Origin of the sequence: Actinospongiicola halichondriae, from assembly GCF_049103745.1 — a bacterium.
Lineage (GTDB): Bacteria > Actinomycetota > Acidimicrobiia > Acidimicrobiales > Salinilacustritrichaceae > Salinilacustrithrix > Salinilacustrithrix halichondriae.
Window position 1 is genome coordinate 1,642,641 of record NZ_CP171622.1, and the last position, 55,593, is coordinate 1,698,233.

The window sequence follows — 55,593 nt, forward strand, 5'->3', positions numbered from 1 at the left end:
GTACGAAACCCTACGAGCGGCCTCGATCGAGGTGGGGGAACCGGATATTCACTTCGGGTGTCGTCTGCCGCTGGGTACGTTGCCGCTCACTGTCGAGTCGACGAGGAGGTGTGCGTTTCCATGACTGCCATGTGCGATGCCCCATCCGTCGACCGCGCCCCCCGGAGGGCCTGACGTCGCACCTGAGCGTGCGGGCGGTCGTCGATCCACCACCGACCGCATCCTCAGGAGAAACAGTGAACAGCAATCCGAACTGGCTCGTCGACGACCCCGTCGCCGAGCACGAACTCGGCGTCCTCCGTTCGGGCAAGGAGGCCCAGATCGACCTCGTCGAACGGGTCGGCGCCGACGGGCGTACGTGCCTCGTCGCCCGCAAGCGATACCTGCCGCGCTCGGTGAAGTCGAAGGGTGAGCTCGAGGCGATGGGCCTCCAACGTGCCTCGACCTTCCGCCACGACGTCGAGTACCGGGAAGGCAGACAGTTCCGCAAGACCCGAGACCGTCGCGCGGTGGAACAGATGTCGACGTACGGCAAGAAGCTCCTCCAGGACCGGTGGACGAGCCACGAGTACGACGTGATGCGAGCGCTCTGGGAGTCCGGGTGCAGCGTGCCGTACCCGATCTCCTTCGGCGAGGACCGCTTCGACATGGAGTTCGTCGGCGATCGCGAACAGGCCGCCCCGCAACTCGGGCGCGCCCGACTCTCGCGCTCGGAGGTCCGCGATGCCTGGCACGACCTGCTCGACGGCCTCCGCGCGATCACCGCGGCCGGATGGGCTCACGGCGACCTGTCGGCCTACAACCTCCTCTGGTGGGAGGGGCGGCTGTGGTTCATCGACTTCCCCCAGGCCGTCGACATCGCCGCCAATCCCAACGGTGTGGCGTTCCTGCATCGAGACGTCGTGAACGTCTGTGGCTGGTTCTCCCGACAGGGCATCGACGACGACCCCGAGGAGGTCTTCGCCGATCTCCTCGGGGCGGCGTTCGGCTGACTTGACCGAACGGTCAAGTGCGGGCTGAACTGGGGGCATGGCCGTCACCGATGCACCCACCACCGAAGAAGCTCGCGTGGAGGAGGCGATCGACCGCCTCCTCGCCGAGAACCCTCCCGGTGACACGAAGCCCCGGGACTTCCTCGGCGCGCAGTTCGACGCGGGTCTGGCCTGGGTCCACTACGACGAGGGCTTCGGTGGCCTCGGTCTCGCCGCCAAGCACCAGAAGCTGATCAACGAGCGGATCCATGCCGCGGGCGGCCCGATGGCGCAGGCGTTCAACCCCATCGGCCACGGGATGTCGGCGCCGACGATCTACACGCACGGATCCGATGACCAGAAGCGTCGCTACCTGCGGCCCCTGTTCACCGGCGAGGAGATCTGGTGCCAGCTGTTCTCCGAGCCGGGTGCCGGGTCCGACGTCGCCGGCCTGTCGTCTCGTGCGGTGCGTGACGGCGACGAGTGGATCATCAACGGCCAGAAGGTGTGGACCACCCTCGCTCACGTCGCCAGCTTCGGCACGCTCGTGTCACGGAGCGATCCGGAGCAGCCCAAGCACAAGGGTCTGACGCACTTCGTCGTCGACATGAAGGCCCCCGGCGTCGAGGTCCGGCCGCTGCGCCAGATGACCGGCGACGCCGAGTTCAACGAGGTGTACTTCACCGACGTCCGGATCCCGGACGAGGAGCGCCTCGGCGAGGTCGGCGAAGGCTGGCGTGTCGCCATCACCACGCTGATGAACGAGCGGGTGTCGATCGGTGGCGCGATTCCCAAGCGTGGATCCGGAGCGATCGGCGAGGTCCGGCGGGTCTTCGAGGAGCATGTCGCCGCCGACGATGCTGCCCGTCGCGACGAGTTCATGAAGCTGTGGGTGCGTGCCGACGTGACGCGGCTGACCAACATCCGAGCGTCCGGCAACCGCAAGGTCGGCAACCCCGGCCCCGAGGGCTCGGTCGGCAAGCTCGCGAGCGCCGAACTGAACAAGGACCTCTACGCGTTCGCCGTCAACTGCATGGGCCCCGAAGGGCAGCTGTACGGCTCGTACGACATGGAGCAGACCTCGCACACCGGCCTCACGGGCGTGCCGACGACCCAGATCTTCCTGCGCATGCGGGCCAATTCGATCGAGGGCGGCACGACCGAGATCATGAAGAACATCCTCGGCGAGCGCGTCCTGGGTCTTCCCGGTGACATCCGGACCGACAAGGACGTCGCCTGGTCCGAGGTGCCTCGCAACTGATCAGTGGTCGTGGCCGGGTTTCCAGGACCGGCCTTTCTTCTTCTCGGCGTTCTGGCGCTTCGCCTCGAGGCGGCGCCGCTGCGAGCCACGTGTCTTCTTCGTCGGTCGACGGGTCCGTGGAGGTCGCGCGGCCTCGTCGATGAGGTCGCCGAGGCGCTTGCGAGCCAGTTGACGGTTGCGGAACTGCGACCGTGAGTCCGACGACGACGCGCGGACGGTGGCACCGTGCGCGGTCCGCAGGCGCGATCGTACGGCCGACGGGAGGCCGGACGCGTCGACGTCGAGTTCGATGGTCACGGCCGTGTCCGACGTGTTGGCGTGTTGGCCGCCAGGTCCTCCGGAGCGGGTCGCCCACCACGACAGCGCGCTGCCGGCGACGTGGAGTCCGCGGCTCGTCGTGAGGTCGTCGTCACCGGCCATCGTGCGAGTCTGACAGGCGATGCGGAACTCCCGGTCAGGGGTTGCCTCGGGGGTGGGTATCGTCGCAGGGTGATCCCTCGTACCAAGATCGTCGCCACGATCGGACCTGCATCCGACTCCGAAGAGGTCCTGGAGGCGCTGATCCGTGCCGGCGTCGACGTCTGTCGACTCGGCCTGGCGCACGGGACCATCCCCGAGCATCGAGCCCGAATCGCCCGTATCCGAGCGGTGTCCGAGCGGATCGGCCAGCCGGTGGCGATCCTCGGTGACCTCCCCGGTCCCAAGATCCGTATGGGTGCCGTGCTCGACGATGCGGGCATGTTCCTCACCGAGGGTCACCGCTTCGAGGTGTGGCCCGGCCTCGATCCGACGACCGACGATCGTATCCACGTCGACTACGAGCACCTGGTCGAGGACGTCGACGTCGGCGACTCGCTGGTGCTGGGCGACGGCAGTGTCCGGCTCATCACGGTCGACAAGACCGAGACCCATCTCGTCGTCGAGGTCGAACACGGCGGGCGCATCCAGGGCCGGCCGGGTGTGACGCTGCCCTCGGGACGGTTGCGGGTGAGTGTGCCCACCGACGTCGACATCGAGCTGATCGACGCCCTCGCCGACGACCTCGACTTCATCGCTGCCTCGTTCGTCCGCTCGGCCGCGGAGGTCGAGGCCGTGAAGGCCCGTGCCGGGACGGCGTCGGTGGTGGCCAAGATCGAGACCAAGGCCGCGGTCGAGGCGCTCGACGAGATCGTCAACATGTCCGACGCGGTCATGGTCGCTCGCGGCGACCTCGGGAACGAGTGCGACATCGCCGAGGTGCCGCACCTCCAGAAGCAGATCATCCGCCGAGGGGTCGCGTTCGGTGTGCCGGTGATCACCGCCACCCAGATGCTCGAGTCCATGATCCACTCGCCGTCGCCGACACGTGCCGAGGCCACCGACGTGGCCAACGCGGTGTTCGACGGCACGACCGCGGTGATGCTGTCGGCCGAGACCGCCATCGGGCACAACCCGGTGCTGGTGATCAAGACCATGGCGCATCTGTGCGAGCGTGCCGAAGCTGCTGCCGACTACGAGACCTGGGGCGCGTCGCTCGGCCGGATCCAGGGCCAGGTGCAGCTCGACGTCGGGACACGGATCACCGCCGGCATGAGCCACGCGGCATGGCGCCTCGCGACCGAGCTCGAGCTCGACGCCATCATCTCGTGCACCAACTCCGGCTACACGGCTCGAGCGATGTCACGGTTCCGTCCGCCGGGCGTGCTCATCGGGGCCAGTCCGATCCCGCACACGGTCCGCCAGCTCGCCATGGTCTGGGGTACGCAGCCGATGCTGGTCGACCAGTACAAGACCACCGACGAGATGGTCGACCACGCCGTCCATCGGGCGAAGCAACTCGGTTACGTCAAGATCGGCCAGGTCGTCGCCGTGCTGGCCGGTGCTCCGGACGGACTGAATCCGGGCACCACCGACGTGCTGCGGGTCGTGCCGGTGACGTGAGCGGCGCGGAGTGCACCGCCGACGGAGCGGTCTGGCGGACAGAACACGGCGAGGGTCCGACCGTGGTGCTCGTCCACGGGACGATGGACCGCTCGACCAGCTTCGGGCGCGTCGTGCGGGTCCTCGACGAGTTCCGCGTGGTCCGATACGACCGTCGTGGCTACGGACGTTCACTCGGACTCGGGCCGGCAGCGTCGTTCTCGCAGCAGGTCGACGACCTCCTCGACGTGATCGGCGACAGCCCGTCGCCGATCGTGGCCGGGCACTCCTACGGCGGCACCATCGCCCTCGGCGCTGCCGCCCGCGAACCGGACAGGATCTCCGGTGTCGTGGTGTACGAGTGTCCGCTGCCCTGGATGCCGTGGTGGCCGACGCGCAGCGCCGGAGCGAGCGCGGTCGCCGATGCCCCCGACCCAGAGGAGGCGGCAGAGGCGTTCATGCGTCGCATGCTCGGCGACGAGCGCTGGCTCCGGCTGCCTCCGTCGACGCGGGCCGCGCGACGGGCCGAGGGACCGACCTTGGTCGCCGAGATGGGCCACCTCCGCCCGCCATGGCCGCCGCCGTTCGACCTCGCCGACGTCGGTTGTCCGGTGCTGGCGGCCAACGGGTCACTCGGTGTGGCCCACCACGGGCAGTCGGCGCGTGCGGTCGCCGATGGTGTGCCCGACGGACGCCACGTCGAGGTCGACGGAGCCACACACGGTGTCCACCTGAGTCACCCGTCGGCGTTCGCCGACCTGATCCGTTCGATGCGGTCGACCATCCCGACCGGCTGACCGCGATCGCTCGGACCTGACCTCAGGTGCCGGTGCGGGGGAGCTTGGCGTTGCACGCAGGGATCGTGGTGTCGAACCCCGCCAGTCGGCATTCGCAGGTCTGCGTGCACTCGGTGATGTTGTCGCGCTCGATGACGATGAACAGGCCGGCGAGGACCACGATGCCCAACAGCACGAGGCGCGTCATGGTCCTGGTGATCAGTCGTGCGATCAGGAGGGCGAGGATCACGCACACGATGACCGCGAGGATCGGGCTGTTCTCACGCGCGAAGTCCTCGAAGGGAGCCGCCGCCAGGATCATCCGCACGCTTGGAGGGTACTGCAGCCCGATGGGGCGGTGTGACGGCACGCCCATAGGCTCCGTGCCATGTCACAGAACGTGAACCTCTCGGCCAGCGGACCTCCCGAAACCGTCCTCGACGCCGAGCCGGCCGACGCCCTCGAGCGCCTGGCTGCGGCCGAGGCACTCGATCCAGGGGAGCAGCACGCAGCGGTCGCCGCTGTCGTTGCCGACCACCCCCGCTGCCTCCTCGCATGGGCGTTGCTCGGCGAGACGGCGCGAGACGACGTCGAGGCGTACGCCGCATTCCGTGTCGGCTACCACCGTGGCCTCGACCGACTCCGTGCCAACGGGTGGCGCGGTTCGGGGTACGTCCGCTGGGCGCATCGCGAGAACCAGGGGTTCCTTCGTTCGCTCGACGGACTCCGTCGGATGGCCGAGGCGATCGGTGAACAGGACGAGGCCGAGCGGTGCCTGCAGTTCCTGGCGCAACTGGATCCCTCGACCCGACCGGGCTGATCGCGATGGGGGGCCGTCGATGTCGCGGGGTGCCGGCGTTGCTGTTGGCGCTCGTCGTCGCGGTCGCGGCGTGTGGTGGCGACGGGGCCGAACTCGATCGGGCGGGTACGACGGCGTCGTCGACCGTGCCTCCGATCTCGGAGTCGTCCACCGTGCCCGATGGCGGCACGAGCCCCGACGGCGGTGTCCCCGACACCGAGGGCGGTTCGCCGTCTCCCGGGCCGGACTCGACGCCGACCGCTCCGTCGACCTCGACCCCGGTCTCGGCTCCCGGCCGGATGTCGGTGCCGCGTGAAGGCGCGGTCGGGGCGTTCGGCCCCTGGTACCTGCGCGCTGATCAGGCCGACAGCATCGTCCTCGAGGTGCGCTCCCAGAGCGGTGCCGAACCCGAGGCCGCGACCGTCGACCGCATCCGGTCGTTGCTGGCGCAGACGTCGGGCAAGACGGTGACGTTGCAGGGCGGGTCGGTCCCGGGTGGAGCGCGGCAGTGGACACCGTCAGCCATCGTCGCCGAAGCCGACCGCACCGGTCCGGCGCAGGGGGCCGATGCCGCGGTCCTGACCCTCCTGTTCGTGCACGGCGGACTCGCCGACGCCGATCAGACCGTCGGCGTGGCCGTCCGGTCCGATGTCGCCGCGGTCTTCTCCGATCGCGTCGACGAGGCTGCTGGGCCGCTGGTCGCGTCCACGCGTGTCGAGGCTGCCGTCACCACCCACGAGGTCGGACACCTCCTCGGTCTCGTCGACCTCGTGCTCGCCACCGGCCGGGCCGACCCCGAACACCCGGGGCACTCGGCGAGTCGCGGGTCGGTCATGTACTACGCGGTCGAGTCGACCCTGGTCGGCGATCTCCTGACGGGTGGTCCACCCACGGACTTCGACGAAGCCGACATCGCCGACCTCCGCGCGATCGCCGGCCGCTGACCCCCATCCGTTCTGGTGAACGTCCGTGCCACGTGGTGGTGTCATCCGTTCACCAGAACGGGTGGGGGGCGGGGAGTGGCGGAGGGTCGACGCGGCAGGGGAGCGCAAGTTCCTAGTCTCCCGACATGAGCAAACCGACCTTTCCCGACTCGTCCATGCCCGTCGACGAGGTGCTCGCCACCATCACGGCCCGGCGTGACCGCGACGCCAACTGGCGCGGGGGCCGGACCTTCAGCCTCGTGTACCACCCCGATGACGAGGATCTCGATCGACTGCACGAGGCGGTCGCGAGCGAGTACCTCCACGAGAACGCGCTCAACCCGTTCGCGTTCCCGAGTCTGACCGAGATGGAGGGCGAGGTCATCGAGTGGGGTTCCGCCCTCATGAACGGGCCCGGCCACGGCCGCCTGACCAGCGGCGGGACGGAGTCGATCTTCCTCGCCGTCCAGACGATGCGCGATCACGCTCGGACCGAGCGCGGCATCGCCGAACCGACACTCCTCACCGCCGCGACCGCGCATCCGGCCTTCGCCAAGGCCTGCAAGTACCTCGACGTCGAGCAGGTCCGCGTGCCGGTGCTCGCCGACGGCCGCGCCGATGTGGATGCCATGATCGCCGCCATCGACGACCGCACGGCCATGGTCGTGGGATCGTCTCCTTGCTATCCGTACGGCGTCATCGACGACATCCCGCCGCTCGCGGCAGCCGCGAAGGAAGCCGGCATCCTCTGTCACGTCGACGCCTGTCTGGGCGGGTTTCTCCTGCCGTTCTGGGAGCGCATCGGCGAGGACGTTCCTCCCTGGGACTTCCGAGTGGACGGCGTGACGTCGATGTCCGCCGACATCCACAAGTACGGCTGGACCTTCAAGGGCGCGTCGCTCGTGCTCTACCGCGACAAGGGCCTACTGGCGAAGCAGTTCTTCCTCTACGACGACTGGCCCGGCGGGCTCTACGGGTCGGCCACCACCGCCGGTACACGCGCTGCGTCTCCGATCGCTGCGGCGTGGGCGACCATCCGGCATCTGGGTGAGCCCGGCTACGTGGCCCTCGCCGAGACGCTGCGCGACACGGTGCGGGCGTTCCGCGACGGCATCACCGCCATCGACGGGCTGGCGCTGACGCACGAGCCCGACATGTCGTTGTTCGAGTTCGCCGCCGATCCTGCACTGGGCGACGACGCGCCGGACATCGGCGCGGTCGGCGACGTGATGGACGATCGCGGATGGCACCTCGACCGCCAGCAGGGCGGGTTGCACCTCATGCTGTGGCCGTTCCACGCCAACGTCGTCGACGCCTTCCTCGAGGACCTCCGTGAGGCCGTCGCCGAACACGGCGAGAGCCGGGGCAAGGCCGCGAGCTACGGCGGTATCGCCGACACGTGAGTGCGACGAGCGCCTTCGACGGTGCCGTGCTCTGCGGCGGCGCCAGCCGGCGCATGGGGTCGGACAAGGCGCTCGTCACCGTCGACGGGGTCGCCATGGCGTGCCGTGTCGCACATGCGCTGCAGGAGGCCGGAGCGGGCAACGTGGTCGCCGTCGGAGGCGACCACGTCGCCCTCGGCGAACTCGGACTCGATCTCGTCGCCGATCGGTGGCCGGGCGAGGGACCCCTGGGTGGGGTGATCTCCGCCCTCCGCGCGCCTGGGCCCCAGGATCTCGTCGCGGTGTTGAGCTGCGATCTCCTCGACCCGGATCCTGCGGCCGTCCGCCGGCTCGTCGCCAGTCTCTCCGAGACCGGCGTCGACGGCGTGTTCCCGAGGGTCGACGGCCGTCCCCAGTGGACCCATGGCGTGTGGCGCCGCCGGGTGGCCGGGGTCCTGGAGGCGATCTTCTCGTCCGGGGAACGGTCGGTGTACGGCGCCGTCCACGGCCTCGAGATCGGCTTCGTCGACGAGGGCGACCGACGCCCCTTCGACGACGCCGATCACCCCTCGGATCTGCCGGATCGGCCCTGAGGTCCGGACGCGGGCCGTCGGTTGCGTACGATCTCCGTCGTGGACATCCCCGCGATCGACGTCGAAACCCTGTCGGACAAGCTCGAGGCCGGCCTCCCCGTCTTCGACGTGCGTCAGCCGGACGAGTACGAGGAGGCGCATGCACCCGGCGTGGTGCTGGTCCCGCTCGACCAGGTGCCCGACCGTGTGGCGGAGTTCCCGACCGACGGCGAGGTCTACGTGATCTGCAAGTCCGGTGGGCGCAGCGCCAAGGCGGTCGAGTTCCTCCGAGCGAAGGGCGTCGACGCCGTCAACGTCGCCGGCGGCACCATGGCCTGGATCGAGGCGGGCAAGCCGGTCGAGTCCGGCGCCTGAGTCGACGTCTTGACGAACGCCCGCTGGGTCGACACCGACGACGCCCTCGCCGATCTCATCGGCACCCTCACCGCGGAGCCGCGGGTGGGGATCGACACCGAGTTCCATCGCGAACGGACCTATTGGCCGGTCTGTGCACTGGTGCAGGTGTCGTGGTCGGGGGGTCGTGCCCTGATCGACCCGATCGACATCGACCTCCGGCCCTTCGGCGACGTGCTCCGTGGCCGGACCATCGTCATGCACGCCGCCGGCCAGGACCTCGAGGTCTTCCGCCGCTCGGTCGGCGTGCTGCCCGACGATCTCTTCGACACCCAGGTCGCCGCATCGTTCCTCGGGATGAGCTCGATCGGGCTCGCCCCGCTCGTGAAGAAGCTGCTCGACGTCGATCTAGCGAAGGGCGACCGTCTGACCGACTGGCTCGAACGCCCGCTGCCACCGGGCGCGCTCGCCTACGCCGAGGCCGACGTGCTCCACCTCTTCGACCTCCATGACATGTTGGGCGAGTCGCTCGAGGCCCGGAACCGGCTCGGGTGGGTCGCCAACGAGTGCGATGCCATGGTCGAGAAGGCGTTGGTCGACAACGACCCGGACACGGCCTGGTGGCGGGTGAAGGAGGCCCGACGTCTCCGAGGTCGCGCTGCCGCCATCGCCCAGGAGGTGGCCCGGTGGCGTGAAGCTCATGCCGCGGAGACCGACCGTCCGCTGCGCTCGGTCCTCCCGGACCTCGCGCTCGCCGGCGTCGCCCAGCGACCACCGAAGTCGGTCGATGCGCTGACCAAGATCCGCGGTCTCCGTGACCGAGGGATCCCCAAGGCCGTCCGTGGCGACCTCATGGATGCGATCGCCCGGGGGAGCGACCTCGACCTCGATCTGGTCCGGTTCCCCGAGGCGACGCCGGTTCCGGCCGACGTTCGCGGTGCGGTTCCGCTGCTGACCTCGTGGGTCTCCCAGCGCGCACGGGAGCTGGAGCTCGATCCCGCCGTCCTCGCGACTCGGAGGGATCTCGAGGACTTCCTGCGGGACGACCCCGACAGCCGTCTCAACTCCGGCTGGCGGGCCGAGGCGCTCGCGGCCGACATCGAGGCACTTCTGGACGGTCGATCGGCCCTCTCGTTCGAGCGTGGCGTGGGTCTCGTGCTCCGTCCGGAGCAGTCGACCTGAACCCCGGTCGCGGATCGAGCGGTCCGGCCCGATAGATTCAGTCCTGCCTGGGAGTGTCCGGAACGATCGGCGCTACACTGGCTCGCTCACAAGCCCCCACCGAGTCGGGAGCACGCCCGTGAAAAGGGTCGACATCGCCGTTTCGAAGAAGCCCGTGCGCTCAAGCGTTCGGACACCGGGATTGACATCTCGGACATTTTCGAAGAGAAGCCGCCAGAACCGTGCGACGAGTGCGGGGCCAAGCCCGGCGCGTCCCACGCCGGGTGGTGCATGGCCGACGCGGACGACTACTAGGCCGATGCCCCTCCGCCCACGCGCGTCGTGGGTCGGGGTGCCGCTTCGTTCCAGCGTCTGATCACTAGGGTCGCTCCGACATGCATCTGCGCGCCTGGGGGTTGGTGCTGGTCCTGCTCGCTCCGGCGTGCGGCACCAGCAGCCGGGATCTGGCGATCGAGCGCGCCCCGGATGCCGTCACGACCTCGAGCACCGTGGAGCCGACGACCACGAGCGTCCCCTCGCCTCCCGAGAGCTTGGCGGCACCGGCCGCGCCCGTGCCCTCGACCTCGACATCGTCATCGTCTCCCAGCGTGGAGTCGGTGCCGGTCGCGCCCGGGACCGTGGAGCCCTACCGAGGGCTCGGGGCATGGCTCGACCGCTACGACTGGTCGGTCGAGTGGGCGGGCCCGAACGGTTCGCCCGTCGGGGTGGAGGCCATCGACCACATGGCGGCGGAGGGCGTCCAGACGCTCTACATCCAGACCAGCTACTGGGAGGACGACGTCGGGGTGATCGAGCCCGAACGCCTCGGCGCCATCCTCTCGCGAGCCCGTGACCACGGCATCGCCGTCGTGGGGTGGTACCTCCCGGCGTTCGTGGACCCCGCGAAGGATCTCGAGCACATCATGGCGATGGCCGCACTCGGGATCGAAGGCGTGGCGATCGACATCGAGGGGACCCAGGTCGACGATGTCGAGGAGCGGAGCCGCCGCCTGGTGGCCCTCTCGGCCGAGTTGCGTCGTCGGCTTCCCGGTCAGGCGATCGGTGGCATCGTCCTCGAACCGGTGCTCATCGAGGACCTCAGCGCCACGTACTGGCCCGACTTCCCGTGGACCGAGATCGAGCCGTACTACGACGTGTGGATGCCGATGGCCTACTGGACGAACCGCGTCGGTGAGTGGCGGTCCGCCTATCGCTACACGGCGACCAACATCGCCCGCGTGCGCTCGAACCTGGGTGACGAGGATGCGATGGTCCACCCGATCGGCGGCGTCGGCACCGACTCGACGGCACAGGACCTCGAGGAGATGCTGCAGGCATCGGCGGAGCACGGGGCGATCGGCGGGAGCATCTACGACTACGCGACCAGTCGTCCGGAGTTCTGGGACGTCCTGCGCGGCTTCCGCAACGGCTGACGTCGGCCTCAGAGCCCGTCGCGGGTGATCGCCGCGTCGATCGCGCTGGTCAGGTCGCCGCGGTTGCGCACGATGGTGGTGCCGTCGTGGGACGGCAGTCCGCCGGGCACGTCGAGGCGGGTGGCGCCGACGAAGAGCCCGTAGCGGCTGGTCTCGGATCGAGTAGCCAGCGCCGGATGGTGGAACCGCACCGGCCCGCCCACCACCTCACGGTCGACCACGAGCAGCGCCGGCACCCGGACCCCTCGCGCCTCGAGGTGGTCGATGGCGGCCACGAAGAGATCGTGGCGAGCGGTGGTGACCGCGTTGCAGAACAACCGGATGGTCGACACGTCGAGCGGTTCGGCGGCGCGGGCGAGCATCGCCGCGACGGGGCGATAGGCGCGTCGTCGAGGGTCGTGGCGCACCCGACGCTGTGATCGCCTGGTCGACCGACCGCTCTGTACGTCGATGAGCGTCCGATGGTCGAGGAACCGTTGGGCGAGGTCGGCATGGCGTCGGGCATCGACGAGCAGGGATGCCTGTGCGAGTTCGTCGTCGTCGTCGCTGAGGAACTGCTCGACATCGCGGCCACCGCGCACGATCGCCCCCAGCGCAGCCACCAGGAGTCGGTTCTCGGGGGTGTCGTGGGCTCGGCTAACCGTGGAACACACGAAGACCCCGGGATCCCCGGCGGACGACGACCGTGCAGCCATCGTCTCGGACCACAGGATCGGGCCCCGGATCTCGCCGGCACAGCGTTCCGGCACCGAGATGGTGGAGATCGACAGGTTCCGGATCAGCTGCGGCATCGCGGAGAGGAGCGCAGTGGCCTCGTCGCTGCCGGCGGTCGCCGCCCCGATGACCTGTCGTGCGGTGCGCCGCGGAACCCCGACGAGCGCCTCGATCGCGCCGTGAGGATCGACCGGTCGGCGGATCCGGTTCCAGATCCGGTCGAGCGACGCCTCGGCCGACCCGGTCGGGCCACCCTGCCCGCGCGGCCGGTTGTCGATTCCGGCCCCCGCATGGGGGCGTCCCTCGGAGGGGAGGTCGCTCACAGGGCGAGCTCGACGCCCAACACGTCGGCGATCGTTCGCCGGACCTCGATCTGCTCCGGCTCGTCGAGCATCGGGCTGATCGTCCGGTACAGCGACGTCGCCTCGTAGTCGTCCGCGCCCTCGAGCTGGGGGAGGAAGTAGCTGTAGAAGGTCTCGTAGAGCAGACGGGAGCGGGTGACATCGTCGCGCGCCCGTCGGTCGGCGAACCGCGCCGCGTCGAGATACACGGCTGGTCCGAGATCGCGGAATCGCCGGAGCAGCAGGAGGTCGGTCACCACGTCGTGGTGCGGGGCGAGGAGCTCCTCGAAGACCTCGTGCGACGGCGACGTGACCTCCACGAACGCGAATCGTCGCATCAGGGCGTACGACATCTCGAAGAGCAGGTTCTTGTCGAAGACGTTCATGGTGGCGATGATCCGCCACGACGCCGGAACCCGGATGACATCGGTCTCCGGTGGGGCCTCGACCCCCGCGGGCACGAGTGCGACGGGCTCGGATCGGCCGGCCCGCTTGAAGGGCAGGACGGCGCTCTGGCCGGACAGGACCGTGAAGAGCTGGCCGAACGCCCGGTCGAAGTTCGAGCGGTTCAACTCGTCGATGACCAGCCATCGCCCGCTCTCGAGCGCTTCGACGAACATGCCCGGACGGAACAGGAGACCCTCCGACGAGGGCTGGAAGCCGCCGATGGTCTCGAACGTGGTCCACTCGGTCGTGGCGGTCGTGGGCAGGAAGCCGGTGCAGAGCATCGACTGCTGTGCCACTTCGGCGGCGAGGAACGACAGCGTCGTCTTCCCCGTGCCGGGAGGACCGGTCAGGATCACGTGCTTGCCGGCGTCGATCGAGGCCACCAGCTGGTCGATCACCTGACTGGGGATCCGCAGTCCGGCCTTGCGGGCTGCTTCGGAGAGCGTGGCCGTCGAGAAGTTCATCGATCAGTCCTCCTGTCTCGCCCTCGAGCCCAGAACCGGGTGCGGTAGTGGGATCCAGTTCCGTCGCTCCTCGAGGTGATCGACGAGGAGGCGGTAGGCGGTGTCGCCGACCATCTCGACGATCTCGTCGCGGAGCACCTCGTACGTCGGCTGCGCCGCGACGAAGGCCGACGAGTCATCGGTGCACCACCAATGGAACTCCTGGCCACCTTCGCCCCAGTCGCGCCGCTTCCACTCACGCAACGTCGACGTGACGTGCCCGTGGTCGTCGGTCGACTCCTCGAGTCGGAGCGGGAGTTGCCAGCACACGTCCGGCTTCCAGTCGAGGGGGCGCTCGCCGGCCTCGAGGGCGGCGAGATGGAGCGAGCAGCCGGCCCCGGCGTGGAAGTCGGGCCGGTTGAGCATGATGCAGGCGCCGTCGTGCACGCGGGTGACCCACTGGCCGCTCTTCGTCTGGCGGGTCGCACCCTTCTTGGCCGCCTTGCCCTTGAGTTGCCACTGGTCGTCGGTCAGGGAGTCGATGAGTCGGCTGATGCCCTCGTGGTCGTCGTCGTCGACGAAGTGGGCCCCGTAGCTGCAGCAACCGTGTTCCAGCTCGGGCGCGGGTTCGGTGAGCACTCCCTGGCAGCCCTGTCCGTAGATGCACGTCCAGTTGCTGGTCAGGAAGGTGACGTCGAACACCCAGGTCCGGTGCTCGTCCGGGTCCTCGAACGCGATGAACTCGTGGAGGTCCTCGAGATCGGTGTGCTTCGGTGCCATGTGCTCGCTCTCGGCCGTCGGACGCGGCAGGCTACCCCGGGCGTCCGGGACCGTCTGTAGGCCGAAATGCCACACTCTCGGGATGTCCGGAATGTCTGCACACGGCGGCCGTGCCCGCTACGAGGACCTGTGCGTCCAACTCGAGAACGTCGGCGAGGCACTCACCGACCGCTCGATCGACATCTTGCAGTCGGCGCTGGAGGCCGGCGCCCCGGAACACCCCGGCGAGGAGAAGCAACTGGCCAAGGCCCAACGCGCCGTCGGCAAGGCGCTCCAGATCCTGCGGGCGCTCGACGAGTCCGGCTGAGGGCGCAGGGCCGTCGCCCGGGCTCAGCCGAAGGGGCGCCGCTCGCCGTAGGTGTTCCAGCTGGTGACCTTCTCGGCCGGACGGCGCGGTGGTGTCCCGAACCGGCCGACGGGTCGGCCCACGGGCACCAGGGCGACGATGTCGTGGTGGGCCTTGATGCCGCAGATGGCTTTGATCTCGTCCTCGTAGACCTTGACGAGGGTCGTGAGCGTCGTCCCCAGCCCGATGTCGCGTGCCGCGAGCAGGAAGTTCTGCACCGCCGGGAAGATCGACGCCTCGAGTCGTCCGATCTCGATGGGTCCCTCGTCGTCACTGAGGATGTTCGGATACGGCGTCAGGACGAACAACACGAGCGGCGTGTCGGCGAGGTGATCGGCAAGATGACGCGTGAGTGCAGCGCCCCGGGCCCAGGACGCCTCGGCCGCAGCGTCGTCGGTCGGCGGCCGCATGGCTTCGACCGCGTCCATGTATCGCGAGGTCGCCCGCTGCATCACGGCAGCGACCCGCTCACGCTGCTCGGGATCCGTGAGCACGACGAACTGCCATGGCTGCACGTTGCCCCCGTTCGGCGCCTGGACGGCGGCGCGGAGGCAGTGTTCGATCTCGGCGTCGGTCACCGGTGGATCGTTGGTGAGGCGGCGCATCGACCTCGTCGTCATGATTGCGTCGTAGAGCTCCATGTCACTTCCCTTCGAACGCCGGGGGGCGCTTCTCGGCGATGGCAGCGAGTGCCTCGGGATGGTCGGTCGACCGGAACGTCGTCATCTCGTTGGCCATGGCGATGTCGAAGGCCGGCCCGGTCGTCGCCTTGATCCACGAGTTGACGGCGGCTTTCGTGCCCTGGATGGCGAGCGGTGCCCCAGCAGCGAGCCGGTGTGCGAACGCCAGCGCCTCGTCGTGCAGGTCGTCGTCGGGGACGGCTCGGTGGACGAGCCCGAACTGCACCGCCTCGGCCGACGAGACCGAGTCCCCGGTCAGGAGGAATCGCTTCGCGAGCATCGGCCCGAGCGCCAGCGGCCACGCGATGGTCCCGCCGTCGCCGGCGACGAGCCCGACCGACACGTGCGGGTCACCGATCCGCGCCGAATCGGCCATGAACACCACGTCGGACAGCAGAGCGATCGACGCCCCCAGGCCCATGGCGTGTCCGTTCACGGCCGTGACCACCGGCAGGTGCACGTCGAGCAGGTCCCAGATCATCGACTTGGCGTCGTGCTGCAGGTTGCGGAGCGCCTCGGGATCCTGGAGTTGGGGGAACCAGTCGAAGTCGCCGCCGGCCGAGAACGCCCGGCCGCGCCCGGTCAACAGCACTGCCCGCGCCGAGCGCTCGGCCTGCAGCCGGGGGAACAGGGCGGTGAGGTCTGCATGCAGGTCGTGGTCGACCGCGTTCACCGCGGACGTGGGGTGGTCGATCGTCACGACGAGGACGTCCCCGTCGCGTTCGAGGTCGATACAGCGGAACTCGTGCGTCATGGCGCCTTCTCGGGTCGGGGCTCGCGGGGCAGTCCGAGCAGTTGCTCGGCGATGACGTTCGACAACACCTCGGTGGTGCCGCCGCCGATCGTGAGCGCTCGGCTGAAGAGGTAGGCCCAGTGCCACTCGTCGTGCGCCTCGGCGTGGGCGTCCTGCACACCGAGCATGCCGTGGGGGCCGCGGAGGTCCTTCACGAGCGTCAACAACTCCTGGCCGTGCACGTCGGCGAGTCGCTTCTTCAGCGAAGCAATCGGCGTGGGATCCTCGCCCCGCTCCACGGCCTCGACGACGCGTTGGCCGAGGAGTTCGAGGATCGTGGTCTGGATCCAGAGTCGAGCCGCCTCCTGGCGCCTGACCGGATCCTGCAGCCGACCACTCGCTCGGAGATGCTCGAACGTCTCGGCGCTCGTCGGCCCCATGCCCCAACACACGCCGCCCTCCGAGAGCGAGACCCGCTCGTTGCCGAGCGTCACCTTGGCCAGGCGCCAGCCATCGCCCTCGTCGCCGATCCGGCAGTCCACCGGGATGCGTACGTCGGAGAGGAAGACCTCGTTGAAGTGGGACTGGCCGGTCATCTCCGTGATCGGCCGAACGTCGATCCCCGGTGACGACATGTCGAGGACGAAGTAGCTGATCCCGCGGTGCTTGGGTGCCGACGGGTCCGTCCGCGCCAACAGGATCCCGAAGGCCGACCGACCGGCCCACGTCGACCAGATCTTCTGACCATCGACCACGTACTCGTCGCCGTCTCGCACCGCCGTCGTCCGCAGCGCCGCCAGGTCGGACCCCGCCTCTGGCTCGGAGAACAGTTGGCACCAGAACTCGCTGCCGTCGAGGAGCCCGGGAAGCCAGCGTGCCTGTTGCTCGGGCGATCCTCCGGCCACCAAGGTCGGTCCGGCCCAGCCGACACCGATGGGGTTGTCGGGCAGTTCGATGCCGCGCTCGGCCAGGGCGGCGTCGACGGCGAGTTGCAGGGGAGCGTCGGCGCCCAGTCCCCACGGTGCGGGGTAGTGAGGAGCGACGAGCCCGGCGTCCGCCAGCGCACGCGACGACGGTGATGGATGGTCGTCGAGCCAGCGGGTGACGTCGTCGATCGTCTGCAGTCCGCTCACAGTTGGCCGACCTCGGTCGGCAGTCCCAGCAGCGATCGGCCCACCACCTCCATCATGCGGGGGGCGACCATGGCGTGCTGCGTGGCGACGTGGACGTCGCGGAAGATCCGCTGCAGCGGCGAGCGTTCGTGGATCGCCGCTCCACCACCGGCGACGTAGCAGGCGTCGACGGCGTCGGCAGCGGTGGACGTCGCATGGGTGGCCGCCTGGCGCAGTGCGATGCGGGTGCGGGCGTCGACCGCCGCACCGGCGTCAGCGAGCGACCAGGCCTCGCGCACCGCGTGGTCGAGCAGGTGACGGGCCGCTCGTCTCCCGGCGTCGGCCCGAGCGATCGAGTCCTGGACGACCGCACGCTCTGCGAGGGTCTTGGACGAGCCCTGCGGACGCTTTCCTCCTGCGAGGTCGACCAGTTCGTCGTGAGCACGGCGGGCGAGTCCGAGCGAGACGGCGCTGATGCCGACGGCGAGTGCGCCGAGGAAGCTGAACCGGTAGAGCGTCCGGTCGACCACGGGAGTCACTCCGATCTGCACCCAGCGGCCGTCGGGGACGACTGCTCGGTCGACGCGGTAGTCGACCGACCCGGTGCCCTTGAGGCCACTCACCCGCCAACTCTCGTCGTCGAGCGTGACCTCCTCGGCGGGGAAGAACACGAACGGTGCCACGGTCCCGTCCTGCAGAGGGGCAGGCTTTCCGTCCTCGTCGACGATCAGGCAGCCACCACCGATCCAGGTGCAGTGGTGGGTCCCGGATCCCCACTGCCACTGGCCGGAGGCCTCGAGCCCTCCATCGACCGCTCGTGCTCGTCCGACGGGCGCTGCGAAGCCGCCGGTGTGCACTTCGGGGTCGCCGTAGATGTACTCGGCCCACGTCGCCGTCATCGAGCCGGCGACCAGCGAGGTCGTCCCGGCGATCATGGCGCACCATGCCGTCGCACCGTCGTGATAGGCGAGGCGTTCGAGCTGGTCGACCATGTCGGCGACGGACCACTCGCCGCCGCCGATCTCGACGGGAGCCATCGCCCGGCCGAAACCGAGGTGGCGGATGCCGGCGGCGAGATCGTCCGGAAGTCGGCGCAGGGCCTCGATCTCGGCCGAGCGGTCGGCCGCCGCCCGCCCCAGCGACTCGATGTCTGCCGGCGTGCTCACGCCACCCATCGGTTGACCTCCCGGATGACGCTGTGGATCCCGCTCTGGCGGTACTTGTCGAACGTCATGCCGATGCGCGGCAACTCGACGTTGTCGCGACTCGAGCGCTCGGCCGGCCCGGCCTCGACGACCTCGATCGCACCGTCGACGAGCAGATCGCCGTGCGAAGCGTTGAGGGCCGCGAGCTGCGCCGGCGTGGGTCCCGTCTGCATACGGATCACGAGCTGATCGCCCGCCCATCGAATGGAGTGGTAGTTGCGGTAGAAGCCGACGATCTCCTCACAGGCGGTGTCGACGTCGTCGGTGATGACGAACAGCTCGAGATCGGCCTCGTTCACCAGCCCGCCGTCGACCAGCTCCTTGCGGACGAAGTCGAGCCAGCTGTGCCAGTAGGTGCCACCGGGGGTGTCGAGGAGGACGACCGGAGCCGGCACCGACTTCCCCGTCTGTTGGAGCGTGAACAGCTCGAACGTCTCGTCCTGCGTCCCGAACCCGCCAGGGAGGGCGACGAACCCTGCCGACTCCTTCACGAGCATCAGCTTCCGGGTGAAGAAGTACTTCATCGACACGAGCTTCTCGTCGCCCTCGATGAACTCGTTGGCCGACTCCTCGAACGGGAGACGGATCGTCACGCCGAAGGAGTTCTCCCTGCCGGCGCCCTCCAGTCCGGCGGCCATGATCCCGGGACCCGCCCCGGTGATCACCATCCAGTCGCGTGCCGCCAGCTCGGCCGCCAGGCGTCGGGCCTGCTCGTAGAGCGGATCGTCGGGCCGGGTACGCGCCGAGCCGAACATGGTGACCTTGGGTGCGTCCTCGTAGGGACGGAAGGTGGCGAATGCGGTCCGCATCTCTCGCAGGGCAGAGGCGGTGATCTTGAGGTTGAGTCGCGTGACGTCGTCGCCCGCGAGTCCGAGTGCCGTACGGAGGATGTCGAGGAGCAGGTCGCGGTTCCGCGCACTGCCGACCCGAGCGAGCAGCGCCTCGAGCTCGGTCCGGGAGACCTCGTTGCCGGTGTCTGGGCTGGACATGGGCCGAGCTTGGCACGCCGTCGGAGGGGCGTTGCGCCGTAACGCGGACAAATCGGGCAGTACGCTCACGCAATGGGACGAATCCGCTGTCAGCGGTGCGGTCAGGTGGGCGAAGACGATCTGTGGACCTGGTCGACGGTGGTTCGCGATGGGGTGCAGGCGCGACTCTGCGCCGAGTGCACGCGCCTCCACGTCCGCGACATCGAGAGCAAGCTCGACGAGGAGTGGTGGAGCGAGGAGTTACACCCCGTGCTCGTCGTCGAGGACGACGAGAGCACGCGGTTGCTCATCCGCCTGTCGCTCGAGTCCGCCGGCTACCAGGTCGACGTGGCGTCGACCGGTGAGGAAGCGATCGACCTGCTCGACGCCGGGTGCCGACCGGCAGCGATCGTGGCCGACATCCGGCTCCCGGGAGCCGTCGACGGTTGGGCGGTACGCGAGCGTGCCAATGCGATCGCGGCGGACACGCCGGTGATCATCATCAGCGCCCACGAAGGCGACGAAGGTCAGGCGCAGCGGGACGTGAGCTACCTGACCAAACCCTTCGACATGGACGTCCTGGTCGACCTCGTCGACCGGCGTACCGGCGATCAGGCGGGCGTGGGCCGCGCGTAGAGCGTCGTCCGCTGTTCGAGCGTTCGGCCCAGCGGTTCGACGATCGACCGGAAGTCCTCGGCCTGCATCATCTGTCCGTGGTTGGCGCCGGCGGCGCGGCTGATGTTCTCGTCCATGAGCGTGCCACCGAGGTCGTTGACCCCGGCCTGCAGGCACTGCTCGACGCCCGAGCGACCCATCTTCACCCAGGAGACCTGGATGTTGTCGATGTGGCCGCGGTAGGCGATCCGCCCCACGGCGTGCATGAGCAGCGCCTCGCGGAAGGTCGGACCGCGCCGGGCCTTGCGCTGGATGTACATCGGCGCAGCCATGTGGACGAAGGGGAGCGGCACGAACTCGGTGAATCCACCCGTCTCCTTCTGGAGGTCGCGGGTGCGCACGATGTGGCGAGCCCAGTGCACGGGGTTCTCGATCGCGCCGTACATGATCGTGACGTTCGAGCGAAGCCCGACCGAGTGCGCCGTGCGGTGGGCCTCGAGCCACTCCTCGGTGTTGATCTTGTCCGGGCACAGCAGGGCACGCATGTCGTCGTCGAGGATCTCGGCCGCGGTGCCGGGCAGCGTCTTGAGCCCGGCGTCCATGCAACGTCGGAGGTAGTCGGCGAGCGGTTCGCCGAGGCGCTTGGCACCCTCGGTGACCTCGAGTGCCGTGAACCCGTGGACGTGGATGTCGGGTGCGGCCTCCTTCACGGCACGGGTGACGTCGATGTAGTAGTCCCCGTCGAAGTCGGGATGGATCCCACCCTGGAGGCAGACCTCGGTCGCCCCCATGTCCCAGGCCTCCTTGACCCGGCCGGCGATCTCGTCGAGCGTGAGGAGGTAGGGGTTGCCGCGGAGGTTCAGCGACAGCGGCCCCTTCGAGAAGCCGCAGAACTTGCACTTGAACGTGCAGACGTTCGTGTAGTTGATGTTGCGGTTCTGGACGTAGGTGACCACGTCGCCGTTCGCCTCACGGCGGAACTCGTCGGCCACCTCGGCCACGGCGGCGACCTCGGGTCCGCGGGCCTCGAACAGGGTCGTGATCTCCTCGATGCCGAGCTCCTGGCCGAGGATCGCGCCGGCGAGGACCTCGCCCACGGCGCCACCGGCCGCCGCCCGTCCCGGCACGAGCACCGTCGGGGCGTCCTCGTGGCCGGAGTACCAGTGGTCGTCGCGGCCGAGGGCTTCGGCGTCCGAACGGTCGAGCACCGGGAAACGCAGACCCTCGTCGAGAAAACGAACCGGGTCGAGCGCAAACTCCGGGTAGATGGTGAGACGGGGAGCGAGCGTGCACCCGCGGTCCTCGGTCACCTCGCGGAGGCGTTCGAGCGCCGGCCAGGGACGCTCGGGATTGACGTGATCGGCGGTCACCGGTGAGACGCCGCCCCAGTCGTCGATGCCGGCGTCGACCAGCACGCCGAAGTCGTCCGAGAGGTTCGGGGGCGCTTGCAGGTGGATCTCCGGCGGCAGGATGAGGCGCGCCATGGCGATGGCCTGGATGAAGTCGTCGTGTGGGCACGCCGGCTCGCGGTGCATGCCGGTGCCGGGCTTGGGGAGGAAGTTCTGGACGATCACTTCCTGCACATGGCCGAACCGAGCGTGGCTGTCGGCGATCGCTTCGAGCGCGCGCACCCGGTCGATGGGGTCCTCTCCGATGCCCACGAGGATCCCGGTCGTGAACGGGATGCCGAGTTCGCCGGCGGCGTTCAGCGTCGCCAGACGGCGCTCCGGCGTCTTGTCCGGCGAACCACGGTGGCAGTCGAGGTCGTCGCGGAGGGTCTCGAGCATCATGCCCTGCGACGGCGCGACCGTGCGGAGACGGGCGAGCTCGTCGGCGTACATCGCACCGGCGTTGGCGTGGGGGAGGAGGCCGGTCTCGTCGAGCACCAGACGGCACATGGCCACCAGGTAGTCGACGGTGGACTCGTAGCCGTTGGTCTCGAGCCACGCGGCAGCGGCGGGGTACCGCTCCTCGGGGCGCTCGCCCAGCGTGAACAGGGCCTCGTGACATCCGGTCTCGACGCCACGCCGTGCGATCGCCAGGACCTGGTCCGGCGTGAGGTACGGCGACTCGAGCCGCGCCGGAGGCTGGGCGAACGTGCAGTACCCGCACTTGTCACGACACAGCATCGTCAGCGGGATGAACACCTTGGGCGAGTAGGTGAGCCTCGTCCCCGTGCGTGCATCGCGCACGGCGCGGGCACGGGCCTGCAGCTCGTCGAGGGGCAGGTCGAGCAACGCCGCGTTGTCGCGTGCGGCATCGCGTGACGGTTGACCAGCTGAGGCGTCCACCATGCGCGGCACCCTATCGGTGCGGCTGACACCTCAGACGCGAGCCGTACGATCGTCGGCGATGGCTCCTCCGATCGTGACTGTCGAGCCCGTCGAGGCACGGACGCAGCTCCGCCGATTCCGCGACGTGCCCTTCCTCCTGCACAGCGCCGACGGCCGATGGAACGCCGGCGTCCGGGCGTTCGAGTCGTGGCGACTGGATCCGCGACGACACCCGTACTTCGAGCAGGGCGATGCGGCCTACTTCCTCGCGAGACGTGGAGGTCAGCCAGCCGGACGCATCGCCGCGCACCGAGCGCACGAGGGCGAGCAGGACGCCTGGTTCGGCTTCTTCGACGCCCCTGACGACGCCGCGGTCGTCAACGCACTCCTCGACGCCGCGCAGGAGTGGCTCGAAGGTGAGGGGGCCACGTCGATGACCGGGCCGGTGAGCTGGCGCGCCGACGAGGAGTTCGGCGTCGTCGTCGCCGGCCACGAACACGCCTCGATCACGGGACGTCCGTGGCACCCGGAGTGGTACGGCGCAGGTCTCGTGCGGTGCGGCCTCGAGCCCGGTGAGACCCGGCACTCGTACCGGCTGTCGACCAGCGGTGCCGGTGCCGCCGATGCTGCGGTCGTCGACGGCGACGCCCCGCCTCATGCCGGCGGGTACGCCGACCCGGCACTGGTACTCGAGGGCGTCGCCGCCGTCCCCGAGGTGTCATCGACGCTGGCATCCGCTTCGATCCGATCGGCCTGGCGGGTGGCGCGACAAGCGCGCCGCGACGGCTTCGACACCGCGGTCTGCGTGCGCTGCGGCGGCGACCCCGCGGTCCTGGTTCCCCGCATGCTCGCGGCGGCCCGACAGGCAGGCTATGCGTGGCTCATCGCCCCCTGGGCGCCCGACGGGGCGGAACCCGAGACGACGCACCAGGTCTTCACTCGCCGATGGCAGTGACCCGGGTCGCGGAGATCGGTTCGAAGATGACGGTGGGCGCCTGCTGGCCCTTCAGCCCGACCCGCCCGCGGTCGGCCCACTGCGTGCGTTCGACGCCCGCGGAACGCACCGCGCCGGCCGATGCCAGGAGACGTCCCGGACGCTGTTTGGCCAGATCGGTGAGCCGGGCCGCCTCGTTGACGGCACGTCCGATGACCGTGAACTCGTAGCGTTCCTCGGTACCGACGTTCCCGGCGACGACCGTGCCGGCCGAGACGCCGATCCCCGCGTCGAGACCGGGATGGTCGGTGGCGACCTCGGCCAGCCGATCCCGGAGCGCCCGTGCGGCGCGGAGTGCTCGGGCCTCGTGATCCGGCTGGAAGCCGGGGACGCCGAACACGCACAGGGCGCCGTCGCCCTCGAACTTGTTGACCCATCCACCCTGCTCGGTGACGGTGTCGACGACGGCCTGGAAGAAGGCGTTGAGCGTGGCCACGACCTCGCCCGGCGGGAGCACCTCGGCCATCGCCGTCGATCCGATCAGGTCCACGAAGATGACGCTCGCCCGTCGCGACTCGCCGCCGAGCCCCGTGCCCCGCTCGAGCGCCTGCGCTGCGACCTCGTGGCCGACGTGCCGGCTGAAGAGGTCCTGGAGTTCGGCTCGCTCGCGGAGCCCCGAGACCATGCGGTTGAAGCCGGCCTGCAGCTGCCCGACCTCGCCGCCGTCGTCGACGGCGAGATCCGCCGTGAGGTCGCCACCGGCGACCCGGCCCAAGGCGTGACGGACCTCGTCGAGCGGTTCGGCGATGGAGTTGGAGGCGACCAACATGGCGAAGAGTCCGCCACCGAGACCGACGGCAGCCAGCACCGCCATCGCTCCGGGCGACAGCCCGGTCTCGCGCCACGGCGACAGCGCGACGCCGAGCAGGGGGATGCCGGACCCGACGCTCCACGCCAGCAGGAGGCGAGGACGGATGCCCAGGCTCGCCGGACGGGGTGCGGCCTCTCCGTCGAGGGCGAAGGCGAACAGCGGCCGGTACGTCTGCTCGATGACGAGGTAGGAGATGGCACAGACGCCGAGTCCACCGATCAGCATGATCTGGACGATGTCGAAGATCTCGCGCCCGTCGTACGAGCTCCGGAACGAGATGCTGGTGGCGACGAAGGCCGTGGCGAGGAGCCAGAGCAGGAACGGCCGTGCTGCCATGCGCCAGGGCTCGTCGAGGACCCGCTCACGTTCGGTCGCGGTGGGGAGGCGCCCGTCGAGCGCCCACCGCTCGGAGGCGTGGAACTTCTTCCCGAACCACAGCCAGGCGACCGGTGCGAGTGTGGCCTCGGTGACGGCGAGCAACGCGAGGTCGTTCAGCCACGGCGTCCCGAAGGCCTGCGAGGCGGGGTAGAGCTGTTGCAGGTAGCTGAAGACCATCAGGCCGCCGGCCGCGTGCAGGAGCGAGAACCGGACCAGAAGCCGCATGCGCACGTCGCGCGCGGTCCGGCGCAGCGCAGCCGAAGCCTCAGGGGTCAGGACTCGCCCGGGGACGTCGGAGGCAGCGGGCATGTCGATCAGGTTACGAAACGCAGGAGCGCGGGACCGTCATCGTCGCTCCGGTCAGGGGTCACAGGGTGACCGGCGTCACGGCGCGATGCCTGATGCAGCCTCGTCGACCAGCCAGATGACCCGCTCGGCGCGGATGTGGCTCGCCGGCACGTCGACGCCCCGTCGGACCCGGTCGAACGCCTCTGCCTTCTCCTCGCCCGAAACGGTGACCACCACGGTGGAGCCCCGCCCGATCCCGGCGTACGTGAGCGTCATTCGCGGATAGGGGTGCGTACCCGTCGGGTCCTCGTTGGCCACCACCAGTCGCCCGGGGTCGGCATGCAACGCAGGGGAGTCGGGGAAGAGGCTGGCGGTGTGGGCATCGGCGCCGAGGCCCAGGTGGATCAGGTCGATGGTCCCGACGCTCGACAGCAGCAGGTGGTAGCTGTCGGGACCGTCCTCCTCGCGCATCGGGAACAGCGCGTGCACGCCGCCGACGGCGGTGAGGAGGGAGTCGGCAGCGAGGCGGTAGTTCGAGTCGGGGTGGTCGAGCGGCACACACCGCTCATCGCCCCAGTAGATCTCCGTCGCCATCCAGTCGACCGGTGAGTCGCGCCAGGTGGCGAGGAACTCGTAGCAACGGCGAGCGGTCTCGCCACCGGAGAGCGCGATGGAGAAGCCCCGGTTGGGGCGTGCCCGCCATGCATCGGCAACGGCCTCGGCGAAGGCGACCGACACGTCGTCGACCACGTACACCTCACCGTGCATGATCAGCCCTCGTGGTCGGCCTTCGTCTGCAGGGTGTCGAGCAGGTCGTCGAACGACTTCTCGAACGCCGCGACCCCTTCGACCTCGAGGCGCTCGGCGACGTCGGCCATGTCGATCCCGACGGCCCGGAGGCCTTCGAGCACCGAGACCGCCCCGTCGACGTCTGCGTCGACGGTCCGGGCGACGGTTCCCTCTGCCTCGAACGCCTCGATCGTGGCCTCGGGCAGGGTGTTGACCGTGTCCGGACCGATGAGGGTGTCGACGTAGAGCGTGTCGGGGTAGGCGTCGTTCTTGGTCGACGTCGAGGCCCACAGCGGACGCTGGACCTTGGCTCCGGCAGCGGCCAGTCGTTCCCAGCGCGGTCCGGAGAAGGTGGCGAGGAAGCGCTGGTAGGCGACCTGGGCCTGGGCCACGGCCGCCCGGCCGCGGAGTGCGAGGGCCTCGTCCGTGCCGATCGACTCGAGGCGGTTGTCGACCTCGGTGTCGACCCTCGAGATGAAGAACGAGGCGACGCTGGCGATCTCGGACAGGTCGTCGTGACCGGTGTCGAGGCGGGTCTCGAGGCCCGACAGGTAGGCCTCCATGACGGCCTCGTAGCGGGGGATCGAGAAGATCAGGGTCACGTTGATGCTGCGTCCCTCGCTGATCATCGTCTCGATGGCGGGGACACCCTCGGCCGTGGCCGGGATCTTCACGAAGAGATTGGGCTCGTCGATGCGTTCGTCGAGCGCACGGGCCGCGGCGATGGTGCCGCTGGTGTCGCGGGCGAGGCCGGGGTCGACCTCGACCGAGACGTAGCCGTCGATGCCACCGGACGAGTCGTGGACGGGGCGGAGCACGGCCAGCGCCTCGCTGATGTCGTCGGTGACCATCTGCCAGTAGGCGTCCTCGACCGAGGTGCCGTCCGCCAGGAGCGTTCCGAACTGCTCGTCGTAGTCGTCGCTGTCGGCGATCGCCTTCTGGAAGATCGACGGGTTGGACGTGATGCCGCGGACGCCCCGGTCGACGTACGCCTGGAGTTCACCCGAGCGCAGGTAGCCCCGGCGGAGGTTGTCGAGCCATGGCGACTGGCCGGCGTCGTGGAGGTCATGCAGTCGTGTCATGCCGAGTCCTTGCCCGAGCCGGTCGCGACCAATGCCCGCGCCTGCGCCGCCACGTTCTCGGCCGTGAAGCCGAGTCGCTCGAGGACCTCGTCGCCCGGTGCCGAGGCCCCGAAGCGGTCGATGCCGATCATGGCGTCGGCATACCGGTCCCAGCCGAAGGTGACTCCGGCCTCGACCGACAAGGTCGGCAGACCCTCGGGGAGCACCGACCGCCGGTACGACTCCGGCTGTGCCTCGAACAGATCCCACGACGGCAGCGAGACCACCCGGGCAGCGATGCCTTCGGCGGCGAGCGCCTCGGCGGCGGCCACGCACACGTGGACCTCGGAACCGGTCGACACGAGGGCCACCGAGGCGTCGTCGGCGTCGTGCAGCACGTAGCCGCCCTTGGCCACGCCGTCGTGCGACGTGCCGTCGAGCACGGGGAGTCCCTGTCGCGACAGGATCAGCGCGGTCGGCCCGTCGCCGCTCACGGCGACCTTCCATGCGGCAGCGGTCTCGTTCGCGTCGGCCGGCCGCAGGACACAGAGGTCGGGGATCGCACGGAGCGATGCGACGTGCTCGATCGGCTGGTGCGTGGGGCCGTCCTCGCCGACACCCACGGAGTCGTGGGTGAACGAGTAGATGACCTTGGCGCCGGAGAGCGCGGCGAGGCGGATGGCACCGCGGGCGTAGTCGGAGAACACGAGGAAGGTGCCACCGATGGGGACGACGCCGCCGTGCAGGGCCATGCCCGTCATCACGGCGGCCATGCCGTGCTCGCGGACGCCGAAGTACAGCTGGCGACCGGCAGGCTCGTCGGCGCTCATGACGCCGGCTCCGGCGATCTTGGTGCCGGTGTTGCCGGTGAGATCGGCGCCGCCGCCGAGGAGGCCGGGGACGTCCTCGATCAGTGCCTGGAGCACCTTGCCCGATGCCTGGCGGGTCGCGAGCTTCTCGTCCGGTCCGAAGGTCGGGATCGACTCCTCCCAGCCGGGCATGCCCTCGGCGTCGAGGCAGCAGTCGAGTGCCGCGCGGTCGCCGCCGAATGCTGCGAGACGCTTCTCCCAGGCTTCGCGTGCACCACGTCCACGTTCGCCGGCGGCGCGGTACATCTCGAGCACATCGTCGGGCACCGTGAACGGCACGTCCGGGAGCCCCATGGCGGCCTTCGCCTCGGTGATCTCCTCGGCGCCGAACGCGAGGCCGTGCGCCGACGGAGAGTCGGTGAGCGAGGGCGACGGGTGGCCGATGTGGCTGCGGAGGATGATGAGTGTGGGGGCATCGGTGGTCTTGGCCCGCAGGAGTGCCGCCTCGAGCGCGTCGAGGTCTTCTGCGACCTCGCCGATCTCGTCGACGTCCCACCCGTAGCCGCGGAAGCGCTCGGCGGCGTTGTCGGACAGCGACAGTTCGGTGACCCCGTCGATGGAGACGTGGTTGTCGTCGTAGACCACGACGAGCTTGCCGAGCCGCTGGTGGCCGGCGAGCGATGCCGCCTCGTGGCTCACGCCCTCCTGCAGGTCGCCGTCGCCGGCGATGACGAAGGTGTGGTGATCGAAGAGGTCGGCACCGAACCGCGCGCCGAGCCAGCGCTCGGCCAGCGCCATGCCGACGGCGTTCGCGAACCCCTGACCGAGGGGACCGGTCGTGACCTCGACGCCACGCGTGTGGCCGTACTCCGGGTGGCCGGGTGTCCGCGAGCCCCACTGCCGGAAGTCCCGGAGGTCGTCGAGGGTGAGGCCGAAGCCGGTGAGGTGGAGCAGCGAGTACTGCAGGATGCTCGCATGTCCAGCCGAGAGGATGAAGCGGTCTCGATCGGGCCAGTCCGGGTCGGCGGCGTCGTACGTCATCACTCGCGTCCACAACACGTGGGCGAGCGGAGCGAGCGCCATCGCGGTTCCCTGGTGACCACTGTTGGCGGCGTGGGGTGCGTCCATCGCCAGCCCCCTGATCACATCGATCGATCGTCGCTCCAGGTCCGGGTCAGTCACTGTCTGTCTCCTGAAGATGGAAGGGCCCGTGCGCCCGACGTCGGGTGAACCTCCAACCATAGACCGTGCCCCGGCCGCCTCGGTCAGGCCCCCGATGACGGGTCACGTCAGGCGTCGGTGAAGACCAGCACGGACGCCGTGAAGGCGTGCAGGAAGCTCCGTCCGCCGACCGGTCCGACCTCGCCGGCGCAGAACATCCCGGCCACCGCATCGGTTCCCACGAGGTCGACGACGGTGGCTGCGTCGTGGTCGTCGGTCCCGAAGAGCGCACGCCCTCGCCCGTTGCAGGTGAAGAGGAGCGCACCATCGCCCTGCACGTCGCTGAGCAGGGCCTGCAGGTCGACGTGGGCCGCCGCCGCATCACGGACGTGGAACTGGACCGTGGCGCCGACCGGCAACTCGGTGCCGATGGCGAGGACCCCACGCGCTCGGTCGCCGCCGAGGATCGAACGCACCAGGAAGTCGCCGTGGTCGAGGTCCTCCTTGGTCTCGTCGATCACGATGCCCAACTGGAGTCCTCCGGCGACGAGCGCCTGCTCCTCGGGTGGCAGCGACTTCGTCAGCTCGACGAGGCGCTCGAGTGCCGGACGGCCGGCGAGCTCGAGGACGAAGTGCCGGTCGACGGCCGTCACGGCCATCACGTCGCCGATCGGCCGACAGCCCTGGCTCACGACCGGGCCGACGAGGAGGTCTCGGGGGATCACCACGCCGACCGCCCCGTCACGATGGACGACGCCGTCGAGGACCAGCGCGGAGGCGGCGCCACCCTGCGCAGACGTCAACCCGCCGACGATCGCGACATCGGGCCGCTCGGCCGCGAGGTGATCGACGAACACTTCGCCGGGGAAGGTGTGGGCGTCGGCCAGGACGAGGAGAGTCGCCCCGTCCGGCATGGCATCGGGGAGCCCGTCGACCGCCTGGTCGTCGGCGCCGACGGTCAGGCGGACGCCGTGCATCGGTTCGGGGACCGAGTCCGCCCAGGCGGCGAAGACCGACAGCGCCGGCACCTCCTCGACCTCCCGGGATCCGCCCACGACAGCGCTCGCCGACGCCCCGACCAGGGTCCGCGGCCGCAGCAGGGCGCGGATCGCGGTCGAGATCTCGCCGAGGAACTCGACGTGGGCAGAGCTCGCGAAGACGACGACGAGATCTGGCTCGACGCCGCCGCGTTCGAGGATCGTCCCCAGGACCTCGCCGACGGCCTCGGCCGCCACGGGGTGTTCGGACAGCGCCGCCGCGAAGGGCACCGTCGTCAGGCGACCCTGGGCACCAGGGTGTACGGCACGACCGTGACGTGGCCGCCGTCGACGCGTACGTGCGCTTCGATCGTGCCGTAGTCCTCGAAGGGGAGTTCGGCCCGTACCAGGCGATAGGCGAACTTGCCCGGCTCGACCTGGAGTGGTTGCACGTTGCGCGCAACCTGCTCGTCGCCGGCGAGGAACCGCACCTCGAGGGCGCCGGAGCCCTTCTCGTCCTCTGCGCAACGGACGAGCACGATCATGTGCGGCGCCATGGTCACCGGCGGCGGTTCCGGCGGAGCGGCCGAGAAGTGGATGCCCCCGAGGTCCAGTGCCGTCGGGCCGCCGGCGAAGGCCTGCTTGGTGTCCATGTCCTCGAAGAAGAGTGCTGCAACCACGTCCATGTCCGAAACCTACCGGCGGGTGCGGTGGGTGACGCCAGGTAGCCTGCCGCCGTGGCTGTCCATGACGCGGGACGAGACCCGGGGTCCACTCGGGATGCGATTCTCGTCGCGGCGCGCACGGCCTTCGCCGAACGTGGATACGCCGGCGCATCGATCGGCGACATCGCCAGCGTGGTCGGTATCGCCAAGGCCAGCCTCCTGCACCACTTCCCGAACAAGGACGAGTTGTACACGGCGGTCTTCGAACTGCTGTTGGCGGAGTGGTTCGTCAAGGTGGAGGAGTCCGTCGACGGCCCCGGCGAGGGGTGGATCAAGTTCGACCGGGGCCTCACGGCCGGCTTCGAGTTCTTTGCCGAGAACCCCGACCTGGTCCGGCTGGTCCGTCGCGAGGCGCTCGACGGTGGTCACTTCGGTGTCGACCTCGGCGCCACCCTCCGCCCGATGTTCGATCAGGCAGTCGGCTTCCTCGAGGCGCAGATGAAGGCGGGGACGTTCCGGGTCCACGATCCCGAGCAGATGGTGATCTCGGGTCTCGGCGCCGTCCTGTCGTACTTCTCGGACCTTCCCTTCATCGAGGGACTCCTGGGGGAGGACCCCCTGGCGCCGCAACTGATCGAACGTCGACGGGACCACATCCGCGAGTTCTTCCGCGCTGCCCTCGAACCCTGACCAACCCGGGTCGGGAGGAGTTGCGCCACTACGGTTGCCCGCCGTGCCAACACTGTCCGAGGCCGACTCGAAGGCCCTCCTCGCATCCCACGGACTCCCCGTCGCCGCAGAGAAGGTGGTCGACACCGTCGACGAAGCCGTCGCTGCCGCAGGGGAGCTCGGTCACCCCGTTGTCGTGAAGCTCGGGGGCGATTCGATCGCTCACAAGACCGAGCGCGGCCTGGTCCGCCTCGGCCTCGCCGACGACGGCGCGGTTCGTGCTGCCGCCACCGAGCTGCTCGCTGCAGCGACACCCGACGACGGCACCGTGCACCTGCTGGTGGCGCCGATGGTGAAGGGCAATCGTGAGCTCATCGCCGGACTCCACCACGATCCGCAGTTCGGGATGACCGTCATGCTCGGTGTCGGTGGGATCCTCGCCGAAGCCGTGGCCGACGTGACGTTCCGCCTGGTCCCGATCGACGCGGTCGATGCCGCCGACATGATCGACGATCTCTCCACGCAGACACTGCTCGGCGAGTTCCGGGGCGAGGCCGCCGTCGACCGTGAGCAGTTGGCCGCCGTGCTCCTCGCACTGTCCGCAGCCGCGAGCGACGATCCACGGATCGTCAGCGCCGACTGCAACCCGCTCATCGTGACCGCCGACGGTGCACCCGTCGCCGTCGACGCCCTCGTCGAACTGGGAGCTGTCTGATGCCCACCAAGGAGCAGTTCAGCGCCCTGTTCGAGCCGAAGGGCGTGATCATCGCCGGAGCGTCGACGCATCCGGGGAAGTTCGGCTTCGTGACGCTGCACAACCTCCTGGCCGGGGGGTACTCGGGCAAGATCTTCGCCACGAACCTCGAGGGCACCGACGTGCTCGGCGTGCCGACGGTCCCCTCGGTCACCGACCTCCCGACGGGCGAGGCCGACCTGATCTTCCTGTGCACGCCGGCCAAGGCCAATCCGCAGATCCTCCGCGATGCGGCGTCGATCGGCGTCCGTGCCGCCTTCATCACCTCGGCGGGCTACGGCGAGGCCGGCGAGGCGGGGCAGAAGGCCCAGGACGAACTCGTCGCGTTGGCCGAGGAACTGGGCCTCCTCGTGGCCGGGCCCAACGGCCAGGGCGTGGTGTCGAGCCCGGCACGCCTCTGCGCCCAGATCGTGGCGCCCATCCCACCCGCCGGCCGGATCGGGGTCGCCAGCCAGTCCGGCAACTTCGTCTCCTCCTTCGAGAACTACGCCGTGCAGACCGGTGTCGGCCTCTCCCGTGGCATCTCCGCCGGCAACGCCGTGTGCGTCGGGATCTCCGACTACCTCGACTACTACGCGAACGATGACGCGACCGCCGTCGGTCTGGCCTATGTCGAGGGCGTCCAGGACGGACGTGCCTTCGCCGAGCGGATGCGGTCGGTGGCCGAGCGCAAGCCGGTCGTCGTCGTCAAGGGTGGCGCCACCGCCGGTGGCCAGAAGGCCGCGGCCAGCCACACCGGGTCGCTCGCCAGCGACGACCGCGTCTTCGACGGCATGGCCCGGCAGGCCGGGATCACCCGGACGCCGACGGTCGAGGAGGCGTTCGAAGCCGCCGCCACCTTCGCGACCCAGCCCCTGCCCCGCGGCAACAAGGTCGTGGTCCTGACCACGGTCGGCGGCTGGGGAGTCGCTGCCGCCGACGCCATCGCAGGCACCGATCTCGAGCTCGCCGAACTGCCGGGTGATCTCTACGACTCGATCGACTCCCTCCTGCCGCCACGCTGGAGCCGGAACAACCCGATCGATCTCGCCGGCGGCGAGACACGCGACACGATCCCCGAGATCATCTCCCTCGTGACCGCTCATCCCGAGGTCGATGCCGTGCTCTACCTGGGCATCGGCATCCAGTCGAACCAGGCGGCCCTCCTGCGTACGGGCGGGTTCTACCCGGACCACGGCATCGAGCGGATGGCCGGTTTCCACGAGCGCCAGGACGCTCGCTACGCCGAGGCCGCGTGCGACGCGAGCGACGAGTACGGCAAGCCCGTGCTGATCGCGACCGAGCTCGCGGTGACCCATCCCGACAACCCCGGTCCGCGCACGGTGCGTGAGCGAGGGCGACTCGCGTATGCGTCGGCGAACCGAGCGGTGACCGCGCTCGACCACCTGTGGCGTTACCGCCGTTGGCGCGACGCCCGTGGACTCGACTGAGCCGCTGATCCGCTCCCGGGCGATCCTCCGGTGGCTGCCGGCCATGATCCTGGCGATCGTGATGCTGGGGGCCGGCGTCGTCGTCGCCCGAATCGGCGGTCCTCCGGTCCGGGCCGCCGTGTCCATCGAGACGACCGAGATCCCGGTCCTGTCGGTCCGCCGATCGCTCGATCCGCTGCTGCGCCGGTCGGCAGATGCCCGACTGGTCGCGCGTCTCGACGAGTTCGTCGCCACGCAGCCCGACGACACCTGCCTCTCGGTGCGCACCGGCGGAGTCGACTACGCGCACCGAGGCGACGATCGCCAAGCCCCGGCGTCCCTGCAGAAGCTGCTCACCGCGACTGCCGCACTGATCGAACTCGGACCCGACGCGACCTTCGAGACCCAGGTCCTGGGCCCACCCGTCGTGGACGGGGTCGTCGGTGGCGACCTGTACCTGCGCGGCGGGGGTGACCCGATCCTGTCGACGATGCCGTACGTGGCGCGCGAGCGGAATCAGCCACAGATCGCCAGCGATCTGGCTCGTCTCGCGGATGCGGTCGTGGCCCAGGGCATCACCACCGTCTACGGATCGGTGGTGGGGGACGAGAGTCGCTACGACGCCGTCCGTTACCACCCGGTGTGGCCGTCGCGGTTCCTCGCCCAGGGCCAGATCGGTCCCCTGAGTGCCCTCTCGGTGAACGACGGCTTCGCCTACTTCCCCGAGGAGACCGGCGTGTTCGGGGCGGCAGCCGATCCGGCGGGATACGCCGCTCGCGTGCTCACCGACCTCCTGCGCGAGCGCGGCGTGGTGGTCGGTGCCGAGCCGGTCGCCGGGGCGACGCCGGGCGACCTCGCTGTCGTCGCCGCGCACACGTCGCCGCCGCTGGCCGAGATCGTCGCCCAGATGCTCCAGGAGTCCGACAACAACACCGCCGAGCTGCTCTTGAAGGAACTCGGCTCCCGAGTCGTGGGCGACGGTTCCTTCGCCGGCGGACAGACGGCGATCACCGAGATCCTCGGTGATGCCGGACTGTCGATGGACGACGCAACGGTGGTCGACGGATCCGGGCTGGCGGTCGAGGACCAGGTGACCTGCGACCTGATCGTCGACGTGCTCGAGCACGGCGCGACGGCGCAGGTCGTCGACGCCGGACTCGCCGTCGCCGGCCGAACCGGGACCTTGTCGCGCCGCTGGGTCGGCACCGACCTCGAGGGCAGGGTCAGGGCCAAGACCGGCACCCTCAACCACGTGACCGGCCTCGCCGGCCACGCTGCGTCGGCCGACGACGGCGACGTGCGGTTCGCACTCATCGTGAACCTGCCCGACGACGTGTTCGTCGATGCCGACATCGTGGCGGGACAGGAACGGCTGGCCGAGATCCTGACGGCACACCCCGACCTCCCGGACGTCTCGTCTGTGCGTCCAGGCGCAGATGGCGGCAAATGACCCCTACCGTGGGGTCATGGCCGAACTCCCGATGTTCCCGCTCGGCTCGGTGCTGTTCCCGTCCCTCGTCCTGCCCCTCCACGTCTTCGAGGATCGGTACCGCGTGCTCGTCCGCGACGTGCTCGCCGGAAACCAGGAGTTCGGTGTGTGTCTGATCGAGCGGGGCTCCGAGGTCGGTGGGGGCGATGTCCGATCGTCGATCGGCACCGTCGCGACGATCCAGGAGGCTGCGGAACTCCCCGACGGCCGTTGGGCCGTCATCGCGGTGGGCACACGTCGGATACGGGTCGAGCAGTGGCTCCCGGACGATCCGTATCCACGAGCCGAGGTCGTCGACCTCCCGGATCCGGAGCCGATGCCGGCGGAGACCGAGTTGCTCGATGCGGTCACGGCCTCGGTCTCTGCGAGCCTCGACAAGATCGCGCGACTGGGCGAGGAGGCGAGCGCCTCGTCGGACGACCTGTCCGACGATCCGGTGCTGGCCAGCTACCAACTCGCCGCCATCTCGCCGTTGGGCGCGATGGACCGCCAACGGCTCTTGAGTGCGCCGACGGTCGGGCTGCGTCTTGCCGACCTTCACGCTCTGCTGCCCGCCGCGCATGAGATGCTCGACCTGCGTCTGCGAGACACCGGGACGGGTACGGAGCCCGACTGATCGACCGACGTCGGGTTGTTGCCCGCCGCCCCCGGGAACCGGTAGACCGAAACGCACCAGACACGAGGAGTGCCGTGGCACAGACCGAACCGACCGTGAAGTCCAAGCCCATCCGGGTGAAGGCCCGATCGGAATCGCCAGACAAGAGTGTCCCGCAGGTCGTGAGCGAGCTCTGGACCCTCACGGTCGACTACGCGAAACAGGAGATCAAGGACCCGCTCAAGGGCCTCGGGAGCTTCGTCGCCTGGGGCACGGTGTCCATGATGATGATGGGCCTCGGTACGGTGCTCCTCGCGCTCGGCATGCTCCGCGCGCTCCAGACGGAGACGGGCTCCTCGTTCACGGGGAGCCTGTCGTTCCTGCCCTACGTGTTCGTCCTGATCACTGCCGTCGCCGTCCTGGCCATCGGTTTCGTCGTGATCGTCAAGCTGAAGCGAGGAAGCGGTGGCAAGCACCTCCGAGAAGACTGACAGCAACGGCAAGATCACTCCCGCCGACCTGGAGGCGAAGTTCCGCGAACTCCAGGAGGAGGGTGACGAGGCCACGGACACCGCGAAGTCCTATCTCCTCGCCGGCGTCGCCGCGGTCGGGATCGTCGTCTTCGTGATCGCCTTCAGTGCCGGCCGCCGCCGTGGCAAGAAGAAGTCGACCGTCGTCGAGATCCGGCGTATCTGACCGTGGAGCGACTTGCCCGGTCCATGGCCTGGGCCGAACTCCGCGGGCGCGACCGCGGACTCCGGGGCTCCTCGGGGGCCTGGCTCGCCGTGTGGTTGGTGAGCGTCGCCTACCGGCACCTCCGCAAGATGGCGGCGCCCGACCCGGTCGTGGTCCGCGAGGTGCTCCAGCCGGGGCAGCAGTTGGTGATCACGCACTTCGACAAGGGCACCGAACCTCCCGTGCCCGCGGATCTGTCGCGACGACAGCGACGGCGCGCCCGCAAGGCTTCGCGCTGATCACTGACCGGCATCGCCGGCGCTGAATCGGGCGGTTGCCGTCTGCGGGACCGGGGTCGCCCGCTGCCATGATGGACGACCGATGTTGGTGCTCCTCAGGAACCCCCGCCGAGAGATCGAGGTCGCTGGGCCCATCCGCGTCCAGCGACTTCTCGACGACCTGTCGATCAACCGGGAGTCCGTCCTGGTGATCCGTGACGGCGAACTGGTCCCTGGCGACGCGGTCCTGCCCGACGACGCGGACATCGAGATCCGACCGGTGATCTCCGGTGGTGCGGCGTGAAGTGCCGAGTGTGCCGTGGGCCGGCGGTCATCGACCTCCCGGCCCACAACGCCAACTTCTGTCCAGAACACTTCGTCGCGTTCTGCCACTCCTCGGTCGAGAAGGCCATCCACAAGTTCCGGATGCTCGCTCCTGACGAACGTGTCCTGGTGGCCGTCTCCGGCGGGAAGGACTCACTCGCGCTCTGGGACATCCTCCTCGACCTCGGCTACGACGCCGATGGCTTCGTGATCGGACTGGGTATCGGCGAGTACTCGGCGACGTCCACGTCGTATGCCCGGACCTTCGCCGAGCAGCGTGGCGCCCGCCTGCTCGAGGTCGACCTCCGGGACGAGCACGGATTCGACGTGCCCACCGCGGCGGCGGTCACGAAGCGGCCCGCCTGCTCGGCGTGCGGACTGTCCAAGCGACACCTCTTCGACCGAGCAGCGATCGACGGGGGCTACGACGCGGTCGCCACGGGTCACAATCTCGACGACGAAGCGGCGGTGCTGTTCGGCAACACGCTGCGGTGGAACACGGAGTACCTGGCGCGCCAGCGGCCGGTGTTGGCCGCTCGCGACGGCTTCCCCCGCAAGATCAAGCCGCTCGTCCGGCTCGGCGAGCGGGAGATGGCCGCCTACTGCGTGATCCGCGGGATCGACTACATCGTCGAGGAGTGCCCCATGGCGGCGGGCAACAAGCACCTCGCCTACAAGGACGCCCTCAACCGCGTCGAGACCGAGTCCCCGGGATCGAAGCACGCCTTCTACCACGAGTTCCTCCGGAAGGCCGTCGACTCGTTCGAGGACGACGGCCCGAGCGGCGACCGTGGCCACTGCATCCGTTGCGGATCCCCGTCGACCAACGAGATCTGTGCGTTCTGCGCACTCGTCGAACGCTGTGCCGACGTCCCCGTGGCCCTGACGACCCGGAGAACCCGATGACCGACGCCCCTGAAGACCTCGAGACGACCGCGGCCTCCGTCGACGTCGAGCCCGCGGCGACCCCGCACGACCCGGAGCGCCGCTTCATCCCCGGCGACGACGTGCTCCTCATCGATCGCAAGCGCCGCCGCTACCTGGTCACGCTGAAGGAGGGTGGTGAGTTCCACAACCACGCCGGGGTGCTCCCGCACGAGGACATGCTCGGGTCGCCCGAGGGAACGACGTTCCGAACGACGCACGGGGCGTGGCTCCTCGCCCTTCGTCCGACGCTCAACGACATCGTCCTGAAGATGCCGCGTGGTGCGCAGGTCATCTACCCCAAGGACCTCGGGCCGATCGTGATCATGGCCGATCTCCATCCCGGCGTCCGGGTCCTCGAGTCCGGGGTCGGTTCGGGAGCGTTGTCGATGGCCATGCTCCGAGCCGGCGCGACCATCACCGGCTACGAACTGCGCGAGGACTTCGCCGACCGAGCCCGAGAGAACGTCGCCCGCTTCACGCCAGACCTCGCCGACCGGTATCGGGTCGAGCTGCGCGACTGTTACGACGGCATCGACGAGCGCCACCTCGACCGGATCGTCCTCGACCTCCCGGAGCCGTGGCGTGTCGTCCCGCACGCCGAGGTGGCGATGCGTCCCGGCGGCATCCTCGTCGCGTACACGCCGACGATCGGCCAAGCCTCGACCCTGCGGAAACGTCTGGACGAGTCCCGCTTCGACTTCGCCGAGACGCTCGAGGTCCTCCAGCGCACCTGGCACATCGAAGGCCAGTCGGTCCGGCCCGATCACCGCATGGTCGCCCACACGGGGTTCCTGACCAGCGCTCGGCTCCTCGCCGCGGAGTGAGTGTGGTGGGGTCGCGCCGAACATGAACGTCCTCGACCTCAGCTTGTTGGCGGTGGCGGCGATGGCTGCCGTCGGCGGCTACCGGCTCGGGTTCCTGACCCGGACGGTGTCGTGGATCGGCATGGGGATCGGTCTCCTCGCATCCGCCCGCGCCCTGCCATGGTTCATCGAAAGCTTCTCGGGCGAGTCCCCACTGAGCCTGCTCCTCTTCGCGGGGATCCTGCTGCTGCTCGGATCGTTCCTCGGTCAGGCGCTCGGTGTCCTGATCGGCAGCCGCCTCCGGTTCCGGCTGCCCAGTGAGGATTGGCGTGGTGTCGACCACGTGTTCGGCGCGGCGGCCGGGCTCGTCGGGGTGGCCGTCTGCTTCTGGCTCCTCCTCCCGGCGATGTCGAGTGCCCCCGGCTTCTTCGCGCAACAGACTCGCCAGTCGGTCATCGCCCGGGGAGTCGACCGCCTGTTCCCCGAGGCTCCCGACACGCTCCTCGCTCTCCGCCAGATCGTCGGCGAGGACCAGTTCCCGCGGGTCTTCGATGCGCTCACGCCTGCGCCCGACATCGGACCGCCTCCCGCCGATCCCGGGCTGCCCCCCGACGTCGTGGCCAGGGTGACGGCATCGACCGTCAAGGTCTCCGGTCCGGCGTGCAGCAGGATCCAGGAGGGAAGCGGCTTCGTGGCGCTGGGCACCGACGTGGTGATCACCAACGCCCACGTCGTCGCCGGCCAGGAGACCACGCAGGTCGAACGCGACGACGGCAGTCTGCTGGACGCGATCGTCGTCGTCTTCGACCCGAATCGGGATCTCGCCGTGTTGCGAGTACCCGGTCTGGACCGGACGCCGCTGCCGATCGGCGACGGGTCGGCGGGTACCGCCGGGGGAGTGTTCGGCCATCCCGGCGGGGCCCCGCTCCGGGTGGCGCCGTTCGTGGTCGGCGACGAGGTGCGCGCCGTCGGAACCGACATCTACGACTCGCAGCGCACCGAGCGTGAGGTGCTGATCCTGGCGTCCCAGCTCCGCCCGGGCGATTCCGGCGCGGCGATGGTCGATGCTGCCGGCGCTGTCGTGGGCGTGGCGTTCGCGATCGCACCGGACGACCCCGATGTCGCCTACGGACTCGACACCGTCGAGATCGACGCGGTGGTCGGTGGTGACCTCGTCACGCCGGTGGACACCGGGCCGTGTCTGCGATGACCGAGCCCTCGGCGATCCCGACCGACGGCAGGGTGCCACTCGAGCATCGGGTCCTCGTGCTGTGGCGCGTCCGCATCGCCCTCGTTGTGGCCGTCGTGGCGGTCGTCTGGGGTGTCGCGCTCGCGCTCCTGCTTCCCGCGCTCGTCGCCCTCGCCGCCCTGGGCGCCGCGCTGGGCGTCGTCGGTGGTGTCTCGTGGTGGTGGACCGCGCTGGTCTGGCGCAGCTGGCGCTTCGAGATCGGCACGGCGGCTCTGCGGCTCGAGCACGGTGTCCTCATCCGCCGCTCGTCGACGATCCCGTATCACCGCGTCCAGCACATCGACCTCGAGGCCGGGCCGATCGAGCGACGGATGCGCCTGACCACGTTGATCCTCCGCACGGCCTCGGCGAGCTCCGACTCGACCGTTCCGGGGATCGACGCTGCCGAAGCCGAGGTCGTGCGGACCCGGATCCTCTCGCTGGTGGGGACCGGCGATGCGACCTGACGACACTCCCGACCTGACGGAGCCGCGACGGACGTCGCCGCTCGGCGCCGTCCTCGCCGTCCTCGGCGTCGAACAACTCCGCCCGCTCCTTCCCGTCGTCCTCGTGGCTGCGTCGTCGGGACGCTTCGTCCTCGTGCTGGGCGGAGCGCTCGCCCTCGGCCTCGTCTACAACACGCTCGCGTGGTGGCGTCGCACCTGGTCCTACGCCGACGGGGTCCTCCGACTCGACGAGGGGATCCTCGTGCGGAACGAACGACGGATCCCTGTCGAGCGGATCCAGCACCTCGAACTCGAGCAACGGCTGAGACACCAGCTGTTCGGGCTGTCCGTCGTGAGGATCGAGACCGCCGGAGGATCGGGAGCGGAGATCCAACTCGACGCCATCGCCACCCGTGATGCGGAGGCGCTGCGGTCGTCGGTGGCCCGGCCGGACACGGCGGAGCCCGGCGCTCCCGTCGTCGAGGCCGAGGTCCTGATCCGCCTTCCGCCGACTCGGCTGCTCCTCGCGGGCATCACCGGCCCGGAGGTGGCCGCCGTCCTGGCCGCGCTCGCCGTGACGTTCGACGTGTTGACCGATCTCGGTGTCGACCCGGGAGCGTTCGACCGCGTCGACGCGACCATCCTGACGGCCGCGCTGGCCGTGGTGATCGGGGTCCCGCTGTGGTTCCTGGTCGCGGGGATGATCGGCGTCGTGCGTCGATGGGACCTCACGGCCACCATCCGTGGCAACGACCTCCGGGTGACCTACGGACTGCTGCGCCGGGCGGAGTTCGCCGTCGACCTCGCTCGCGTCCAGGACGTCCGGGTCGCGCACCGACTGCTGCTGCGGCCCTTCGGTCGAGCAGACCTGCGGGTCCGCACGGCGGCGTCGGGCGGTGGTGAACACAGCCGGGTCGACATCCCCCTCCTCGACACGGACGAGGTGGCTCGGATCCTCGCACGCATCGTCCCCGCAGCGGTCCCGCTGCCACAGCTCACGCCAGCGCCTCCGGCGGCCCGTCGTCGCGCGCTCGTCCGCGGGACCCTGGTCGGTGTCGCTCTCGGCGGGATCGCCAGCGTGCCGGCCTGGGCCCTCGTCGGAGCGAACGCCATCGGAATCGCCGTTGCCGCAACCGGTGCCGGTCTCGTGTGGGGGGAGTCCGCGTACCGAGGACTGGGGGTGGGAACGTCCGGACACGGGACCGTGGTGCACAGCCGTCGAGGCGCGGGTACGCGCGACCATTCGATGGTTCCCGTGCACCGAGTGCAGTCCACGGGCGTGCAGGCCTCGTGGTTCCAGCGGCGTCGCGACCTCGCGAGCGTGCGACTCGACCTCGCCGGCGCGCATGTCGTCGTCCCGGACCGGATCAGCAGCGACGCTGTGGCGTTGGCCGGGGCGTCGCTTCCGGGCTGAAAACGTCCGAGGCCCCCGCACCAGGTGCGGGGGCCTCGGAACAGGACGTTGCGCTTCAGCGCATCAGACCTCGATGAAGATGCACTCGCCGGGGCATTCCTCGGCGGACTCGATGGTGGCTTCTTCCTGGCCGGCGGGAACCGGTGCCACTGCCTCGGCGCCTGCGGGGTCGCTGAGGATCTTGTCGCCGTCCTTGACGTAGGCAAGGCCGTCGTCGAGGAGTGCGAAGACGTCGGGAGCGATCTCCTCACAGAGACCGTCGCCGGTGCACAGATCCTGGTCAATCCAGACCTTCATGTCGCTGTCGCCCTTCCTGCGGGTGCGTGCTTGTCGATGTGGGTTGCACCCTACCGGCTCGCGGAATTGACGCGGCAACTCCCGCGGAAACGTGGTGTTCATCGATCGTCACCGCAACGACGCCGGGAGGCCCGCAGACCGGTGTATGGTCCGCGACCGAGCCCAGGAGGAGCACACGATGCCGGACAACGACGCCGCCGATGCCACCGAACGTGAGCAGCTTCTCGCCCTCGAAGAGGAGGTGACGGTCCTGCGGAAGCGTCTCCAGGACGCTCCCAAGCGGGTTCGCACCCTCGAGGAGCGGCTGCTCGAGACCAAGGGCCAGCTCTCGCAGGCCGTGTCGCAGAACGAGAAGCTGACCTACACCCTGCGTGAAGCACGCGAGCACATCGCTGCGCTGCGCGAGGAGGTCGACAAGCTCACGCAGCCGCCGTCGGCCTACGGCACGTTCCTCGGGCTCAACGACGACGGCACCGCCGACGTGCACGCCGGCGGCCGGAAGATGCGCGTGGCCGTGCACCCCGAGCTGCTCGACGATGCCGGCTCGCTCGCCCAGGGCGCCGAGGTCGTGCTGAACGAGAGCTTCAGCATCATCCTGGCCCGCGGCGCCGAGGGACAGGGAGAGGTGGTCACCCTCAAGGAGGTCCTCGACGACGGACGCCGCGCCCTGGTCGTCGGCCGCGCCGACGAGGAGCGGGTGGTCGAGTTGGTCGAGGACCTCCTCGACGAGCGCCTGCGGTCGGGCGACACGATGCTGCTCGACACGCGCGCCGGACTCCTGCTCGAGAAGCTCCCACGTCCCGAGGTCGAGGAGCTGGTGCTCGAGGAGGTCCCCGACGTCCGCTACGAGGACATCGGTGGACTCGACGAGCAGATCGAACAGATCGCCGACGCGGTCGAGTTGCCGTTCGCCAACCAGGAACTCTTCGCCGAGTTCGAGCTGCCGGCGCCCAAGGGGATCCTGTTGTACGGGCCTCCCGGTTGCGGCAAGACGCTCATCGCCAAGGCCGTGGCCAACAGCCTCGCCCAGAAGGTCGCCGAGGCGACGGGCAACGAGGCCCGCAGCTTCTTCCTCAACATCAAGGGTCCCGAGCTGCTGAACAAGTACGTCGGCGAGACCGAGCGGCAGATCCGCCTCGTCTTCCAGCGTGCGCGGGAGAAGAGCGAGGAGGGTTGGCCGGTCATCGTCTTCTTCGACGAGATGGACTCGATGTTCCGCACCCGTGGCTCGGGCATCAGCTCGGACATGGAGTCGACGATCGTCCCACAGCTCCTGGCCGAGATCGACGGTGTGGAGTCCCTCAAGAACGTCATCGTGATCGGTGCGTCCAACCGCGAGGACCTCATCGATCCTGCGATCCTGCGACCCGGCCGACTCGACGTGAAGATCAAGATCGAGCGGCCGAACGAGACGTCGGCTGCGCAGATCTTCTCGCAGTACCTCACCGCCGACATCCCCATCGACGAGGCGTCGATCGCCGACCTCGGTGGCGGCGACGTGCACAAGGCCATCGACGCCATGATCGAGACCACCGTCGAGGAGATGTACTCGACCGAGGACCGCAACCGGTTCCTCGAGGTCACGTACCAGAACGGCGACAAGGAGCTGATGTACTTCAAGGACTTCAGCTCGGGCGCCATGATCGAGAACATCGTGCGCCGGGCCAAGAAGTTGGCCATCAAGCGACTCCTCGCCGACGGCACCAAGGGCATCAAGACCGAGGACCTCCTCGCCTCGATCAAGCAGGAGTTCAAGGAGCACGAGGACCTCCCGAACACCACCAACCCCGACGACTGGGCGAAGATCTCCGGCAAGAAGGGCGAGCGGATCGTCTACGTCCGCACCCTCATCCAGAAGAACGACGACGCATCCGATCCGCAGGGCGGCCGCTCGATCGAGCGGGTCGCCACCGGGCAGTACCTGTAGGAGGAGTCATGGCATTCCGGCCGTGGGCGAGGACCATGCAGTCCGAGGCCGAGAAGATGCCCGAGACCCTCGCCACCATCCGCGAGGCAGCCGAGAACTTCCGCCAGGCGAGCCTCGATCTGTCGGAGGTCGTCGAGACCCTGAAACGTGTCACCACGGCACTCGACGCGGCCGGTCTCGCGGAGGCCACCGAGATCATCCGCACGTCGGGTGAGGTCATGCGCCTCACGGCCGGCGACATGCGATCGGCGCAGGAGTCGTTCTCCGCGATGAACGAGGCCTTCGTGAACGGACTCCGCAAGCTTCCCGGCGGCGACGTCTTCAAGGCATTCCGTCTGCCCCGCTAGCTGCGTCGGGCACGGGTAGCGTCGCAGCCGTGGCTGTGCCCAAGATCGTCGGCGTCGAGACGGAGTTCGGGATCTTCGTGCGCGGACGTGCCGAGTCGAATCCGATCGCGGCGTCGTCGATCCTCATCAACGCCTACGTCCAGGAGCTGGTCCGCTCGGGGCAGGCCGCCCGGACCGCCCCGCGCGTGGGTTGGGACTTCGAGGACGAGATGCCGCACAACGACGCTCGAGGAACCACGCCCGTCGGCGCTCGTCCACCCGAGGTCGAGACGCATCTCGTCAACGCCGTCCTCACCAACGGTGCCCGCTACTACGTCGACCACGCCCACCCGGAGTGCTCGACGCCGGAGTGCGCCGACGCCGCCGAGATCGTCACGTGGGACCGTGCCGCCGAGGAGATCCTGCGCCGGTCGATGGTCGCTGCGCGTTCGCTGCTGGCGCCGGACGAGGAGATCGTCGTCCACAAGAACAACTCCGACGGCAAGGGGAACAGCTACGGCTGTCACGAGAACTACCTGCTCGCTCGGTCGGTTCCCTTCGGTCGCATCGTGCGCCAGATCACGCCGTTCTTCATCAGCCGGCAAGTGTTCTGCGGCGCCGGCAAGGTCGGTACCGAAGCCCCCGGGATGACGTCGGCCGACGTCCCCTTCCAGTTGTCTCAGCGCGCCGACTTCTTCGAGGAGGAGGTCGGGCTCGAGACCACCCTCAAGCGGCCGATCGTCAACACCAGGGACGAGCCCCACGCCGACGCACAGAAGTACCGGCGACTCCACGTCATCATCGGCGACGCCAACATGTCCGAGGTCGCGACCTATCTGAAGGTGGGCACCACCGCCATCGTGTTGGCCATGATCGAGGACGACGAACTCGGCCTCGACCTTGCGCCGGCCGCCCCGATCGCTGCGCTACGGGCGGTCTCCAACGACATCTCGATGACCGCGCCCATCGAACTGGCGAACGGTTCGACGATCACGGCGATCGACCTGCAGTGGGAGTACCACGAGCGGGCCCGCAAGTACGCCGAGGTCCACGGGCTGGCGTGCGTCGGCGAGGAGGTCGGCGCCGACGTCCTCGATCGGTGGCACGACGTGCTCACCCGGCTGGAGTCCGATCCGATGTCCGTGTCCTCGACGGTCGACTGGGTGGCGAAGTACCGCCTGGTGTCGGGCTACCGCGAGCGCCATGGACTGGACTGGGACGACGCGCGACTGGCCGCGATCGGTCTGCAGTACCACGACCTGCGTGAGGACAAGTGCCTCGCCCTGCGGGCCGGCCTCGAGACCATCGCCGACCCGGCGGCGGTGACGCGAGCGATCACCGACCCGCCACCCTCCACCCGCGCGTTCTTCCGCGGGCGATGCCTGCAGAAGTGGCCGGAGTCGATCGTGGCCGCCAACTGGGACTCGCTCGTGTTCGACGTCGGCGGCGACCCGCTGCGTCGGGTGCCGATGATGGAACCCTCGCGTGGAACCGAGGAGCATGTGGGTACATTGATCGAGGAATGCGAGACGGCAGCAGATCTGCTCGATCGTCTCGGGTCGTGACGACCGTCACGGCGAAGGAACAGTCTGGAGTTCGGTGATGGCTGAACGAGAACAGAAGAAGAAGACCGCTCCCACTCGTGAGGAAGAGGTCGTCGAAGAGGTTCCGGCTGCGTCGGAATCCGGCGAGAAGATCAAAGCCGAACTCGACGACCTGCTCGACGAGATCGACGACGTTCTCGAGCAGAACGCCGAAGACTTCGTGAAGTCGTACATCCAGAAAGGTGGCCAGTAGATCGGCCGGTAGTGTCCCTCGCGTGACGCTCCCGATCTTCTCGCCAGACACGGATCCCGGCCCCGACTTCGCCTCGCTGTTGCGAGCCCAGGGGCGTGACCCCGCTGCGAAGCTCGGCGATCTGGCACCGCATCCGCTGACGATCACCCACGGCACGACGGTCGTCGCGGTGAAGACCTCGGCCGGCGTGGTCATGGCCGGTGACCGGCGTGCGACCTCGGGCAACCTGATCAGCCATCGCACGATGGAGAAGGTGTTCCCGGCCGACCGGTTCTCGGGCGTGGCGATCGCCGGCGCTGCCGGACCCGCCATGGAGATGGTCAAGCTGTTCCAGTTGCAGCTCGAGCACTACGAGAAGGTCGAGGGTCACCACCTCAGCCTCGAGGGCAAGGCCAACCAGCTCAGCGGCATGGTGCGGAACCACCTCCCTGCGGCGATGCAGGGCATGGCCGTCATCCCCCTGTTCGCAGGATTCGATCGCAACCGCGGCGTCGGCCGCCTCTTCGAGTTCGACGTCACCGGCGGTCGCTACGAGGAGCTGCACCACGCCGCCACCGGCTCGGGCTCGCTCCACGCCGGCACCGTGATCAAGATCGGCTACCGCGAGGGCATCGAACCCGATGCCGCCATCGACCTGTGTCTCCGAGCGCTCTTCGAGGCCGCCGACGACGACTCGGCGACCGGGGGACCCGATCTCATCCGGGGCATCTTCCCCATCGTCGCCACGATCGACGAGAACGGCTTCAACCGCCTCGGCGACACCGAGATCCGCCAGCGCTTCGAGGGCCTCGTCGGCACGTTCTCGTCGGCGCAGTCCACCGGACCCGCCAACGACCAGGGGAGCGAGTCATGAGCCAGCCCTTCTACGTCGCACCCGAACAGGTGATGAAGGACCGGGCCGACTACGCCCGGAAGGGCATCGCTCGTGGCCGGAGCCTCTGTGCCGTGAGTTACGCCGACGGGATCATGGTGTGCGCCGAGAACTCGTCGTCGACGCTGCGGAAGGTCTCGGAGATCTACGACCGCATGGCCTTCGCCGGCGTCGGCAAGTACAACGAGTTCGACCAGCTCCGCGTCGCCGGCGTCCGCCACGCCGACATGAAGGGCTACCAGTACTCCCGCGAAGACGTCGATGCCCGCAGCCTCGCCAACGCCTATGCGCAGATGCTCGGCCAGATCTTCACGCACGAGATGAAGCCGATGGAGGTCGAGATCCTCGTCGCCGAGATCGGGGAGGGACCCGAGGACGACGAGCTGTTCCACATCCTCTACGACGGCTCGGTCGTCGACGAGTCCCGCTTCTCGGTCCTCGGGGGAGAGGCGGAGGCGATCTCCGGTCGCCTCGACGCCGCGTACGAGGACGCCATGCCGCTCGATGCCGCCGTCCGTGCTGCGGTCGGCGCCCTCGCCGGCCCCGACCGTGCGCTGACCGCAGACGAGCTCGAGGTGGCCGTCCTGGCCCGGACAAACGGTCGCCGCAAGTTCTCTCGCATCGGCCCGGCAGAGGTTGCGGTCCTCCTGGGAGAATCCACCACCTGAGCCCTCCCGGCGTGACGCCCTGACCTGCGGTTCCGGGGCCGAGTTGACAATCCCATTACGAGTTGTAACGTGATCGCAACGTGCAACCCGGGGAACCACCATGTCACTCACCATCGAACCCACCATCGGATCAGGAGCTCGGATGAACGCGCCCGCCGGCATCCCCGATCCCGCCGACGTCGGTACCCGGTCGGGAGCGGCAGACGACGTCTCGGTCACCGGACCGATGCCCGTCGTCGACCTCGCAGCGGGCCACCTGCACGTCTCGACGCGTCGTGACGTCACGATCGTCGAACTCGACGGCGGTCTCGACGACGATCTCGCGTCGACCCTCGTGCCGGCGATCGTCACCGTCATCGCCGACGCTTCGGCCGTGATCCTCGACCTGGACCAGACGACGCTGCTCGACCGCACGGCGCTCGAAGCCGTCTGTGCCCCGCTGCACGCGGCGAGCCCCGCACTCGACCGCTGCATCGTCTCGGGCCGATTGTCCGCACGTCTCGTGCTCGAACGGTGGGACATCCCTCGCGGCTTCGTCGTGTTCTCGAGCGTCCCCGACGCACTGCAGGCGAGGACCTTCGTCGAGAGCGGTTACGGCACCGGTTGGGCCACGGCCGGCGACTTGTCCACCTGACGACGCGACCCGCCGATAGGTTGCTCCGCGTGGAGCGCCGGATCTTCGGGTTGGAGAACGAGTACGGCGTCACCTGCACCCTCAGGGGACAGCGACGCCTCAGTCCCGACGAGGTCGCGCGGTACCTCTTCCGTCGAGTCGTGTCGTGGGGGCGGAGTTCCAACGTCTTCCTCGCCAACGGTGCTCGGCTGTATCTCGACGTCGGTTCCCACCCCGAGTACGCCACGCCCGAGTGCGACTCGCTGGTCGATCTCGTCACTCACGACAAGGCGGGCGAGCGAATCCTCGAGCAGCTCCTCGGGAGCGCCGAGCAGCGTCTCCGTGAGGAGGGCATCCGCGGCACGATCTACCTGTTCAAGAACAACACCGACTCGGCCGGCAACTCCTACGGCTGCCACGAGAACTACCTCACCAGTCGCCACGACGATCTGGGTTCGTACTCCGAACATCTCATCCCGTTCCTCGTCACCCGCCAGATCTACGCGGGCGCAGGCAAGGTCCTGCAGACCGCACGTGGGGCCATCTTCTGTCTGGCCCAGCGGGCCGAGCACATCTGGGAAGGTGTGAGCTCGGCCACCACGCGGAGCCGCCCGATCATCAACACCCGTGACGAGCCCCATGCCGACGCCGAGCGATACCGGCGTCTGCACGTCATCGTCGGTGACTCGAACATGAACGAGTACACCAACTACCTCAAGGTCGGGACCGTCGCGATCCTGCTGCGCATGCTCGAGGATCCGGCCGTGGTCATGCGGGACATGACGCTCGAGAATCCGATTCGAGCCATCCGCGAGATCAGCCACGACATCACGTGCACCCGGAAGGTGCGGCTCGCGAACGGCCGCGAACTGTCGGCGCTCGAGATCCAGCAGACGTACCTCGACCGGGCGCTGCTCTACGCCGACCGCAAGGGCTTCCCCGAACAGGAGCAGCGCGCGCTCGACATGTGGGCGCACGTGATGGAGGGACTGAGCACCGACCCGCTGTCGCTGTCGCGGGAGTGCGACTGGGTCACGAAGTATCACCTCATCGAGCGGTACCGGAACAAGCACGATCTGGCGCTGAACGCCCCGCGGGTGGGTCTCATCGACCTGCAGTACCACGACATCGATCGCAAGCGCGGCCTGTTCTACAAGCTCCAGGCCAACGACATGGTCGAGCGGATCACCGACGACCACGCCATCGAAGAGGCGATCGAGACACCCCCGCAGACCACCCGTGCTCGGTTGCGCGGCGAGTTCATCCGTCGGGCCAAGGAGCGGAATCGCGACTACACGGTCGACTGGGTGCATCTGAAGCTCAACGACCAGGCGCAACGCACCGTGCTGTGCAAGGACCCGTTCAAGTCGCAGGACGACCGCGTCGACCGGCTCATCGCCGGTCTCTGAGCCGACGTGCCAGCGTTTCGCAGCGGGCGGGTCGACGAGGTCCTGGCCGAACGCCCCGGTCTCCAGCGGGTCCTCGTCGACGGCGAGCGCGCCTATGTGCTCACCCGACAGATCGGTCCGGTCGCCGTCGACGATCGCGTCGTCGTCAACACCACTGCGGTCGATCTCGGGCTCGGGACCGGGGGCTGGCACGTCGTCCACTGGAACCTGTCGCGCGACTCGTGGTCCGAGGCGGGCCCCGGCCACATCATGAAGTTGCGCTACACGAGCATCCAGACCGACACGGGTGCGACCGAGGAGGACATCGATCCCGGTACCGACCTCGCTGGGACACCGGTCGTCGCGTGCTCACTGCACAGCCAGGTACCGCTGGTGGCGGCGACGTACCTGGATCGCCACCCGGACGCTCGCGTCGTCTACGTGATGACCGACGGCGCTGCGCTTCCGCTCGCGTTGTCGGATCTCGTGGTCTCGATGCGCGACGCCGACCTCGTCCATGCGACCGTCACCGCCGGCCATGCCTTCGGTGGCGACCGCGAGGCCGTCTCGATCCCCTCGGCCCTGGCCATCGCGGTCAACGTCGAGCACGCCGACCTGGTCGTGGTCGCGATGGGCCCGGGCGTGGTGGGAACCGACTCTGCGCTGGGGACGACCGCGGTCGAGGTCGCTGCCGTCCTCGATGCCACGGCGGCGCTCGGCGGACGCCCGATCTGCTGCGTGCGGGCGTCGGGCGCCGACGCCAGACCTCGCCATCAGGGGGCGAGCCATCACGTCGAGACGATCCTCTCGCTCACGCGAAGTCGGGTCGAGGTGGCTTCGGTCGTCGGGGCGCCGGTCGTCGCCGACGCCCACGACGTCCATGTCGTCGACCCCGGCGACGTTCCGTCCCTGCTCGCGTCTCGTGGCCTGCGGGTCACCTCGATGGGCCGTGGGCCGGAGGACGACCCGCTGTTCTACGCGTCGGCCGGCGCTGCCGGCGTGGTGGCGGCCACCGCCATCGACGGTCGATAGCCTCCGCGACGTATGGCGGCGACTCCCAAGCTCGAGCGACTCCTCGACCTGATCGCAGAGCTCCTCCACACCGAGCGACCGCTCAGTGCCGAGGATCTCCACGAGCGTCTCCCGGGGTATCCCGAGGACCGCGACTCGTTCAAGCGAGCGTTCGAACGCGACAAGGCCGACCTCCGCGAGATGGACATCCCGCTACGCGTCGAGACGATCCCGGGGATCCACCCTCCCCGGGACGGCTACCGGATCGACCAGGACGAGTACGGACTCGCCGATCCCGGCCTCGAGGCCGACGAGTTGGCGGCGATCCACCTGGCGGCGACGGCCGTGCGTCTGGACGGGGCGAACCCCCATCCGGGCCTGCACAAGCTCGGCGGCGCCGTCGTCGACGAGGACCCGGAACGTGGGAGCGCGGTGCTCCCGTCGGCCCCCAACCTCGCCGAGGTGTTCGAGGCGGTCGGGCAACACCGCCAACTCCGGTTCCGCTACCGGGACAAGGACCGTGTCGTCGACCCGTTCCGGCTCCATCACGAGCGCGGCCACTGGTACGTGCAGGGCCACGACCACGACGCCGGCGAGAGCCGATCGTTCCGCCTCGATCGCGTCGAGGGTCCACTCGACGTCGGTGCGCCGGACTCGATCGAGGTCGTCGTCGATGTCGACGCCAACCCCATCCGGCTCGATGCCTGGGCGCTGGGCGACGACCCGCCGGTCGCGGCGACCGTGCGTGTCGACCCACCGCAGGCCGCGCTGGCCGCTCGGGTCGTCGGCGCGTCAGCCGATTCCGCCTGGGACGACGACGGCAGCGTCCTGCTCCGACTCGACGTGCGCCATCGCGAGGGATTCCGCAACTTCGTGCTGTCGTTCCTCGACGGGGCCGAGGTCCTCGAGCCGCAGGAGCTCCGGGACGAGATCGTCGAGTGGCTGCAGGCCCTCGGAGCAGGGGAGAGGCGCTGATGGCTCGGCCGAGTGCAACCGATCGCCTCGCGAGGATCCTGTCGATGGTGCCGTGGATCGCGAGTCAGGACTCACCACCCATCGACGACGTGTGCGAGCGTTTCGGGATCAGTCGCCGGGAGCTCGTCGCCGACCTGAACGTGGTGTTCGTGGTCGGGCTCCATCCGTACACACCCGAGAGCCTCATCGAGGTGATCTTCGACGACGAGCACGTCTCGATCGACTACACGAACTTCTTCGAGCGGCCGCTCCGACTCACACGCGACGAAGCCCTGGCCATCCTCACGGCCGGCATCGCGTCGGCAGCCCAGCCGGGTCACGACCCCGACGGACCGCTCGCCCGCGGCATCGCCAAGGTCGCGGCCGTGCTCGACATCGATCTCGACGACGACCTCGGGGTCGTCGTCGACGATCGCACGGCCGCAACCCACCAGCTGCTCGACCGCGCGATCCGCGACCGACGGGTCGTGCACCTCGGTTACTTCAGCCACTCGCGCAATGAACGGACCGAACGCGATGTCGAGCCGCTGCGGGTGTTCACGGCCGACGGCGCCTGGTATCTCGACGCCCATTGTCGAGCCACCGACGAGGACCGGGTGTTCCGCCTCGACCGGATCGTCGAGGCGAACGAGACCGACGAGCACTTCGATCCCGGGAGTGTGCCCACCCACGACGTCGCGTTCGTGCCGTCGCCCGAGCTCCCTCGGGTCGTGGTCGAGGTCGGCCCCGAACACCGGTGGTTCGTCGAACGGCATCCGATCGAACAGATCGAGGAGCTCCCGTCGGGTCGGACGCGCGTCGAGCTCGTCGTGAGCGCACGACCATGGCTGGAGCGGCTCCTCCTCCAGTTGGGACCGAGCGCAACGCTCGTCGACGCTCCGGAGGGGTTGCAGGGAAGTGCCGCGGCCGCTGCGTCGAGGATCCTGGAGCGCTATCGCGTCGGGTGACTGCGGGAGTGCGCCGACCGGCTTGTACGATCGCTCGACTGTGACCGACCCGACTCCCAGCGACGCCGCCCTCGACGTCGACGACGACGGTCCGTTCGACCTCACCGAGGACGTCGGGATGTCCCGCTCGCTCCGATCGGCGATCGAATGGGGAGCCGTGATCGTCGGCGCCCTGGTCATCGCCCTGGTGGTGAAGGTCTTCCTGATCCAGGCCTTCTACATCCCGTCCGAGTCGATGTATCCGACGCTCAAGATCAGTGATCGAGTCCTCGTCAACAAGCTCGACCGTGGTGTCGGCGGCATCGACCGCGGTGATGTCATCGTCTTCGACCGTCCCGGTGGCCCGGCGGCCGACGGGATCTCCGAGCTGATCAAGCGCGTCATCGCCCTGCCCGGTGAGACGATCGAGGGTGAGGACGGACGCATCAAGATCGACGGGGAGTTCATCGAGGAGAGCTACCTCCCCGATGGTGTGACGACCTCGACCTTCGGTCCCGAGACGGTCCCTGCCGGCCACGTGTGGGTCATGGGCGACAACCGCGGCGCATCCGACGACTCGCGCCGGTTCAAGTTCATTCCCGAAGAGGACATCGTCGGCACGGCCTTCGTGATCATCTGGCCGATCGGCGACGTCTCGACGCTCTGAGGCTCAGGCCCGCCAGTCGTCGCGTCCGTCGCGGACGGCCGTGGAACTGACGTCGAGGAACTGCTCGGGCAACTCCAGCACCTGGTTCGCCACCGACCTGGGGAGCCGGACGTCGGACCGAGGCACGATCGCCAGATCGGGGAGCCGGTCGAGGGCGGCGTCGCGAGCGTGGCGCGAGTCGCCGTAGTACCGGGGGTCGTGGAGTTGGTGCCACTTGTCGGCGCCGACCACGAGTAGGTCGTAGCCGCGGGCGATGTCGACGAGCAGTTGCTCCTCGGTGACGAGCGGACGGACCCACGGGCGCGTCGAACGATGGGTTTCGATGGTCGCGACACGATCAGGGACCGGTTCGTGGGCCCGGCCTTCCTTGTCCAGCGCCTGTTGCGAGATGACCAGGTCGACCCAAACGGCATCGCGTTGGGCCCGCACGGCGTCGACGATCGCCAGATGGGCGATCGTGAGCGGATCGAACGATCCGGGGAAGGCCGCGTGCGTCACGACCCGTGGACCCTCGCGATGGCGTCGACCATGCGGTCGACGTGGTCGGAGTAGACGCCGTCGACTCCCATGGTCAACAGCGCGTCGAGGATCCGAGGCTGCTGCGCATCCCAGCCGAAGCACTCGATCCCGAAGCGGTGGAACAGGGTCGTCAGACCACCGCTCCAGTCGGAGTGGTGCATGTTCAGGACCTCGATCCCGGCATTGCGCAGCGACATGGCACGACGTTCCGGACCCTCGGGCATCCGCTTCATGCGCGTGGAATCGACCAGGTGGATGGCGTCGGAGCGACCTCGCCACGTGGCGACGAGCTCCCAGTCGTGGTGGCACAGCCAGAGCTGCTCGTCGGCCCCGGCCGCCTCGGCGACGGCGACCGTTGCCTCGAATGCGGCGGGGTCCTTCACGTCGAGCGAGAGCGGGATGTCGACGCCGACGGTCTCGTAGAGGTCGGCGAGGGATGGGATGTGGGGCGGGAGGTCGCAGCGTTCGACGGTGCGGATCGGGGTCCGACGGACGCGTCCGACGATCCCGTCGTGGTCGAGTACCGGTACGCCGTCTGCGGTCAACCAGACGTCGCTCTCGAGGCCGGTGGCGCCCAGGCGGAGGCCGAGAGTGAACGCTTCGAGGGTGTTTTCGGTAGCGTGCGCACGCGCACCTCGATGGGCAAAACCGATCGGTGACCGACGCAGCGGCTCGACTCGCGGCATCCAGCAAGCCTGGCAGTCCAGGCGGATGTCGCAGGAATCGCTCAAGGGTCACCGAAGGGACGCCGATGCTTGTTGCAGCAAGAGGGACAAGCCGGGAGGGCTTTGGAGTGGCAACACGAATTCGAGCGAGCTGCGTGGACTGTGGCGACGTCGAACTGTGTGTGACCGACGTCGAGGTTCGAGTCTGCACCGATGACAACGCCGGGAGCTACGTGTTCCGGTGTCCGAGCTGCGACATGGCGGTCGTCAAGGACGCCGAGCCCCGCGTCGTCGATCTCCTCCTCGCCTCGGGCGTGACGCTCACGACCTGGACCGTCCCGGCCGAGCTGCGTGAGGTGCACACCGACGCTCCCGCGTTCACGCACGACGATCTCCTCGACTTCCACGACGAACTCGACCAGGACGATTGGTTCGACCGGCTCGTCGACAGCGTCGCCGACGGCAACAGCGACAGCAGCGACCACGCCTGACCCAGGGGTGGACGGACCGGCGGCACCGACCTCCGAGGCCGCCACGCCACCGTTACACTCCGAGCCATGTTCAACGTCGGCGGCATGGAGCTGCTCGTCATCGGGCTCGTCGCGCTCATCGTCCTCGGCCCCGACAAGCTGCCCGGCGCCATCCGCCAGGTGGGTCAGGTCGTCGGTGAGCTGCGTCGCATCTCGAGCAGCTTCCAGACCGACCTGAAGGGCGCGCTCACCGACGCCGAGCGCGAGGCGGAAGCCGAACGTCGCGCCAACGCCGCCGCCCCGGCATCCGACACGCCCGACCCCGGCGCAGCACGGGCTGCGGCCCACGCCGAGTTGGCGGCGGCCGAAGCGGCACTCGACGACGACACCCCGTCATCCGGCGACGATGTCGGCTCCGAAGGTCACCCTGAGGCATCATCGTCGGGCACCGACGAGGACTCCTCACGCGCCGCTTCCTGATCCGGGGGTGGATCGTGGTCCGATCATCCCCCGACAACCGCCCATGACGCGGCAGGAGCAGTAGATGGCCAAGACAGTCGACGACGGGCGGATGCCGTTGCTCGAGCACCTGGGCGAGCTCCGTGATCGCCTGGTGAAGATCGCCGTCGCCATCGCCTTGGGCGCGTTGATCGCCTGGTTCCTCTACCCCCAGATCTTCGACATCCTCCTCGACCCCTACTGCGGCCTCCAGGGGGCGACGCCTGAGAACTGCCGACTGCTGCAGACCGAACCCCTCGAGGGGTTCTCCGTACGTCTGCGTGTCGCTGGCTACGGCGGGATCGCCCTCGCGATGCCGGTGATCCTGTGGCAGATCTGGCGCTTCATCACCCCGGGTCTCCACTCGCACGAGAAGAAGTACGCCATCCCGTTCGTGCTCAGTGCCCTCGCCCTGTTCGTCATGGGCGCCGCGCTGGCCTATTACACGCTGCCCCGAGCACTCGACTTCCTGGTCAACATCGGCGGCGAGAACCTGCAGACGCAGTTCCGTCCAGCGCCCTACTTCCAGCTCATCACCTACATGATGTTGGCGTTCGGCGCCGGCTTCGAGTTCCCCGTCGTCCTGGTGTTCCTGCAGCTCGCGGGCGTGGTCTCGGCCAAGAACCTCCGCAGCGTGCGTCGCTACGCGATCGTGGGCATCGTCATCCTCGTGGCCGTCCTCACGCCGTCCGGCGACCCCTACAGCCTCGGGATCCTGTCGATCCCGATGATCTTCTTCTACGAGGCAGCGATCCTCATCGGCTCGCTCCTCACCCGTAAGCGGCGAAAGGCCGAGGTCGTCGACACCTGATGGCCTCACCCCGCCCCGGCTCACACGTCGCC

General features: G+C 69.1%; 64 protein-coding genes (1 of these 64 cut by a window edge). 44 read left to right on the forward strand and 20 right to left on the reverse strand.

Translation table 11 applies throughout. The features are described from left to right. Nucleotides 1-236: 236 nt before the first annotated feature. The gene (locus AB8619_RS08035; protein ID WP_436795944.1) at nt 237-992 is read left to right on the forward strand and encodes an RIO1 family regulatory kinase/ATPase domain-containing protein; all 756 of its coding nucleotides are present in this window, start codon (nt 237-239) and stop codon (nt 990-992) included. Between the two features lie 37 nt (nt 993-1,029). After that, nucleotides 1,030-2,232 (forward strand): acyl-CoA dehydrogenase family protein, encoded by a 1,203-nt coding sequence (locus AB8619_RS08040; protein WP_436795945.1) that lies wholly within the window; start codon nt 1,030-1,032, stop codon nt 2,230-2,232. Here AB8619_RS08040 and arfB read toward each other — a convergent pair whose 3' ends face one another. After that, nucleotides 2,233-2,652, reverse strand: coding sequence for an alternative ribosome rescue aminoacyl-tRNA hydrolase ArfB (gene arfB, locus AB8619_RS08045; protein WP_436795946.1), 420 nt, complete (start codon nt 2,650-2,652; stop codon nt 2,233-2,235). Nucleotides 2,653-2,721: 69 nt separating this feature from the next. On the opposite strand from arfB, the gene pyk reads away from it, so the two are divergent. Together pyk and AB8619_RS08055 are read left to right on the forward strand one after the other, a co-directional pair. Next, nucleotides 2,722-4,152, forward strand: a complete 1,431-nt coding sequence (pyk, locus tag AB8619_RS08050) for a pyruvate kinase (RefSeq protein WP_436795947.1) — start codon at nt 2,722-2,724, stop codon at nt 4,150-4,152. Next, nucleotides 4,149-4,928, forward strand: coding sequence for an alpha/beta fold hydrolase (locus AB8619_RS08055; protein ID WP_436795948.1), 780 nt, complete (start codon nt 4,149-4,151; stop codon nt 4,926-4,928). Before pyk ends, AB8619_RS08055 begins: the two co-directional genes overlap by 4 nt. 22 nt (nt 4,929-4,950) lie before the next feature. Here AB8619_RS08055 and AB8619_RS08060 read toward each other — a convergent pair whose 3' ends face one another. After that, a complete protein-coding gene (locus AB8619_RS08060) occupies nt 4,951-5,235 on the reverse strand; it encodes a hypothetical protein (protein ID WP_436795949.1) in 285 nt (94 codons plus the stop codon). A gap of 60 nt (nt 5,236-5,295) precedes the next feature. On the opposite strand from AB8619_RS08060, the gene AB8619_RS08065 reads away from it, so the two are divergent. The 7 genes from AB8619_RS08065 to AB8619_RS08095 all read left to right on the forward strand — a co-directional run bounded on the left by AB8619_RS08065 (nt 5,296) and on the right by AB8619_RS08095 (nt 11,531). Further along, complete coding sequence (locus AB8619_RS08065; RefSeq protein ID WP_436795950.1) at nt 5,296-5,727, forward strand: DUF3151 domain-containing protein; 432 nt, start codon at nt 5,296-5,298, stop codon at nt 5,725-5,727. Nucleotides 5,728-5,756: 29 nt separating this feature from the next. Further along, nucleotides 5,757-6,650 (forward strand): hypothetical protein, encoded by an 894-nt coding sequence (locus AB8619_RS08070; protein WP_436795951.1) that lies wholly within the window; start codon nt 5,757-5,759, stop codon nt 6,648-6,650. Between the two features lie 125 nt (nt 6,651-6,775). Continuing rightward, on the forward strand, nt 6,776-8,032 hold the full coding sequence (locus tag AB8619_RS08075; RefSeq protein WP_436795952.1) for a pyridoxal phosphate-dependent decarboxylase family protein: 1,257 nt from the start codon (nt 6,776-6,778) through the stop codon (nt 8,030-8,032). Next, entirely contained in the window at nt 8,029-8,604 is a 576-nt protein-coding gene (gene mobA, locus AB8619_RS08080; protein ID WP_436795953.1) for a molybdenum cofactor guanylyltransferase, read from the forward strand. The genes AB8619_RS08075 and mobA overlap by 4 nt, the downstream gene beginning before the upstream one ends. A 39-nt stretch (nt 8,605-8,643) precedes the next feature. After that, a complete protein-coding gene (locus tag AB8619_RS08085) occupies nt 8,644-8,958 on the forward strand; it encodes a rhodanese-like domain-containing protein (protein WP_436795954.1) in 315 nt (104 codons plus the stop codon). A gap of 9 nt (nt 8,959-8,967) precedes the next feature. Beyond that, a complete protein-coding gene (locus AB8619_RS08090; RefSeq protein ID WP_436795955.1) occupies nt 8,968-10,119 on the forward strand; it encodes a ribonuclease D in 1,152 nt (383 codons plus the stop codon). 374 nt (nt 10,120-10,493) lie between these two features. Next, nucleotides 10,494-11,531: a hypothetical protein gene (locus AB8619_RS08095; RefSeq protein WP_436795956.1), complete on the forward strand. Its 1,038-nt coding sequence runs from the start codon at nt 10,494-10,496 to the stop codon at nt 11,529-11,531. Between the two features lie 8 nt (nt 11,532-11,539). Here AB8619_RS08095 and AB8619_RS08100 read toward each other — a convergent pair whose 3' ends face one another. Genes AB8619_RS08100 through AB8619_RS08110 form a run of 3 tightly spaced genes read right to left on the reverse strand, consistent with a single transcriptional unit; the run spans nt 11,540 to nt 14,256 of the window. Continuing rightward, on the reverse strand, nt 11,540-12,568 hold the full coding sequence (locus AB8619_RS08100) for a hypothetical protein (RefSeq protein WP_436795957.1): 1,029 nt from the start codon (nt 12,566-12,568) through the stop codon (nt 11,540-11,542). Continuing rightward, entirely contained in the window at nt 12,565-13,497 is a 933-nt protein-coding gene (locus AB8619_RS08105) for an AAA family ATPase (RefSeq protein ID WP_436795958.1), read from the reverse strand. Before AB8619_RS08105 ends, AB8619_RS08100 begins: the two co-directional genes overlap by 4 nt. A 3-nt stretch (nt 13,498-13,500) precedes the next feature. Further along, complete coding sequence (locus AB8619_RS08110; protein WP_436795959.1) at nt 13,501-14,256, reverse strand: hypothetical protein; 756 nt, start codon at nt 14,254-14,256, stop codon at nt 13,501-13,503. A gap of 82 nt (nt 14,257-14,338) precedes the next feature. Here AB8619_RS08110 and AB8619_RS08115 point away from each other — a divergent pair, with 82 nt between their 5' ends. Beyond that, a complete protein-coding gene (locus tag AB8619_RS08115; RefSeq protein ID WP_436795960.1) occupies nt 14,339-14,563 on the forward strand; it encodes a hypothetical protein in 225 nt (74 codons plus the stop codon). Nucleotides 14,564-14,586: 23 nt separating this feature from the next. Here the strand turns inward: AB8619_RS08115 and AB8619_RS08120 are convergent, their stop codons facing one another. From AB8619_RS08120 to AB8619_RS08140, 5 genes are read right to left on the reverse strand one after another with little or no spacing between them, the layout of a single operon-like run. Further along, nucleotides 14,587-15,243: a nitroreductase family protein gene (locus AB8619_RS08120; RefSeq protein ID WP_436795961.1), complete on the reverse strand. Its 657-nt coding sequence runs from the start codon at nt 15,241-15,243 to the stop codon at nt 14,587-14,589. Between the two features lies 1 nt (nt 15,244). After that, complete coding sequence (locus AB8619_RS08125; RefSeq protein ID WP_436795962.1) at nt 15,245-16,036, reverse strand: enoyl-CoA hydratase/isomerase family protein; 792 nt, start codon at nt 16,034-16,036, stop codon at nt 15,245-15,247. Then, nucleotides 16,033-17,148 carry an acyl-CoA dehydrogenase family protein gene (locus AB8619_RS08130; protein ID WP_436795963.1) on the reverse strand — a complete coding sequence of 372 codons (1,116 nt, stop codon included), beginning with the start codon at nt 17,146-17,148 and terminating at the stop codon, nt 16,033-16,035. The genes AB8619_RS08125 and AB8619_RS08130 overlap by 4 nt, the downstream gene beginning before the upstream one ends. Beyond that, complete coding sequence (locus tag AB8619_RS08135; protein ID WP_436795964.1) at nt 17,145-18,293, reverse strand: acyl-CoA dehydrogenase family protein; 1,149 nt, start codon at nt 18,291-18,293, stop codon at nt 17,145-17,147. Before AB8619_RS08135 ends, AB8619_RS08130 begins: the two co-directional genes overlap by 4 nt. Next, nucleotides 18,290-19,321, reverse strand: a complete 1,032-nt coding sequence (locus AB8619_RS08140; RefSeq protein ID WP_436795965.1) for a TIGR00730 family Rossman fold protein — start codon at nt 19,319-19,321, stop codon at nt 18,290-18,292. The genes AB8619_RS08135 and AB8619_RS08140 overlap by 4 nt, the downstream gene beginning before the upstream one ends. A 72-nt stretch (nt 19,322-19,393) precedes the next feature. Here AB8619_RS08140 and AB8619_RS08145 point away from each other — a divergent pair, with 72 nt between their 5' ends. Then, complete coding sequence (locus AB8619_RS08145; protein ID WP_436795966.1) at nt 19,394-19,936, forward strand: response regulator; 543 nt, start codon at nt 19,394-19,396, stop codon at nt 19,934-19,936. On the opposite strand, the gene cofH is transcribed toward AB8619_RS08145, so the two are convergent. After that, a complete protein-coding gene (gene cofH / locus AB8619_RS08150) occupies nt 19,912-22,209 on the reverse strand; it encodes a 5-amino-6-(D-ribitylamino)uracil--L-tyrosine 4-hydroxyphenyl transferase CofH (protein WP_436795967.1) in 2,298 nt (765 codons plus the stop codon). The genes AB8619_RS08145 and cofH overlap by 25 nt on opposite strands. Before the next feature lie 58 nt (nt 22,210-22,267). Between cofH and AB8619_RS08155 the strand changes: the two genes are divergently transcribed. After that, complete coding sequence (locus tag AB8619_RS08155; RefSeq protein WP_436795968.1) at nt 22,268-23,143, forward strand: hypothetical protein; 876 nt, start codon at nt 22,268-22,270, stop codon at nt 23,141-23,143. On the opposite strand, the gene AB8619_RS08160 is transcribed toward AB8619_RS08155, so the two are convergent. The 6 genes from AB8619_RS08160 to AB8619_RS08185 form a co-directional block, all read right to left on the reverse strand. Further along, on the reverse strand, nt 23,124-24,680 hold the full coding sequence (locus AB8619_RS08160) for an adenylate/guanylate cyclase domain-containing protein (protein ID WP_436795969.1): 1,557 nt from the start codon (nt 24,678-24,680) through the stop codon (nt 23,124-23,126). The two genes, AB8619_RS08155 and AB8619_RS08160, sit on opposite strands and share 20 nt — an antisense overlap. Before the next feature lie 75 nt (nt 24,681-24,755). Next, nucleotides 24,756-25,427 carry a 6-phosphogluconolactonase gene (gene pgl, locus AB8619_RS08165; protein WP_436795970.1) on the reverse strand — a complete coding sequence of 224 codons (672 nt, stop codon included), beginning with the start codon at nt 25,425-25,427 and terminating at the stop codon, nt 24,756-24,758. 2 nt (nt 25,428-25,429) lie between these two features. Next, nucleotides 25,430-26,530, reverse strand: a complete 1,101-nt coding sequence (tal, locus tag AB8619_RS08170) for a transaldolase (protein WP_436795971.1) — start codon at nt 26,528-26,530, stop codon at nt 25,430-25,432. Next, the gene (gene tkt / locus AB8619_RS08175; protein ID WP_436795972.1) at nt 26,527-28,560 is read right to left on the reverse strand and encodes a transketolase; all 2,034 of its coding nucleotides are present in this window, start codon (nt 28,558-28,560) and stop codon (nt 26,527-26,529) included. The genes tal and tkt overlap by 4 nt, the downstream gene beginning before the upstream one ends. 47 nt (nt 28,561-28,607) lie before the next feature. After that, complete coding sequence (locus tag AB8619_RS08180; protein ID WP_436795973.1) at nt 28,608-29,747, reverse strand: FIST signal transduction protein; 1,140 nt, start codon at nt 29,745-29,747, stop codon at nt 28,608-28,610. 5 nt (nt 29,748-29,752) lie between these two features. Next, entirely contained in the window at nt 29,753-30,142 is a 390-nt protein-coding gene (locus AB8619_RS08185) for a hypothetical protein (RefSeq protein WP_436795974.1), read from the reverse strand. 51 nt (nt 30,143-30,193) lie between these two features. Between AB8619_RS08185 and AB8619_RS08190 the strand changes: the two genes are divergently transcribed. The 14 genes from AB8619_RS08190 (at nt 30,194) to AB8619_RS08255 (ending at nt 41,132) form a co-directional block, all read left to right on the forward strand. Next, nucleotides 30,194-30,811 (forward strand): TetR/AcrR family transcriptional regulator, encoded by a 618-nt coding sequence (locus AB8619_RS08190; protein WP_436795975.1) that lies wholly within the window; start codon nt 30,194-30,196, stop codon nt 30,809-30,811. Between the two features lie 43 nt (nt 30,812-30,854). Continuing rightward, nucleotides 30,855-31,505, forward strand: coding sequence for an acetate--CoA ligase family protein (locus tag AB8619_RS08195; protein ID WP_436795976.1), 651 nt, complete (start codon nt 30,855-30,857; stop codon nt 31,503-31,505). Further along, nucleotides 31,505-32,974: a CoA-binding protein gene (locus AB8619_RS08200; RefSeq protein ID WP_436795977.1), complete on the forward strand. Its 1,470-nt coding sequence runs from the start codon at nt 31,505-31,507 to the stop codon at nt 32,972-32,974. The genes AB8619_RS08195 and AB8619_RS08200 overlap by 1 nt, the downstream gene beginning before the upstream one ends. Beyond that, nucleotides 32,961-34,403: a D-alanyl-D-alanine carboxypeptidase/D-alanyl-D-alanine endopeptidase gene (gene dacB, locus AB8619_RS08205; protein WP_436795978.1), complete on the forward strand. Its 1,443-nt coding sequence runs from the start codon at nt 32,961-32,963 to the stop codon at nt 34,401-34,403. Before AB8619_RS08200 ends, dacB begins: the two co-directional genes overlap by 14 nt. A 16-nt stretch (nt 34,404-34,419) precedes the next feature. Beyond that, complete coding sequence (locus AB8619_RS08210) at nt 34,420-35,058, forward strand: LON peptidase substrate-binding domain-containing protein (protein ID WP_436795979.1); 639 nt, start codon at nt 34,420-34,422, stop codon at nt 35,056-35,058. 74 nt (nt 35,059-35,132) lie between these two features. Continuing rightward, the gene (locus AB8619_RS08215) at nt 35,133-35,528 is read left to right on the forward strand and encodes a hypothetical protein (protein WP_436795980.1); all 396 of its coding nucleotides are present in this window, start codon (nt 35,133-35,135) and stop codon (nt 35,526-35,528) included. Further along, nucleotides 35,503-35,733: a hypothetical protein gene (locus AB8619_RS08220; RefSeq protein ID WP_436795981.1), complete on the forward strand. Its 231-nt coding sequence runs from the start codon at nt 35,503-35,505 to the stop codon at nt 35,731-35,733. The genes AB8619_RS08215 and AB8619_RS08220 overlap by 26 nt, the downstream gene beginning before the upstream one ends. A gap of 2 nt (nt 35,734-35,735) precedes the next feature. Beyond that, nucleotides 35,736-36,011, forward strand: coding sequence for a hypothetical protein (locus tag AB8619_RS08225; RefSeq protein WP_436795982.1), 276 nt, complete (start codon nt 35,736-35,738; stop codon nt 36,009-36,011). 82 nt (nt 36,012-36,093) lie between these two features. Then, nucleotides 36,094-36,294, forward strand: a complete 201-nt coding sequence (locus AB8619_RS08230) for a MoaD/ThiS family protein (protein ID WP_436795983.1) — start codon at nt 36,094-36,096, stop codon at nt 36,292-36,294. After that, complete coding sequence (locus tag AB8619_RS08235; RefSeq protein WP_436795984.1) at nt 36,291-37,220, forward strand: tRNA(Ile)-lysidine synthetase; 930 nt, start codon at nt 36,291-36,293, stop codon at nt 37,218-37,220. The genes AB8619_RS08230 and AB8619_RS08235 overlap by 4 nt, the downstream gene beginning before the upstream one ends. Continuing rightward, nucleotides 37,217-38,065, forward strand: coding sequence for a tRNA (adenine-N1)-methyltransferase (locus tag AB8619_RS08240; RefSeq protein ID WP_436795985.1), 849 nt, complete (start codon nt 37,217-37,219; stop codon nt 38,063-38,065). Before AB8619_RS08235 ends, AB8619_RS08240 begins: the two co-directional genes overlap by 4 nt. Before the next feature lie 22 nt (nt 38,066-38,087). Then, nucleotides 38,088-39,254, forward strand: coding sequence for a MarP family serine protease (locus tag AB8619_RS08245; protein WP_436795986.1), 1,167 nt, complete (start codon nt 38,088-38,090; stop codon nt 39,252-39,254). Beyond that, on the forward strand, nt 39,251-39,739 hold the full coding sequence (locus tag AB8619_RS08250) for a PH domain-containing protein (protein WP_436795987.1): 489 nt from the start codon (nt 39,251-39,253) through the stop codon (nt 39,737-39,739). Before AB8619_RS08245 ends, AB8619_RS08250 begins: the two co-directional genes overlap by 4 nt. After that, nucleotides 39,729-41,132, forward strand: a complete 1,404-nt coding sequence (locus AB8619_RS08255) for a PH domain-containing protein (RefSeq protein WP_436795988.1) — start codon at nt 39,729-39,731, stop codon at nt 41,130-41,132. The genes AB8619_RS08250 and AB8619_RS08255 overlap by 11 nt, the downstream gene beginning before the upstream one ends. 63 nt (nt 41,133-41,195) lie before the next feature. On the opposite strand, the gene AB8619_RS08260 is transcribed toward AB8619_RS08255, so the two are convergent. Beyond that, nucleotides 41,196-41,429 carry a ferredoxin gene (locus tag AB8619_RS08260; RefSeq protein ID WP_436795989.1) on the reverse strand — a complete coding sequence of 78 codons (234 nt, stop codon included), beginning with the start codon at nt 41,427-41,429 and terminating at the stop codon, nt 41,196-41,198. A gap of 178 nt (nt 41,430-41,607) precedes the next feature. On the opposite strand from AB8619_RS08260, the gene arc reads away from it, so the two are divergent. The 12 genes from arc to lepB all read left to right on the forward strand — a co-directional run bounded on the left by arc (nt 41,608) and on the right by lepB (nt 52,598). Next, entirely contained in the window at nt 41,608-43,356 is a 1,749-nt protein-coding gene (gene arc, locus AB8619_RS08265; RefSeq protein WP_436795990.1) for a proteasome ATPase, read from the forward strand. 8 nt (nt 43,357-43,364) lie between these two features. Beyond that, entirely contained in the window at nt 43,365-43,703 is a 339-nt protein-coding gene (locus AB8619_RS08270; protein ID WP_436795991.1) for a hypothetical protein, read from the forward strand. A gap of 29 nt (nt 43,704-43,732) precedes the next feature. After that, nucleotides 43,733-45,247, forward strand: a complete 1,515-nt coding sequence (gene dop / locus AB8619_RS08275) for a depupylase/deamidase Dop (RefSeq protein ID WP_436795992.1) — start codon at nt 43,733-43,735, stop codon at nt 45,245-45,247. 37 nt (nt 45,248-45,284) lie between these two features. Beyond that, a complete protein-coding gene (locus AB8619_RS08280) occupies nt 45,285-45,479 on the forward strand; it encodes a ubiquitin-like protein Pup (RefSeq protein WP_436795993.1) in 195 nt (64 codons plus the stop codon). Between the two features lie 22 nt (nt 45,480-45,501). Next, a complete protein-coding gene (gene prcB, locus AB8619_RS08285) occupies nt 45,502-46,332 on the forward strand; it encodes a proteasome subunit beta (protein ID WP_436795994.1) in 831 nt (276 codons plus the stop codon). Continuing rightward, nucleotides 46,329-47,018, forward strand: a complete 690-nt coding sequence (prcA, locus tag AB8619_RS08290) for a proteasome subunit alpha (protein WP_436795995.1) — start codon at nt 46,329-46,331, stop codon at nt 47,016-47,018. Before prcB ends, prcA begins: the two co-directional genes overlap by 4 nt. Nucleotides 47,019-47,160: 142 nt before the next feature. After that, complete coding sequence (locus tag AB8619_RS08295; protein WP_436795996.1) at nt 47,161-47,652, forward strand: hypothetical protein; 492 nt, start codon at nt 47,161-47,163, stop codon at nt 47,650-47,652. A 29-nt stretch (nt 47,653-47,681) separates the two neighbouring features. Then, a complete protein-coding gene (gene pafA, locus AB8619_RS08300) occupies nt 47,682-49,040 on the forward strand; it encodes a Pup--protein ligase (protein ID WP_436795997.1) in 1,359 nt (452 codons plus the stop codon). A gap of 6 nt (nt 49,041-49,046) precedes the next feature. Continuing rightward, the gene (locus tag AB8619_RS08305; RefSeq protein WP_436795998.1) at nt 49,047-50,051 is read left to right on the forward strand and encodes a DUF3866 family protein; all 1,005 of its coding nucleotides are present in this window, start codon (nt 49,047-49,049) and stop codon (nt 50,049-50,051) included. A 12-nt stretch (nt 50,052-50,063) separates the two neighbouring features. Continuing rightward, nucleotides 50,064-51,005 (forward strand): helix-turn-helix transcriptional regulator, encoded by a 942-nt coding sequence (locus AB8619_RS08310; RefSeq protein ID WP_436795999.1) that lies wholly within the window; start codon nt 50,064-50,066, stop codon nt 51,003-51,005. Continuing rightward, the gene (locus AB8619_RS08315; protein WP_436796000.1) at nt 51,005-51,952 is read left to right on the forward strand and encodes a helix-turn-helix transcriptional regulator; all 948 of its coding nucleotides are present in this window, start codon (nt 51,005-51,007) and stop codon (nt 51,950-51,952) included. Before AB8619_RS08310 ends, AB8619_RS08315 begins: the two co-directional genes overlap by 1 nt. A gap of 40 nt (nt 51,953-51,992) precedes the next feature. After that, nucleotides 51,993-52,598 carry a signal peptidase I gene (gene lepB / locus AB8619_RS08320; protein ID WP_436796001.1) on the forward strand — a complete coding sequence of 202 codons (606 nt, stop codon included), beginning with the start codon at nt 51,993-51,995 and terminating at the stop codon, nt 52,596-52,598. Nucleotides 52,599-52,601: 3 nt separating this feature from the next. Here the strand turns inward: lepB and AB8619_RS08325 are convergent, their stop codons facing one another. Together AB8619_RS08325 and AB8619_RS08330 are read right to left on the reverse strand one after the other, a co-directional pair. After that, the gene (locus AB8619_RS08325) at nt 52,602-53,096 is read right to left on the reverse strand and encodes a hypothetical protein (RefSeq protein ID WP_436796002.1); all 495 of its coding nucleotides are present in this window, start codon (nt 53,094-53,096) and stop codon (nt 52,602-52,604) included. Beyond that, complete coding sequence (locus AB8619_RS08330; protein ID WP_436796003.1) at nt 53,093-53,803, reverse strand: glycerophosphodiester phosphodiesterase; 711 nt, start codon at nt 53,801-53,803, stop codon at nt 53,093-53,095. Before AB8619_RS08330 ends, AB8619_RS08325 begins: the two co-directional genes overlap by 4 nt. Before the next feature lie 134 nt (nt 53,804-53,937). Here AB8619_RS08330 and AB8619_RS08335 point away from each other — a divergent pair, with 134 nt between their 5' ends. The 4 genes from AB8619_RS08335 to AB8619_RS08350 form a co-directional block, all read left to right on the forward strand. Next, nucleotides 53,938-54,273 (forward strand): hypothetical protein, encoded by a 336-nt coding sequence (locus AB8619_RS08335; RefSeq protein WP_436796004.1) that lies wholly within the window; start codon nt 53,938-53,940, stop codon nt 54,271-54,273. A gap of 66 nt (nt 54,274-54,339) precedes the next feature. Beyond that, complete coding sequence (tatB, locus tag AB8619_RS08340) at nt 54,340-54,732, forward strand: Sec-independent protein translocase protein TatB (RefSeq protein WP_436796005.1); 393 nt, start codon at nt 54,340-54,342, stop codon at nt 54,730-54,732. Between the two features lie 64 nt (nt 54,733-54,796). Then, complete coding sequence (gene tatC, locus AB8619_RS08345; RefSeq protein ID WP_436796006.1) at nt 54,797-55,561, forward strand: twin-arginine translocase subunit TatC; 765 nt, start codon at nt 54,797-54,799, stop codon at nt 55,559-55,561. Further along, nucleotides 55,561-55,593: the 5' end (the start) of a DEAD/DEAH box helicase gene (locus tag AB8619_RS08350; protein ID WP_436796007.1), read on the forward strand. It continues 2,625 nt past the right edge of the window; 33 of the gene's 2,658 nt are visible here — the first part of the coding sequence; the start codon lies at nt 55,561-55,563; the stop codon falls past the right edge of the window. The genes tatC and AB8619_RS08350 overlap by 1 nt, the downstream gene beginning before the upstream one ends.

Excerpts from the sequence above, each read along its gene's own strand:
- AB8619_RS08040 (WP_436795945.1), top strand. The coding sequence starts at position 1,030 with ATGGCCGTCACCGATGCACCCACCACCGAAGAAGCTCGCGTGGAGGAG.
- arfB (WP_436795946.1), bottom strand. The coding sequence starts at position 2,652 with ATGGCCGGTGACGACGACCTCACGACGAGCCGCGGACTCCACGTCGCC.
- AB8619_RS08065 (WP_436795950.1), top strand. The coding sequence starts at position 5,296 with ATGTCACAGAACGTGAACCTCTCGGCCAGCGGACCTCCCGAAACCGTC.
- AB8619_RS08075 (WP_436795952.1), top strand. The coding sequence starts at position 6,776 with ATGAGCAAACCGACCTTTCCCGACTCGTCCATGCCCGTCGACGAGGTG.
- AB8619_RS08095 (WP_436795956.1), top strand. The coding sequence starts at position 10,494 with ATGCATCTGCGCGCCTGGGGGTTGGTGCTGGTCCTGCTCGCTCCGGCG.
- AB8619_RS08105 (WP_436795958.1), bottom strand. The coding sequence starts at position 13,497 with ATGAACTTCTCGACGGCCACGCTCTCCGAAGCAGCCCGCAAGGCCGGA.
- AB8619_RS08110 (WP_436795959.1), bottom strand. The coding sequence starts at position 14,256 with ATGGCACCGAAGCACACCGATCTCGAGGACCTCCACGAGTTCATCGCG.
- AB8619_RS08115 (WP_436795960.1), top strand. The coding sequence starts at position 14,339 with ATGTCCGGAATGTCTGCACACGGCGGCCGTGCCCGCTACGAGGACCTG.
- AB8619_RS08120 (WP_436795961.1), bottom strand. The coding sequence starts at position 15,243 with ATGGAGCTCTACGACGCAATCATGACGACGAGGTCGATGCGCCGCCTC.
- AB8619_RS08125 (WP_436795962.1), bottom strand. The coding sequence starts at position 16,036 with ATGACGCACGAGTTCCGCTGTATCGACCTCGAACGCGACGGGGACGTC.
- AB8619_RS08140 (WP_436795965.1), bottom strand. The coding sequence starts at position 19,321 with ATGTCCAGCCCAGACACCGGCAACGAGGTCTCCCGGACCGAGCTCGAG.
- AB8619_RS08145 (WP_436795966.1), top strand. The coding sequence starts at position 19,394 with ATGGGACGAATCCGCTGTCAGCGGTGCGGTCAGGTGGGCGAAGACGAT.
- cofH (WP_436795967.1), bottom strand. The coding sequence starts at position 22,209 with ATGGTGGACGCCTCAGCTGGTCAACCGTCACGCGATGCCGCACGCGAC.
- AB8619_RS08155 (WP_436795968.1), top strand. The coding sequence starts at position 22,268 with ATGGCTCCTCCGATCGTGACTGTCGAGCCCGTCGAGGCACGGACGCAG.
- AB8619_RS08160 (WP_436795969.1), bottom strand. The coding sequence starts at position 24,680 with ATGCCCGCTGCCTCCGACGTCCCCGGGCGAGTCCTGACCCCTGAGGCT.
- pgl (WP_436795970.1), bottom strand. The coding sequence starts at position 25,427 with ATGCACGGTGAGGTGTACGTGGTCGACGACGTGTCGGTCGCCTTCGCC.
- tal (WP_436795971.1), bottom strand. The coding sequence starts at position 26,530 with ATGACACGACTGCATGACCTCCACGACGCCGGCCAGTCGCCATGGCTC.
- tkt (WP_436795972.1), bottom strand. The coding sequence starts at position 28,560 with ATGGTTGGAGGTTCACCCGACGTCGGGCGCACGGGCCCTTCCATCTTC.
- AB8619_RS08185 (WP_436795974.1), bottom strand. The coding sequence starts at position 30,142 with ATGGACGTGGTTGCAGCACTCTTCTTCGAGGACATGGACACCAAGCAG.
- AB8619_RS08200 (WP_436795977.1), top strand. The coding sequence starts at position 31,505 with ATGCCCACCAAGGAGCAGTTCAGCGCCCTGTTCGAGCCGAAGGGCGTG.
- AB8619_RS08210 (WP_436795979.1), top strand. The coding sequence starts at position 34,420 with ATGGCCGAACTCCCGATGTTCCCGCTCGGCTCGGTGCTGTTCCCGTCC.
- AB8619_RS08230 (WP_436795983.1), top strand. The coding sequence starts at position 36,094 with ATGTTGGTGCTCCTCAGGAACCCCCGCCGAGAGATCGAGGTCGCTGGG.
- AB8619_RS08240 (WP_436795985.1), top strand. The coding sequence starts at position 37,217 with ATGACCGACGCCCCTGAAGACCTCGAGACGACCGCGGCCTCCGTCGAC.
- AB8619_RS08245 (WP_436795986.1), top strand. The coding sequence starts at position 38,088 with ATGAACGTCCTCGACCTCAGCTTGTTGGCGGTGGCGGCGATGGCTGCC.
- AB8619_RS08250 (WP_436795987.1), top strand. The coding sequence starts at position 39,251 with ATGACCGAGCCCTCGGCGATCCCGACCGACGGCAGGGTGCCACTCGAG.
- AB8619_RS08255 (WP_436795988.1), top strand. The coding sequence starts at position 39,729 with ATGCGACCTGACGACACTCCCGACCTGACGGAGCCGCGACGGACGTCG.
- AB8619_RS08260 (WP_436795989.1), bottom strand. The coding sequence starts at position 41,429 with ATGAAGGTCTGGATTGACCAGGATCTGTGCACCGGCGACGGTCTCTGT.
- arc (WP_436795990.1), top strand. The coding sequence starts at position 41,608 with ATGCCGGACAACGACGCCGCCGATGCCACCGAACGTGAGCAGCTTCTC.
- AB8619_RS08270 (WP_436795991.1), top strand. The coding sequence starts at position 43,365 with ATGGCATTCCGGCCGTGGGCGAGGACCATGCAGTCCGAGGCCGAGAAG.
- AB8619_RS08280 (WP_436795993.1), top strand. The coding sequence starts at position 45,285 with ATGGCTGAACGAGAACAGAAGAAGAAGACCGCTCCCACTCGTGAGGAA.
- prcA (WP_436795995.1), top strand. The coding sequence starts at position 46,329 with ATGAGCCAGCCCTTCTACGTCGCACCCGAACAGGTGATGAAGGACCGG.
- AB8619_RS08295 (WP_436795996.1), top strand. The coding sequence starts at position 47,161 with ATGAACGCGCCCGCCGGCATCCCCGATCCCGCCGACGTCGGTACCCGG.
- AB8619_RS08310 (WP_436795999.1), top strand. The coding sequence starts at position 50,064 with ATGGCGGCGACTCCCAAGCTCGAGCGACTCCTCGACCTGATCGCAGAG.
- AB8619_RS08315 (WP_436796000.1), top strand. The coding sequence starts at position 51,005 with ATGGCTCGGCCGAGTGCAACCGATCGCCTCGCGAGGATCCTGTCGATG.
- AB8619_RS08330 (WP_436796003.1), bottom strand. The coding sequence starts at position 53,803 with ATGCCGCGAGTCGAGCCGCTGCGTCGGTCACCGATCGGTTTTGCCCAT.
- tatB (WP_436796005.1), top strand. The coding sequence starts at position 54,340 with ATGTTCAACGTCGGCGGCATGGAGCTGCTCGTCATCGGGCTCGTCGCG.
- tatC (WP_436796006.1), top strand. The coding sequence starts at position 54,797 with ATGGCCAAGACAGTCGACGACGGGCGGATGCCGTTGCTCGAGCACCTG.